A 48,406-nucleotide genomic window follows, 5' to 3' on the forward strand; every position below is an offset into this window, starting at 1 on the left:
AGGTGGTGGACTCCGAGACCGAGGCCTTCCAGTACGTCCGGGACTTCCTGTCGTTCCTGCCGTCGAGCACCTTCGGTCAGCCGCCGGTGGTCAACCCCGGCCTGGAGCCGGAGATCACCCCGACCGACCTGGAGCTCGACGGAATCGTGCCGGACTCCGACAACATGGCCTACGACATGCACGAGATCCTGCTGCGGATCTTCGACGACGGCGACTTCCTCGACGTCGCCGCGCAGCACGGGCCGGCCATCATCACCGGGTACGCGCGCGTCGACGGCCACCCCGTCGGAGTGATCGCCAACCAGCCCATGCACATGTCGGGGTCGATCGACAACGAGGCCTCCGACAAGGCGGCGCGGTTCATCCGGTTCTGCGACTCGTTCAACATCCCCCTGGTCTTCGTGGTGGACACCCCCGGGTTCCTGCCGGGCGCCGAGGAGGAGAAGCGGGGCATCATCAAGCGCGGCGGGCGGTTCCTGTACTCCGTCGTGGAGGCCGACGTGCCCAAGGTGACGATCACTGTCCGCAAGTCCTACGGCGGCGCCTACGCCGTGATGGGGTCCCGGCAGCTGACCGCCGACTTCAACTTCGCGTGGCCCACCGCGCGCATCGCGGTGATCGGGGCCGAGGGGGCCGCGCAGCTGCTGATGAAGCGGTTCCCCGACCCCACCACGCCCGAGGCGCAGCAGATCAAGAAGGACTTCATCGAGGGCTACAACCTCAACATGGCGATCCCGTGGACCGCCGCGGAACGTGGCTTCATCGACGCCGTCGTCGACCCGCACCAGACCAGGCTGCTGCTGCGCAAGTCGATGAAACTGCTGCGGGACAAGCAACTCTGGTTCCGCACGGCACGCAAGCACGGCCTCATCCCGATCTAGGGCCCGCTGGCGCGCCGGCGACAGCGTTGGACGGCAGCTCTTTCGTCGCCTCCACGAAATAGCCGCGCGGGACGCCCGCAACGGTCATCGGCACCGCCGGCTCGTACCAGCGGCCGTAACGATTGCCCGCCTCAGCAATATCGGTCACGGCCGCCGACCAGCCGAGGCGCCGTGACAGCCGTTCGGGTTCGTCGGTCCCGAATAGCCAGGGGGCGCCGTTGTCGGCCATCGATTCCAGCAGCGGAGCCATGAACTCCGACTCGAGGAGCGTCTTGCCGACCACGTCGTAGAGCAGGACCGAACCGGGCGCCGACAGCGCGTCGACGCGCTCGAACAACGTGTTGACGGCGACCTCGTCCAGGTACTGCAGCAGGCCTTCGATCAACCACGCCGACGGCGCCGCCGGATCCAGGCCCGCCGCCCGGATGGCGGCCGGCCAGTCGTCGGCCAGATCGATGCTCACCGGTACGCGCCGACATGACGGTTCTTCGCCGATAAGGACCTCGGCCTTGGCCGACAGCACGCCGGGCTGGTCCAGCTCGTAGACCACCGTGCCGACGGGCCAGGGCATCCGGTAGGCGCGCGCGTCCATACCGGCCGCGAGGACGACGATCTGCCTGACGTCGGGTGCCGCGCGCAGCAGGGCGTCGTCCCAGAATCGGGTGCGCACGACGATTTGCAGGCCGGAGCGTTCCCCCGGTGCCGCGGCGAGTAGCTCCCGCCCGCGGTCGCCCGCCAGCCGCTCGGCGAACGGGTCGGCGAAAAGCCGGTTCAGGTTGGCGGTTTCGCGGGCGCGGATCGCCGCGACCAACAGCCCGGTGTCGGCGACCGCTACTCGGTTTCTGTCCATGACGCCATCATCGGCGCCCGGCGGCGGGATGGCTTGGATATTTTGTCCGCGGCCGAAGTCACCGCGCCGCCGCGCCGAGTTCGACATGACCGGGCATCGCCGATCGCCGCCGCGCGTACTGGGTGGGCGTGATACCCGTGAACGACCGGAACTCGCGCACGAAGTGGGACTGGTCGAAATAGCCCAGCTCGGCGGCGATGGTCGCACCCCGGGTGGGGGCGTCGAGCGCCCGCAGCGCCGCCTGCAGGCGGCGCACCCGCAGATAGGCCTTCGGCGACAACCCGACCTCGCAGCGGAACAGGGTGGCGAATGACTTGCGTGAAAGACCGCTCAGCGCTTGGGCTTTCGAGACACGCATGGACGGGTCGAGCTCGACACACCGCAGCAGCGGAGCGAGCCGAGGTGGTGGGTCCCGGTCGGTGCGTCGCATCCGGCCGATCAGAAACGCCTCCAGCAGCGCCACGCGCAGCTCGGCCGAACCCGCCGCGATCAGCCGTTCGCGCAACAGCTCTGCGGCCGGGCCCCACAGCTCCGTGAGGTCGACGAGCGCATCCTCCAGATCGCCCAGCGGGCACCCGAGGAAGGCCAGCGCTCCCGCGGGCCGGAAGTGGATGGTCATGACGCTGTGGCCGGGATCGATCCGGATGACGTAGGAGTCGACGCCGGCACCCGCGGCGAAGGCCGGCGAAACCCGCAGTGGCGTAACGCCGTCGGAGGCGAAGAAGTCGAGGTCGCCGCGGTCGTCGAGATCGATGATCACCGTGACCGCGCCCCGCGGAACCGCCCGGCTGGTATGGATGCCGGCCGCGCCGTGCGAATCCCAGTAGCCGAAATAGGCGATGTGAGCGGCGAGCGGCGGCCCGGGCCGGTAGAGGCGCTGAGCGGACATGGGGTGCCTACGTGGTGAACGCGCCGTCGACGAGGTCGTCGAATCGCTGCAGCGCCTCGTCGGACTCGGCATCGATGCCGCGCAGCGGCCCACGATCGGCGAGATACCGCTGCGCGTAGAGCCGCGCGACCAGCGCCTTGCGCTCCCCGCCGCGGGTCGCGCGCTCCCAGGCGGCCTGCTCGACGAGCAGCGCGGCGCCGTACACGTCGCCCATGAATCGGGTCAGGCCGAACAGCCGCGCCTCGGCCACCTCCCTGTCGAGCTTGGACCACGCGGTGATCGCCGCGTCGAGATCCCCGATCCGGCCGGCGACCAGCCGGGTGGTCTCGTCGTCGTCGGCCACCGACACCGCGTCGTGTAGCCGCGCCAAGAGCGTCTCGTGCGCGCTGGTCTGTTCGATCCCGCGCCGCACGTCCAGACACAGGATGTTGTCGGGCCCCTCCCAGATGGTGTTCACCTGTGCGTCACGCAAAAGCCTTGCCACCGGCCAGGTTTCGATGTAGCCGTTGCCGCCGTGGATTTCGATCGCGTCCGAGGCCGTTGTGATGCCGAGCCGGCACACCTTGAGCTTGGTGACCGGCACCGCGATGCGTTGCCGGATGCCGCGCGGCTGGCGGTGATTGGTGGCGCCGGTGCCGTCGAACACCATCGCCTGCGCGGCCTCGACGTCGACGATCAGCTCGGCGAGCTTGCGCCGCATCAGCGGCTTGTCGATGAGCGCCCCGCCGAACGCCCGCCGCTGCCGGGCGTAGCACACCGATTCGACCAGGGCGCGGCGCGCATTGCCGAGGGCGAACAACGCGATGCCCAGGCGCGCGGCGTTGGTCAGCTCCATCATGCGCCCGAGCCCTTTGCCGTCCGACGGTCCGGCGCCGTCGCTGGGCTCGCCGGACAGCAGAAACGCCTCGGCGTCCACGAATTCGACCTCACCCGAGGCCACGGAGCGGGTGCCGAGCTTGTCCTTCAACCGCCGGACCCGCACGCCGTTGCGCGAGCCGTCGCGGCGGCTGCGCAGCACCAGGAAGTTCGCGACGCCCCGCGAAGAGTCCGGTGCGCCTTCGGGTTTCGCCAGCACCACGAACGCCTCGCCCGCGCAGTTGGATGCAAACCACTTGAAGCCGTTGAGAACCCACGCATCGCCGCGCCGGGTAGCGGTGGTCTCCAGCGCTCCCAGATCGGAGCCGCCGGTGCGTTCGGTCAGCAGCTGCGCTGTCTCGCCCGCCCACTCGCCGGAGGCGAACTTGGCCAGCACGTGCTCGGCCACATCGGGCGGCGCGTACGCGGCCACCAGCGACTGGACCATGCCGCCGCCGGTGCCCAGCGCGCAACCCATGCCGATATCTGCCTGGTTGAGCAGGTAATTCGACGCGAACATCGGCAGCGACGAGCTCACCTTGGCCTCGCGCGCCTCGGTGCGCAGCGCCCGCTGGGCGTCCAGGACGGCCCGCTTGGACTGGGTGAACGACACCGGCATGACCACCTCGCTGATGTCGTGGCCCCACCGGTCGTAGCGGTGCAACTGCGGGGGGTCGCGATCGGTCTCCTCGGCCCACCGCGCCACGGGCCCGCCCATCAGTTCACCGATGCGCGTCAGGTGGCGTTCGGCGAGCCGCAGCTCGTCGGGGTTGAGGTAGTAGGCCATGGTGAACCGCAGCGTGGGATCGGTGAGGTACCAGTTGAGCCCCACGGCCCCGCGGTAGTTCTCCGTCGCGTAGCGCTGCGATTTCTCGTCGGTGGAAAACGGCAGCCGGTCCACCGCCTCCACGGCGTAGTCGCTCATGTACTCAGACGCTACGGCTACGACCGGACCGGCACCACAAACTCCGAGGTGTAGAACTCCGCCGGGTTCTGGGAGTTCGCGTTCGGCCGTTCGATGATCACCCACACGCCGGTCGTGCCGGGCCGAAGGGCGTCGGACACCGTGGCGGTGCCATTCCCCGCGCCGTCGAGGTCCATGCCGGTAAAGGCGGTTCCGGGGTCGCCCGGACCGCAGCTCGACGAGGACGGGCGGGGTTCCTCGATGAGCCCGACGTCGAAATGCATGCCCGGTTCGGGCCCGTCGGTCAGGTGCACCTCGGCGACCGCCCGGGATCCGCTGACGTTGACGATGGCCGAACCGGTGCCGAGCATCGGGCCCGGCACCTTTGGTGCGATGGCCACCTTGCTGAAATCGCAACGCCGCAGATAGTTGTCGAAAACGACGGTGGTACCCCCACCCTCGGCACCCGCCGTCCCGATGGCCGAACTCGCGGTCGGCGCGATCAGCGTCGCGAGCGCGGCGGTGCCGGTACCCAGGCGTGTCAGCGTGCGCACGGGGCCCCCCTTTTTTCCGTCATGTGAAATGGAGCACAGCGGAATGAGTATTGACCCGGAAATGGCGCGATCAAACCTCTGACCAGTAATTACTCCGCCGTTAATTCGCAGCGTTATTACACCGCTGAATAACAACGGTGCACGGCTATTTGCGAATGGCCGGTTTTTAATCGCCCGTTATGGCTTGATGCGGATCGGTCCGGGCGACCACCATCCGGTGCGGGTGGCGGTGCCCAGCTCGAGTTCGGCGGGGTGCGCGTCGGCGATGGTGTCGAATTTGCGCAGCGACCCCCAGTCGCGACCCCAGTCGTGGGACAGGTACGTCGACATGACGTGGGCCCGCAGCAACAGGTCGGTAATGCCCAGGAGGCCGCCGTTGACGCCGTCCTGCCAGGTGTCGGTGTCCTGCTTCTTGGCGTTGTAGTCCGGGGTGATGCGGAACTCGGGGATCTCGGTGACGCCGTTGGAGTGCAGCATCGGCTGCTGGCAGGGGAATGCCAGCCCGACGGCCCAGTCCATCAGCACCGGCCGCTTCGAACCGATGTACTCCTGCAGCGAGCGCAGCTCGGGTACCCGCGGCGGGGTCAGCGCGACCCAGTCATCCGGTGTCAGGGACAGGTCCTCGGCCACCACGCGCACCGCGACCGCGTCGGCGGGCATCTGCGAGCGCGCGAAGCGCAGGTTGCGCCACACCTTCGGCTGCTCGCCGTACAGGTCGTAGGGCACCAGGCGGCCGCCCGGCTGCACCGAGCCGCCGGGGCCGGGCCGGCCGAACTCCAGCTCCACGGTCTGCCCGCCTGTGTGGTGGTGCAGGATGCTGTTGCCGGTGATCGTGCCCGCGGCGGTCACCACCACCAGCGGGTGCCCGTCGTCGAGCTTGGGCAGCTGGTACCACGCCGAGGTCAGCCTGCTCTGTTGTTGCGCGCCGGTGGTGTAGCTGCCCGCCAGCGGAACCTGGTCGGCGTTGAGGCCGTAGGGCAGCGGCACCGTCGACCCGTTGATGCCCGGCCTGGTCAGCTTGAGCGGGGCATCCCAGTCGTAGTCGGTTCCGGGCTGCGGCACCGCCGTTTCCTTGACCGACTCGGCCAGGGTGCGATCCGGTACCCCGCTGGGCGTGAATCCCGTCGGGTTCACACCGCCCAACGGCCCGAGCGGACCGTAGTCGCCGGGCAGGGGCGCCATGAAGCCGGCGTTGCTGTCCGGTTCGACGAGCACGTCGTCGGCCAGTCCGCAGCCGCCGCTGAATTCACGCAGGTTGTCCCACGCATTGGAGTAGGTGGGGTACTGACGGACGATGCCGGCCACCATCGACCCGATGAACACTAGCGCCATGAAGCCGGCGGCGAGGGGGATGGGCGCCGCGGTCAGCGCGCGCGCCAGCCGCCCTTCGCCGCGGTCCCTGGGGGCGAAGTGCAGGTACGCCGCCCACAGCGCGGCAATCGCGAAGAACACGAAAAAGATTGTGCTGATGCTGATTCCGCCGACCTTCGGCATGGAACTGTTGAACGGGACGCCGTAACTCGAGACGTACCACCAGCCGTTCGTGGTGGCGAAACACAGCGCCAGCACGAAGAACAGCGCCGCCAGGAACGCCATGCGGTTGCGCGACCAGCGCAAAATCTCGTGCGACACCAGCACCGTCGTCAGCGCGGCCATCGCCGCTCCCACCGCGGCGAACAGCCCGAAGTGGTGCACCCACTTGGTGGGGGTGAACATCAGGAAGAACATGGTGCCGAAGATGACGCCCATCAGCCGCCAGGCCGGCCCGCGTGCCACACCGGGAATCCGCTTGCGCCGCAACATGATAAAGACGGCCGTGAACAGGCACAGCGCCGTGACGAGGAACCCGAACCGGCGCGACAGCGACCCGTCGACGGTCGGGAGAATCAGGTAGTAGTAGCGCAGGTTCTCCGTGTACCAGGCCTGGCTGGGGCCGATCGAGGTGCGAATCCTGGTGGCTTCCAACACCGTTGCCAACGTCTGATCGGCGAACACCACGGTCAGGATGACCGTGCCAGCGGCCAGCATCGGCGCCACCAGCGGCCAGGTGCCCACCAGGCGGTGGCGGCGGACCAGGATCCGCAGGATCGGGCGGCCGCCTGCGATCAGCGCGGCCACCGCGATCAACCCGGTGGGCTGGACGCCGAGGGTGAACGCCGCGGTGATGACCGCCAGCGCCGCGGGGGTGAGCCGGCTGTAGCGCATCGAGCGCTCGATCAGCACGTAGGTGATCAGCGAGCCGACGGCGATGATCGGCTCGGGCCGCAGGCCGTTGTCGAACGGCATCCACGCGGTCAGCAGGACCAGGCCCGCCGCCCAGTTGGCGGCCTTGCTGGAGGCGACCGCGGGACCCAGTCGGGGCAGCACCTCGCGCGAGAGCAGCAACCAGCACACGATCCCGGCGATCAGGTCCGGCAGCCGCATCCACAGGCTGGCGTCGGTGACATGCGTCATCAGCGCCAGCAGGTTGTAGTACCAGCCGAAGGGGTCCTCGGGGCTGCCGAACCAGCGGAAGTAGTTCGACATGTAGCCGGCGCGGTCGGCGACCCGGGCCATGCCCAGGATGTAGCCGTCGTCCGACGAGTTCGCCCCGATCACATGCCACAGCACGAAGCCGGAGATCACCGTGACGTCGGCCAGGGTGAACGTGCGCCAGTTCGCCGGAATCAGCCGGCGCATCCGGTGACCGTCCAGCTGGTCGAGGCGCCACAGCGCGATCAGCGCGACGATCGTGGACACGATCGCCAGCACCATCGCGACCAGTTTCAGCGTCGTCGGGGTGGTGGAGAACCGGGTGTCGATGGTCGCCGACAGCTTCAGGTCCGGCGGCGCCGGCCCGGTGAGGTCGGTGAACACCCCCACGATCTGCGGCCGCAGGTTCGGGTCGGGGAATCCGCCGCTGATCGGTTTGCCCGCCGCGTCCTTCAGCCCGACAAACGTGGCGAAGGCCCCCGCCTTCGTCGAGGTGATCTCGATGCGCTGACATTGTGGCGATTGGACCTGGTCGCGCGCCGCGCTGGCGATCACCACGTTGCGGTCGGTGACGTCGACGCGCTTGCCGTTGACGACCACGAACAGCGCGTTGAGCGCGGCGTCCTTGCCCTTCTTGGGCGCCGTGCTGAGCACCACCCCGCCCTCGGGCGGCAGCGCGCTCACCACCGAGCACGGCACGGTGACGTTCACGTCGACCGGGGTCAGCGAGATCAGCGGCGCGGTAACGCTGTTCAGCTGGCCGTTTTGAGGCCAATTCAGCGTCGCGGTGGTCTGCACGACGGGCAGCAGCGGCGTCGCCACCGACAAGACGAAACCGATCAGCCCGGCGATCGTCGCGACCCAGCGCGTCACCCGCACGTTTTGAAGGGGGGCGCTCACGGGAGCGCCCGAATCGGTCCCTGCCGGCTCCAGCCGTGCACTGTCATCACACCCTGTTCGATCACGGCGTCCGGCGCCTGGTCAGCCGGCACCAGCCGGAAGTACTGCTCCACCGATCCCCAGTCGCGGTACCAGTCGCCACGCAGATACGTGGCGATCGTCGAGGTGCGCAGCATGGTCTGCAGGAACATGAACGGCCCGCCCGCCTCGCTGGCCTGCCACCCGTTCGACGACGCCGCCGTCTGCTTGTGATCGGGCAGGATGCGGTACTGCGGAAGCTCGGCCACGCCGAGGTGTTCGGAGAACGGCCGCTGGCACGGGAAGTTGGCCGCGGTGGCGATGTCCATCAGCACCGGTGTGCGCGAGCCGATCATCTGCTGCAGGGTCTGCAACACCGGCGCCCGCGGCGGCGTGAACGCGAACCACTGGTCCGAACTCAGGTTCGGGTCGTAGGCGACGATGCGCGCCACGTTCGCCTCGGGCGGCGCCCAGGTCAGCGGGAACCGCAGGTTGCGCCACGCCGGCTCCGGCCCGATGTCGATCGGCTGCACCTCCGCGAGCGGCTGGATGGTGCCGTCGGGGCGAGTGACGCCCCACTGCAGTTTCAGCGACTGCCCGTAGGTGAAGGTGCCGTCCTCCTTATAGGACCAGATGGCGCCGGCCGCCGACACCACCACGATCGGCCGGTCGGCGGTGCGGGGCGGCAGCTGGTACCAGGCCGAGGTGGCGGTGGCCGCGAGCGAGTTCTCGCCGTAGCTGCCCATCACCGGAGTGCGGGCCGGGTCGAGGCCGAACGGCAGCGCGATGTGCGAGCCGTTGACGCCCGCGGGAGCCCCCTTGGGAATCGAGCCGCCGGCCGTGCCCGCGGAGTCGCTCATGGCCGCGTTGGGCTTGTTCGGTGACGCGTCGGAATTCACCACCCCGGGTTTGGTCACCACCGGGTACGACCTCAGGTCGTCGCCGACGCCGTCGGGCTTGAAGCCGACCGGGTTGGCCCCGCCCAGCGGGCCGTCGGGGCCGAAGGTCTGCCCCGGAATCGGTTGCAGCAGACCAGCATTGGGGTCCGGCTCGGTCAGCACGTCGTCGGCCATGGCGCAACTGGTGTTCGAGAGTCCGGAGCTGAGCGCGGCCACGTTGGCCTTCGCGGTGGTGTACAGGGGGTAGCGGAACACCGCGGCCTTGGCCACCGTGCCGACTTCGCCGAGCACCATGATCACCGCGACCACCAGCAGCGGGGTCGACGCCAGCACCCGGTTGCGCCGATTGTCTTTGACCTCGGTGTGCCCGGCGTAGTCCATCCGGAAGTGCTGCCAGGCGGCCAGCAGGCCGGTGATGATCGACAAGATCAGGAACATCGACGTCACCGGGTGGCTGGCGATGACCGGCTGGATGTCCCACCACGACACCCCGTAGTTGCCGACGTAGAACCAGCCGTTGACGCCGGAGGTCGCCACCGCCAGCACGAACAGCAGCGCCGTCACGTACAGCGTCAGGTTGCGGCGGTTGTGCAGGCCGATCCGGGCCAGGGCGAAAGCGGTGACCGCGCCCAGCGCCCCCGCCAGCCCGGCGAACGCACCGAACTGGATCGCCCACTTGGTCGGGGTGAACGTCAGCAACAGCAGGCCGAATGCGGTGGTGCCGATCAGCCGCCACGCCGGGCCGGTGGCCACGCCGGGGATCCTGCCCCGGCGAAGCAGGGTGACCAGCATGCCGAACATGCACAACAGCAGCACCAGCACGGCGAAGCGCCGCGCCATCGACCCGTCGGGGTTGGACTCGACGGTGAGGAAGTAGTAGCGCAGCCAGTCCTGATACCAGGCGATGGTCGGGCCGACCTTGTACTTGATCCGGGCCGACTCCGCGACCGTGGCCAGCGTCTGGCTGCGGAACACCACCACGAAGATCAACGACAGCGAGGCGGCCAGCACCGCCAGCGGGGCCACCAGCCCGTCCGTCGCCCGGCGGCGCCGGATCGTCTGGGCGACGGCCCGCGCCCCGGTCAGCAGCGCGGCGACCGCGATCAGCCCCTGCGGCGCCAGGGTCGCGCTGAGCAGCGCCACGATGATGGCCGCCGCCGCGGGCGCCAACCGGCGCAGCGCGATGGCCCGCTCGACCAGCATCCAGGTGATCAGGACGCCGAGGGCGATCAGCGGCTCGGGCCGCAGCCCGTTGTTGAACGGCAGCCACGCCGCCACGAACACCGCGCCCGCGGTGAAGACCGCGACCCGGTTGGCCGCCAGGCCGCCGCGGCCCGGGCCGAGCCGGCGCAGCATCCAGTGGCTGATGATCAGCCAGCACCCGATCGCGGCCACCGTGGCGGGCAGCCGCATCCAGATGCCGGCGGTGCTCACCGAGGCCATCTTGGACAGCACCCCGAGATACCAGTCGAAGGGAGCGTCGGTGGTGCCGAAGTAGCGGTAGTAGTTGGCGATGTAGCCGACGCCGGGGGCGACGCGCGCGATGGTCAGGTTGTAGCCGTCGTCCGACGAGGTGGGCCCGATGACGTGCCACAGCAGCAGGGTCGCGATCACCCCCGCGTCGGCGACCCACGTCGCGATTCCCACCCGCCGCCAGTTGCCCAGGTGCGTGCCGGGCCGGTATCTGGACAGCCAGGCGATGGGGGAGCGCCAGTTGAGCAGGGTGCCGCCGCCCCGGCTGCGGCGGTCCAGCACCGCGAGCGCGACGATGGCCGTCAGCACGGCCAGGGCACCCAGCACCATCACGATTTCCTTGATGACGGTGGGCGCGGTGATGAATCGGGTGTCGATGTCGATGCGGGCCGACAGCCCGGGGCCCGCGGGCACCTTCATGTCAGTGAAGACGCCGCCGACCTGGGGTTTCTTTTCGGGTGGCAGCACCCCGGCGGCGCCGGGTATGCCGACGAATTCGGCGCCGGTCGCGCCGGCGTCGGCCCACAGATGCAAGACGCGGCAGCCTCCGGCGGCGACGGCCGCGCGTTGGGCGACCGCGGCCACGGTGTCCCGGAACGCGACGACGACGACGTCGGCGTTGGCCCGCACGAACAGCCCGTTCTTCCCGGCGTCGATGCCGCCGGGTGGCAGCGTCGACACCACCAGGCCGCCGCCGGGGGGCAGGGTGGCGATGTCCGGGCAGGGAATGGAGATGTCCAGCGCGCGGGGCGCCCCCGACACCAGGGGCGCGGTGATCTGGCTGACGTGCCCGCCGGCGTCGGACTGGGGCCACAGGATCGTGGCGGTGGTCTGCTTGACCGGCAGCAATGGAACGGACAGGCACAGCAGCAGGCCCACGATCCCGGCGACGGCGGCCACCAACCGGGGGATCCGCGCCGATCGCTCATTTCCGTCGTGGGGCACGAGGCTCGATCGTAAGCGACGCGGCTTTGGCCGTTGAGGACGCGGGGCCGCGCAGCGCGCCGCGGATGCCGTCCCACCGGGCAAATCACAGCGAAACCCCACCGCCAGATCAGCGTTGGCCGCGCCCTTGCGGTCAAAATGGTGGCTGAGGCCGCGCCTGCGGCCCCTGAACCCACGAGAGGGTGGGCAAGCGTGTGACGAACGCAGGTCTGGGATTTGGTGTCCTGGGACCGTTGGCTGTGACGGCCCACGGCGGCCAGCTGTCGCTGGGCGCCCCGAAACAGCGTGCCGTGCTCGCCATGCTCCTGGTCCACCGCAACCGGCCCGTGTCCGTCGACGCCCTGATCGACGCCGTGTGGGGGGCGGCTCCCGTGCCGGCGGCGCGGACCAGCATCCACTCCTACATCTCCACGCTGCGCCGACTGCTGCGCGGCGCGGTGGCCAACCCGAACTCGGTGCTCGCCAGCGCGCCACCCGGATACCAGCTGAGCGTCGCCGACCCCGATTGCGATGTGGGGCGATTCCGCGCCCACAAGACCGCCGGGGCGCAGGCGGCCGGGTCGGGTCGCTTCGAGGAAGCGAGCAGTCACCTGTCGGCGGCCCTGGGCGAATGGCGCGGGCCGGTGCTCGACGACCTGCGTAATTTCGCCTTCGTCGACGCCTTCGCCACCATGCTGATCGAGGAGCGGGTGGCGACCTACACCGCGCGCGCCGAAGCCGAAATCGCCTGTGGGCGCGCTGATGGCGTCATCGGTGAGCTGGAAGCACTCGTCGCGCGCCATCCCTATCGCGAGCCGCTGTGGGCGCAACTGATCACCGCCTACTACGTCACCGAGCGCCAGTCGGATGCCCTCGGCGCCTATCGGCGCCTCAAGACGGCGTTGGCCGACGGCCTGGGCATCGATCCGGGTCCGACGGTGAACGCGCTGCAGCAGCGCATCCTGCGCCAGGAGCCGCTGGGTCCCGAGCAACCCAGGCGGGCACTGCTGACCACCCACAAGCAGAGCACGGTCCGTCCGGAGCCGGCGGTGGCGTTGGTCGACGACCGCGTCGTCGCCCGGTTGCGTGACAAGGCGGGCCGCCAGTACGAGCTCACCGGGGTGACCACGCGGATCGGGCGGCTCGACGACAACGAAATCGTCCTGGACGACACCGACGTCAGTCGCCACCACGCCGTGATCATCGACACCGGAACGGAATTCCTGATCACCGACATGAAATCGACCAACGGCGTTCAGGTGCGGGGCCGGCGGGTGCGGCGTAGCGCCGCGCTGGAAGACGGCGACCACATCCGCATCGGCAACTCCGAGTTCGTCTTCGAAATCCGCCGCGGCTGAACGCTATCCGCGGACCCGTGCGGTCAGGGTGGCAAGCCCCGGCCCCTCGAGGTCGGCCAGGGCGGCCGGGCGGCCGGTCATCGCCAGCAGCAGTGCCTCGCCGGGGCCGCTCACTTCGGGCCCGTCGCCGTGTGTCCACTCGACGTCCGTGGCGCGCAGCCGCAGGCGCCTGATCCGGCGGCCCGCGCCGAGCCGGGGATTGCCGGGCACCAGGGGAAGAATCCGCTCCAGTCGATCGTGCGGCACCACCCGAGGCCGGTCCAGTGAGCGGCGGATGTCCTGGTGATGGATGGTGCCGTCGACGAGGGCGATCATTCCGCCGAAACCCGCTGTCAAACCGCGTGGTTGGAGATGGCTGCGCAGGAATTCCAGTAACTGCTGTGGGGTCCGGGCCGCGAATTCGTCGACGCCCACTTGGTTGGCCCACACCAGCCGGCCCTTGGCGAACCGTCGCAGCAGCCCCAGCGCGCCCAGCTCCTCGTAGCTGACCACATGCGCGACAACGTCTTTGACGTTCCACCGGGTGCACAGGGTGGGCGCCGCCCAGTCCTGCGAGGTCAGGGTGGCCAGGAACTCCGCCAGGTCGGTCCGTTCGGCCCGGGCCATGGTCATGAGATCGGACGCCACAACCCGTAACCGTAGCCGCGCGAATTTCCGGCCTCAAGGCTTGCGCCGCAGCTCAAGGCCGGGCGCAAGAAATCCGCAAGAATCTCTGAACCATCTGGCAAGCCGGCCGTCGCAACCTGGTGTTGCCGGTCATTGGAGACCGGCCCTACGGAAAATACGGCAGATAGGAACCACCATGAATGACAACATCGCCGGCGCGGAAACCCAGCCGAACGTGAAGGCCAAGAAGGTCTCCAAGCTCCGCATCGCCGCGGGTGTCGGATTGGGCGCCATCGGTTTGTCGATCGCCGGCTCGCTGATGCCGGCCGTCGCCTCGGCGAGCCCGTACGTTCCGCGCAGTGGACACTTGCACCCGATACGCCACTACGCCGCCAACTTCCTCAACCCGGGCTGGACCATCACCCACCCGTTCAACGCCGCCCTTCCGTGACCTGAGGTCGCGCTCAGTGTCTCAGGGGACCCGGGCCCCAGAGACCGCTGCGCGTGGCTTTCCCCAGCAGCAGGTGGGCGGGTTCGGCGTCGGGGTAGTAGGGCGTCAGCCGCTGCAGCGAGCCCCAGTCGCGAGACCAGTCGTCCTTGAGGTAGGTGGCGATGGTGGTCGCCTTGGCCAGCAGCTCGGTGACGCCCAGCGGGCCGCCGCCGTTGTTGTCCATCACCGGTGAGTTGGCCTCGGCGCCGAAGCGGTCCGGCAGGATGCGCCACTTCGGGGCCTCGTCGACGCCGTTCTGGTGGCCGAACGGTCGCTGGCAGGGGAAGGCCAGCCCGACCAGCCAGTCCAGGAAGACCGGGTCGGCGGAGCCCACCACGTCCTGCAGCGTGCGCAGCTCTGGGATCCTCGGCGGGGTCAGCGCGATCCAGTGCTGCGGGGCCAGGTCTTCGTCGTCGGCGACCAACCGGACCTGGGTGGCGGCGGCCGGAATCGACGACATCGACAACCGCAGGTTGCGCCAGGCCGGCGACGCCCCAACGTCCGCGAATTGGAACGAACCGCCGGGGTGTCCGCCGGCCGCCTGGTCGTCGGTGGCCCACTGCACCTGAACCTCGCGGGGGTCGAAGCGCCCCGCCGCGCTCACCACCAGCAGCGGTCCCGCCTTGTCGCGGGCGGGCAGCCGATACCAGCTGGACCGTAGGTGCGCGGGCACCTGGATGCCGGAGCGCCAGCTGCCCAGCACCGGCGTGCGCGCGGGGTCGAGGTTGAAGGGCAGCTGGGCAGGCGAGCCGTTGATCCCCGGCGCGGGGGTGGTGCCGCCCTCGGTGCCCGCCTGGTTGCTGCCGGTTTTCTCCTCGTCGTTGACGAAGCTGCGGTCACCCGGGCGTTCCATCACCGGGTCGGCGCGGACATCCGCGGGAATGCCGTTGGGGGTGAAGGCTTCCGACAGGCCAGCGCCCAGGGCTTCTCCCACCTGTGCGTTCACCGGCGTGAGCATGCCCGCATCGGGATCCTGCTCCACCAGCACGTCCTCGGCCAACCCGCACGATTTGCCGGTCAAAGCCTGCAGGTTGGAGCGACCGACCGACCACGCCGGATACTGGTCGGCCATGGCCAGGGTCAGCGATGCCACCTCGAACACCACCAGCACCCAGGTCGCGATTGCCAAGGGGGACTGGGCGATTCCGGCCGCCCGTGCGCCCAGGCGGGTCTTGGGCGGCCCGTTATCGGGGGCGACGAAGTGAAACCACGCCGCCAGCAGCAGCACCACCACGGTCAGCCCGAGCAGCGCGGTGGCGAAGGCGTAGTGCCACGCCGGGAACGCATTCGACCACGGCACACCGAAATTCGAGACGTACCACCAGCCGTTGACGCTGGCGAACGACAACGCCACCAGGAACAGCACCACGGCGGCGAACACGGTGCGGTTGCGCCGGGATCGCATCGCCGCGGAGGTCACCGCCACCGCGGCCAGCGCGCCCAGCGGCCCGGCCAGCCCGGCGAATACGCCGAAGTGGTGGGTCCATTTGGTGGGGGTGAACATCATCGCCACGAAGGAGATGATGGTGATCCCGACGATGCGCCGGCTCGGCCCGGCGGCGGTGCCGGGAATCCGGCCCTTGCGCAACGACATCGCCACCGTCACCCCGAGCGCGAGCAGCACGGCCAGCACGGCGAAGCGGCGGGCGACGGACCCGTCGGGGCTGGCCATGAACAGCCGCTCGTAGCGGATGTGTTCGTCGAACCAACTCAGGCTCGGCCCTACCGCGCGCTTGAGCGCGGTGGCCTGGATCTCGCCGGCCAGGGTCTGGTCGCGGAAGATCAGGATCACCGTCACAGTGACCGCAGCCAACACGGGCGCCAGCAGCGGCAACGCCCCGAACTGTTTGGATCGGCGGTGCAGGATGGTCCGCAGCGGCCCGATAGCGACCAGCAACGCGCCGATCGAGGCGATGCCCGTCGGCCCGGAGAACAGCGTCAGCGCACCGATGATGCAGGCGATCGCGACCGGCAGCAGCCGGCTGGTGGCCACCGCCCGTTCCACCGAGCACCAGGTCAGCAGGATGCCCAGAGCGATGATCGGCTCGGGGCGCAGGCCGTTGTCCAGCGGCAGCCAGACGGCCAGGAACATGCCCGCCGCGGTCCAGGCCGCGGCCCGGTTGTGCTTGACGGCGTGGCCGAGCCGGGGCATGACTTCGCGGCTGATCACCCACCAGCACGTCAGCGCCATCGCCAGGGTGGGCAACCGCATCCAGATGCTGGTGGTGCTCACATGGGCCCACAGCGCCAGCAGGTCGTAGTACCAGCCGAACGGCGCCTCGGGCGTGCCGAGCCACCGGTAGTAGTTGGCCATGTAGCCGGCGTGCTCGGACACCCGGGCCATGGTCAGGATGTAGCCGTCGTCGGAGGTGTTGGCGCCGACGAAATGCCACCACACCAGCACGCCGATGACCAGGGCGTCCAGGCCGCCGATCGACCACCAGCGGGCGGGCAGGAAGCGGCGGTGCCGGGTTCCGTCGGCGGTGTCGAGGATGTGCAGGGCGATCAGGGCGGCGGCCGTGAGCACCAGCCCGAGGATCATCGCCGCCATCTTCAGCGGGGTGGGGCTGCTGCTGTAGCGGGTGTCGATGGTCGCCGAGAAGCTCAGGCCGGCCGGCGCCGGTCCGCTCAGATCGGTGAAGACGCCGACGATCTGGGGCCGGAAGTCGTAGCCGCTCTTCTCGCCGCGCAGCGGCGAGCCGGGATGCTCGGCGTTGGCTCCGTGGGTCAGCCCGACGAACTCGGCGGTGACCCGGTCGGCGTGCGCGGTGAAGGTCAGCCGTTGACAGGCCGGGCTGAGCACTTCGCTCAGCGGGGCGGTTACCACCGGGACGTTGCGCACCACCAGCACCAGGTCGTTGTTGGCGCGCTGGATCAGCAGGCCGCGGTCGACGGCCTTCGGGGCCTGCTTGGGCACCGTCGACAGCAACACCGTCTTGCCGGGGTTGGCGCCGCCGGCCAGCCCGGCGGCCGCCTCGCACGGGATGGTGACGTTCAAATCGGTGGCGACGTAGCCGATCAGGGGCGCATCGACGCTGCCGAAGGTGCCGTTCTGCGGCCAATTCAGTTGCGCGGTGGTCTGGTCGACCGGAAGCAGCGGCGTGGCGATCGCCAGCAGCACTCCGAGTAGCCCGGCGACAGAAGCAACCAGCCGGGCGACCCGGTGATTCGCCTCCCTGTCGCTCACGGAGCTAGATGCTAGTTCTTCGGTGGCGGGGGCCGCTGTCCGAGGCGTGGCGCCCGTGCTCATCGGCGGTCACGTCCCGGGCTTGCGGATCGCCAGCACAAATGGGCCGACGCTCTGGACCGCGAACCGCGGGCTGTCGAACAGGGCTCCGCGCAGCTCGACGGTGTAGCGGCGCACGTTGGGCTGGTTGGGGTAGACGTCCTCGGCCAGCCGCAGCGTGTAGTTGCCGCCAGCGCCGCGGCGCATCAGGAACACCGTCGGGGGCGGCCAGGGGCAGGTGTCCAGGGCGTGGGTCAACTCGTCGGCGGTCTTGAGGTTGGACCATTTGTTGATCTGCGCGGCGCGCAGGTCGAACTGTGCGAGCGGGTTGGCGTAGTGGGACGTCAGGCCCTGGAAGCCCCAGTAGGGGTAGAAGGACAGGAAGCTGTAGTCGGCGGTCAGGACCACGGTCCGGTCGCGGGGCTTGCCGGTCACCTGCGTGATGGTGTGGTCGATAGTGGGGTAGAACTTCTCGGCGCTGGGCGGCCGCCGGTCGCCGCGCTGCCCGTGGCCGTCGGTGTCGGTGTAGGCGATGGTGAGGTCGGGCCGCAGCACGTCGGGGATGTCCTGGCTGAACGCGATCGCGGCGGCCAGGCCGACGGCGCCGGCCACCGGGACGACGGCGCGGCTGCCACCCCAGTCTCTGCGCGCCAGCGCGCGCAGGGCCTCGACGAACCCGAAGGCCCCCGCGGCGACCAGCAACACGCTCAGGGTCGGCTGCAGTCGGAACGACAACAGGGTGGTGCGGGCCAGCGTGGTGAGCATCGACAGCAGCGACCACAGATAGATCGCCAGCACGCCGATGGCCAGGGCGCCGGCCCGCACCGACGAGCGGGCCCGTAACACCAGCCACAGCGTCCCGAGCAGGCAGACGGCGCCCAGCAGCGTGAACTGCAGCATCGGGAACGTCAGCTCGGCGCCGTCGGCCGGCAGGTAGTGCATGGCGCTGCCGGAGTTGCTGACCGGGCTGCGCACCGCCCGCGCGACGAACGGCAACCACGTGGTGCACGCGATCGCCACGGCGATGCCGGCGATGACGGCCACCCGGCGCAGGGGGTCGAGGGCAGCTTTGACGCCGCTCCTGCGCCATCGCGTCGCCGCCAGCCACAGCGCCATCAACCCCACCGTGAAGGCGCTGAACCCGAACAGCAGCGTGTACCAGGTGGCGGTCCAGCCGAGGAACAGCCCGGCGGCGATCACCGCGGCCCAGCCGGGTCCTTTCCCGCCGAGCGTCACGCCAGCGTGGCCCTCAGCGTCGGGCGCCACGCTGGCGTGACGCCCGCGATCACCGGCGCGCAGGCCGGACCAGGTCAGCACCAGCATCGGGGGAAGCAGCACGGTGATCATCGCCGAGTAGGGCTCGGGCGAGCCGTAGGCGAGCGTCACCGCCGCGGTTGCCGTGGTGACGATCAGCGCGTATTCGAACCGGACCATGCGCCACCACAGCACCAGCGCGACCGCGACCGCGATGGTGATCGAGGTGATGGCCCACGGCTTGAAGATCTCCCACGCCGGTGTCCCCGCGAGCGCCGCGGCACGCCCGCCGACCCAGAACCAGCCCGGCGGGTAGTACGGCGGCAGACCGAGATAGGTCATGTCGCGCAGGGCGGGGCTGTCGGCCAGGCGGGTCAGGTATTCGGTGCGGAATTGCTGGTCGACGGAGATGCCGAACAGATACAGCTTGGTCGCCCCCAGCGGCATGCCCAGCGTCACGACGGTGAATGCGGACACGAACATCAGCCCGGCCAATCGGGTCAACAGCCGGGCGCCGGGACGGGCGCAGCGCCGCCACACCGAGCCGACGGCGACCAGGCCGGCCAGGCAGCCGACCTGCCCGACGGTGGTCAGCGCGTGCAGTTGATTGGAGGACGGAAAGGCGGGCCACTGCACCCTGGCGATGGCGGTCAGCGATATCGCCGCGACGGCCACCGCGACCAGCACCGCTAAGGCCATCTGGCCGAAGGTGGCCAGCGCGTTACGCATGCTCAGATGGGAAGCTTGCGGAAGATGGGACGCGGGACGTGTCGCAACACCATCATCACATAACGGAATGCTGCTGGTGCCCAAACCAATTCCTTACCGTTGGCGGCCGCGGTCACCGCGAGGTTGGCGACGTACTCCTTGTCGACGGTCAGCGGCGCTTCCTTGACATGCGCGCTCATCCGGGTACGCACCTGGCCGGGCCGGATCACCAGGACGTGAACCCCGTACTCGCGCAACGCTTCTCCGAGACCCAGGTAGAACCCGTCCAGTCCGGCCTTGGTGGAGCCGTAGACGAAGTTGGAGCGCCGTACCCGCTCGCCGGCCGCCGAGCTCATCGCGATGATCTGGCCGAAGCCCTGGGCGCGCATCTTCTCGGCGAGCAGCACCCCCACCGAAACCGCTGCGGTGTAGTTGATTTCGGCGGCCAGCACGGCCTTGTGCTGGTTCTGCCACAGCTCCTCGGCGTCACCGAGGATGCCGAAGGCAACGATGGCCACATCGATGTCGCCGCCGGCGTTGAACGCCTCGTCGATCATCTTCGGGTGGGTGTCGGGGTCGGTGGCTTCGAAATCGATCAGCTCCACCGACCGCGCGCCGGCGGCCTTCATCTGCGCCACGGCGGCGTCGCGGCCCGGGTCGTTGGGCATGGCGGCCAGCACGATTCGCGCGTGCGCGTTCTGCAGGTAGCGTTCGCAGATGGCCAGCCCGATCTCGGAGGTGCCGCCGAGCAGCAGAATGGTCTGCGGATTTCCCACGGCGTCTAACACCATTTAGAGCAGCTCCAAACGTCGGGCCATGTCCGAGGCGAACACCCGTAAGGGGTCGACCTTGCGGCGCACCGCGATCCATTCGTCGATGCGCGGATACATGGCGTGAAAGGTTTCTGCGCTGACACGGGAGTCTTTGGCGGTATAGACCCGCCCGCCGAATTCCAGTGCGCGCCGGTCGAGTTCGTTGAGGAACTCGTTGATCCCGGGCTTGTTGGGGAAGTCCATCGCGACGTTCCAACCGGCCATGGGGAAACTCAGAGGTGCACGGTTGCCCGAGCCGAAAAGCTTGAAGACGTTCAGCGCCGAGTAGTGGCCGGCAGTTTGGATCCAGCGGATGATCGCCTTGAATTCGTCCATCGCGTTCGGTGGAACCAGGAACTGATGCTGGGCGAAACCCCTTGGGCCGTAAGCATTGTTCCAGCCGCTGACCAGGTCCAGCATGTGGTAGAACTGCGACAGGTTCTGGATCTTGCCCGAGTAGGTTCCGCCGAGGCGGTAATATGTCTCGCCGATGGCCATGAACGACAGCTTGTTCATCGCGCTGACCGGAAACAGGTTCGGCACCGTCAACAGCTGCGGCGCATCGAATTTCAGCGGGTTCTTGGCGAGTTTCTTCGGCAGTTGGTCCAGCTTCGCCAGGCTACCGCGGCTGACCGCGGCCCGGCCCAGCTTCGGTGGCGGACTGATCAGGTCGAACCAGGCACTGGAGTAGGTGTAGTTGGCCTCGCTGCCGTCGAGGTGGACGGCCACCGTCTCGTCGAGATCCTTGGTGGCCACGCCGTCGGCGATGAAGTACGCCGTCTCCGTCGGAGTCATGGCGATGGTCGCGCGCAGCACGATCCCGGTCAGACCGTTGCCCCCGACGGTGGCCCAGAACAGCTCGGCGTCGTCCCCGTCGGGGGTGAGGGTGCGCACGGAGCCGTCGGCCATGAGCAGGTCCATCGATCGCACGTGGTTGCCGAAGCTCCCGGCGCTGTGGTGGTTCTTGCCGTGGATGTCGCAGGCGATCGCCCCGCCCACGGTGACCTGGCGGGTGCCCGGCAGCACCGGGACCCACAGCCCGAACGGGAGCGCCGCCTTCATCAGCTGGTCCAGGCTGACCCCGGCGTCGACATCGACCAGCCGGGTGTCGGCGCTGATCGAGTGGATGCGGTTGAGCCCGGTCATGTCGATCACCAGGCCGCCGCCGTTTTGCGCGTTGTCGCCGTAGGACCGGCCCAGCCCGCGGGCGATCACGCCCCGGCCGCCCGAGTCGGCCACCCGGGCCACGGCCTTGGCGATCACCTCGGGATCGCGGCTGGACAGCACCTGGGCCACCGACGGTGCGGTGCGCCCAAAGCCCATCAGGCGGGTGGGCTTGGTCACGGGATCGGTGCTCGACATCGTCAAAGAGGGTACCGCCTGCCGAAGGCGGCTCAGTGGATGCGGAAGATTACGGCCCGCTGCACGACGAAGTTGATCACCGTGGCGGTGCCCTGCGCGATCACGAACGCGACCAGGGGAGCCCAGCCGCGGTAGTGCAGAAGCGCCAGGAACAGATGGTTGAGCCCGACCTGGACGGCGAACGTGATGGCGTAGAGAACCATGACCGCGACGAAGCGGGCCGTGCTGGGGGTCGCCTGAAAGGTCCAGCGGCGGTTGATCAGGTAGGCGGTGATGGTGCCGACGACGAAGCTGGTCGCCTTGGACATATCGACCTGTACGCCGAGGACCTTCCACAGCAACAGGTAGAGCCCGAAGTCCACGATGCCCGCCAGGCCGCCGGTCACCACGAAGCGCGTGACCTGCGTCGTCAGGCTCAGGCGCGCCGGCGCGGTTGCGTTAGCGGGCTCGGGGGGAAGCATCGAGGGGAGTCTAACGGGGCCGCGGGGCACTTCCCGGCAACCATCAGGAGGGCAGCTTGACCGAGATCAGCTCGACCTGGTTCTCACCCTGCGGCGTCGAGTACGTCACGGTGTCGCCGGGTTTGCGCCCGGCCAGCGCCTGGGCCAGCGGGCTGCGCGCCGTCAACGTTTCGGCCTCCCGCCCGACGGGCGTTTCCTCGACGATGGAGATCACGTGCATCGTGACGATTTCGCCGTCGGCGAACTTCAGGGTCACCTCGGTGCCGCCGGGCAGCGTCTCCGTCGCGTCCGCGTCCGAAGGCCCGGCCCGCAGGCGCCGGTCCAACTCGCCGATCCGGTCGGTGAGCACGACCAGTTCCTCGGCGCGCTGGATCGCCTCGGCCGCGTCGCCGTGATCGCCCACCATGCCGCGGTCGTTCTTGACCTCGGCCTCGAGACGGTCGCGCCGCTGCCGTAGCCGGTCCAGCTCGGCGGCGAGGTTGTTCCGCGCGGCGTCCGCTGCTGATTGACGTTTGTTGCTCACGTCCGTGGACCTTTCGCCTGGTCACCGCGCGGTTGATTTGTGGCGTTCCAGTGTTACACCGGGAGCAGGTCGCCGTCACCTCTATCGAGAAAGGCACCCATTCGGGGCCGGCCCTCGCGTCAGTGCGTCGGCAAGAAACGGTTCGTCAAACTCATTGGTCACCCGGATCCAGGTACCCGGTGTGTCGACGGGCCGTCTCGGGCGGCGGTAATTATAAGCTAGGAGAGCAAAGGCCGCAGGTGGAATCGTTTACAAGAAGTCAGTGCGGGTATACCCACAAGTCCGTAATGGCTGTGGCGCAGGTCACATCGTGGACGGGGAGGGATCACACCGGTGGATTTCGGTCTGATGCCACCGGAGATCAATTCCGGTCGCATGTATACCGGTCCAGGGCCTGGCCCGATGTTGGCTGCGGCGGCGGCGTGGGACGTTTTGGCCGCCGAGTTGCACTCCACGGCGGCCTCCTACTCCTCGGTGATTTCGGGGCTGACAGCTGAGTGGCGGGGTCCTTCGTCGGCCACGATGGCGGCCGCGGCCGCGCCGTATAGCGGATGGTTGAGCACGACCGCCGCCCAGGCCGAGCAGACCGCAAATCAGGCCAGGGCGGCAGTGGCCGCGTACGAAGCCGCTTTTGCGGCAACGGTTCCCCCGCCGGTCATCGCGGCGAATCGCAGCCTGCTCATGTCTCTGATCGCGACGAACATCGTCGGGCAGAATACCCCGGCAATCGCGGCGACCGAGGCCCAGTACGCCGAGATGTGGGCCCAGGACGCGGCCGCGATGTACGGGTATGCCGGCTCGTCGGCGAGCGCGGCGCAGCTGGCTCCGTTCAGCCCGTCGCCGCGCACCACCAATGCGGCAGGGACCACCGAACAAGCCGTGGCGGTCACTCAGGCCGCCGGGACGAACGCGCAGACGCTGCCTCAGCTGACCGCTGCGGCACCCCAGACGCTACAAAGCCTGGCAACGCCTGCGCCCGCTGCTGCATTGGCCGATCCGCCATCGGCCTCACCGCTGGACGATCTCTTGGCTTTCGGCTTCGGGCCCTTTAATCCGATGCACATATATTCGCCCCTCGGATCCATGTACGACCTCGGTGTCCAGTCCTTTCTCGCTCCCTTCAACAACTTCAACATGCAAGTGGCGTACGCGGGCGCCGTCGGGCGGGCGGGATTCCCGATCGCCGCGGTGGGCCGCGGAATCGCGGTGGGGCCGACGGGCGGAGCGGTATCGGCGGGCTTGGGACGAGCCGGCTTGGTCGGAAGCCTGTCGGTACCCCAGGGTTGGGCCAGCGCCGCACCGGCGATGAGGACGGTCGCCGTCGTGTTGCCGCAGACCGGTCTTGATGCCCTGCCCGCGGCGGCCGCGGCGGAGGGCCAGGGAAGCCTGTTGAGCAATATGGCCCTGTCGGGTTTGGCGGGGCGGACCGCGGTCGGCACCGGCGGCGCCGTCACCCGCTCCGCCGGCGCGGGCGCTATTACCGGCGGGACCGCCACCACCGCGACCATCATCGTGATTCCCGAAGACTGACCGCCGTTGCGGCGTGCGTCGCCCATCCGTCCACACCTACGAGCCAAGGAGATGCAGATGTCAATCGCAGCCACTCCGGGCACCACCGAGACGTCGTATGCGGCGACCGGGTCCGCCGACGCGGTAGCGGCAGGCTGAGGGTCATGGCGATGGATTTCGGGATATTGCCGCCGGAGATCAATTCCGCCCGTATGTATTCCGGTCCCGGGTCGGGGCCGATGCTGGCCGCCGCCGCGGCCTGGGACGGGCTGGCCGCCCAGCTGCGTGCGACGGCGGCTTCCTACTCGTCGGTGATCTCGGGGTTGACCGCCGGCTGGCTGGGTCCTTCATCGACGGCGATGGCGGCCGCGGCGGCACCGTACGCGGCGTGGATGAACACCACTGCCGCGCAAGCCGAGCAGACCGCGGCACAGGCCCGCGCGGCCGCCGCAGCTTACGAGACGGCGTTTGCGGGCACGGTCGCACCGCCGCTGATCGCGGTCAACCGCGCCGAGCTGGCACAGCTGGTCGCGACCAATGTTGTCGGGCAGAACACGCCGGCGATCGCCGCCGTCGAGGCGCAGTACGCGGACATGTGGGCCCAAGACGCCGCCACGATGTACGGCTATGCCGGCGAGTCCGCGAGCGCAGCACAGGTGACGCCGTTCACCCCGGCGCCGCAGACCACCAACCCCGACGGGCCGGCTGCCCAATCTGCCACGGCGACCCAGACCGCCGGCACATCGGCCCGTACAGGCGCGCAGTCGATGTTGTCGCAGTTGACGTCGCAGCCGCTTGCGGCGCCCTCGTCGCCGCAACCCTTCGCGGCGCCCGCCGCGACCGATCCATCCACGCTGCCGAGTTCGCTGGCCAGCCTGAACACGACTCCGCTGGGGACGGCCCTCAGGCTGTTTGAATTCGTGAGCCCAGCGAGCCTGCCGGGCAGGAACGCATTGGTGAGCAGTACCCTGGGTTTCGGGCTGCTGACGCGGGGATTCAACACCGGCGAGGTCCCGGTCCCGTTGGTGCCGGGAGTGCTTTACAACCCGACTGCGGTCGCGGCCGGGTCGGTATCGGCGGTGAGTCTGGGTGAGGCGAGCACGGTGGGGGCGTTGTCGGTGCCACCGAGCTGGGCTGCGGCCACCCCGGCGGTCAGACTGGCCGCCACCGTGTTGCAGGGCACCGGCCAGGCTGCGGTACCTCTGGCCGCGGTGGAAAGCGGCGGCAATATGTTTGGTCAGATGGCGCTGGCGGGTCTGGCTGGTGGCGCTGCCGGCGGAGCCGTTGCCCGCGCTTCGGCGAAAACTCCTGCAAGAGAAGAGGGTTCCAGATCGGCCGACAGTAAGGACAGCGCGGGCAAAGATAAGGAAAGCAAGACGTCCGAGAAACTTACGCGTGTCCTCGCGGAGATATCGGCAGAACCGGAGTCGGTGCAGCATTGGCACACCGACAAGGCGCACCTCGACGGCCTTCTCGCGCAGCTGTCGACGAAACCGGGAGTCCACGCCGTTCACGTGTCTTCCCGCCACCAACCGGACCCCCCGCCACCCCGCCCGCGGTGGGGCTGAGCGAACGCAGGTGTGCCACGGGATGTCGTCCGCCGGCGCGTGTTCGTACCGGGACACTATGCCGCGTCAACACCGGACAATGCCGCCGCGGTAAGCGCTTTCGGTGTCGACGAGAGTTGTGGTCGCCGTCTTTCACCCGAGTCCTCTAGGCAGTCGACGCCGGTCCAGTCGGCTCAGCCGCGTCGCGGGGGTGATGACCGTTGTGTACGTCAAAGGGCACGATTGTCGCGGCGGCGTTCGGCGACCGGCTGACGGCCTTGGCGATTGCGTCGGCGGTGCGGTCGTGGAGCACTCTTCCGAGGAGGCCATATGCGCGGCGCGGCAGCAGTACGGTCACCTCTGTATCCGGACGCGTGTCTCGCTCGCTGAGGATCAGCTCTTGTGCGGCCCGGGTCAGCTGACGGTCGGGGCAATCGATCACGCGTAGGGGAGTGTCGAGATCGTAACGGCGCCAAAGCTTCCGCAGGCGCTGTGCGTGCTCCGCATCGATCATGAAGTGCACCGCGGTCAGCTCGTCGGCCCGCAGGTCTTTCCCGTAGCGCAGCGCTTCGAGCGTCGCGATGTCCACGGTGTTGACACAGAGGAACACATCGTGTTTCGCGTACCTTTCCTCGTCGGGGCGGTCGGTGCGATCCTTTTCGAGGATCGCGGCTTCAGCCCGGTACTGGTTGTTGAGCCGGATGAACACGAACACCAGAACGGGGAAGACGACGACGATGAGCCAGGCTCCTTCGGTGAACTTGGCCACGGCGAAGATTCCCACCACGATCGTCGACGTGATACCGGCGGACAGATTGATCGCCAGTTTGTATCGCCAACCCGGCGGACGTTGGGTCAGATGGTGTTTGGTCATCCCGTAGCCGGCCATCGCGAACGCGGTGAACACGCCCATCGCGTATAGCGGTATCAGTGCGTGCAGCGACGCGCGGGTCACCAGCAGCAGCACAACGGCCAGCGCGGTGAGCGTGACGATGCCGTTGGAGAACACCAGGCGGTGTCCTCGTTTGGTGAGCGGCCGAGGCAGGAAACGGTCGGCGGCAACAAAACTGGCGAGTGCCGGAAACCCGTTGAAGGCGGTGTTGGCGCCGGTGAACAGGATCGCTGCGGTGGCCGCCTGGACCAGGAAGTACAAGGCGTGCCCGATCGCCCCGTTGCCGAAAACGGTCCGGGCGATCTCGGCCAGCATTGACGGATACTCGCTGGTATAGGGAATGACGTGGGTGTGGTGTGCAAGGTAGGCCACCCCCATCAGCAAGAACCCGATGATGCACGCTATCGCGGTCAATGCGCGGCGCGCGTTGGGGCCCTGTGGCTTACGGAAGACATCGACTGTATTGGAAATCGCCTCGATCCCGGCCATCGAGGTGGTGCCATGGGCGAAGGCCCGCAGCAATACCAGAATCGTCGCCCCCATCACCAGTCCACCGCCCTGATGTACCGGCACCAGCCCGCTGGTGTGATGCGGGACGTAACGGGGTAGACCCCAAAAGATTTCGCGGATTACGCCGGTCGCGATCGTCACCGCCAGCATGGTGATGAAGCCGTAGGTCATCACGGCGAACACTCGGCCCGACTGTCGCAGTCCGCGCAGGTTGACATAACAGGTCAGCAGCACTGCAGCCACCGAGATTTCCAAATGGTACGGGCGAAGCTGAGGTATTGCCGTGACTACCGCGACCGTGCCGGCCGCAGGCTGCACCGCCACGGTGACCACGTAGTCGATCAACAATGCGGCGGCGGCGATCTGGGCCATCCGGGGCCCCAAGTTCTCCCGCGCGACCACGTACGATCCGCCGGCTCGCGTGTAGGCCATCAGAACCTGGCGATACGACGCGGTCACCAACGCGAGAATCAGCAGAATGACCCCGGCGATCGGGAGCACCAACACGAATGCGGCCAGTCCGGCCTGCGGTAGCAGTTCTACCACGATCTGTTCGGGACCGTAGGCTATCGACGAGATCGCGTCTGGCGCAATAGCGCCCAGCGCAACAGGATTCGATAGAGTTTCCGATTCCAGGCGTTCGCTGATCAGTGGCTTGCCCAGAAATACGCGCTTCCACCGGTCTCCGATCGACGCCGGGATGCTCAGGCGGCGAGCCGATGTGGTCATAAAGCTCACCTCCTTGTTCACCCGACTACTCGGTATGTGGGGTCGGCAATGCACACTGCTTCGTGGTCTGCGTTGCGGTGTACCTCTCCGGTGAATTGCAGCAGTTGGCCGGGCATGATGTCTGCGCCACCGCAATCGGGTGCGAAGGTGATGCGGATCTGCCCGCTTTCGTCGCCGACCACCATCGAACGCGAGGTCCGGCTCCGTTGGGTGAACTCCTCGACTTCACTGACCCTGCCTTCGATCGTCGCACTGCGCCCGGGAACGAGGCTGTCGATCGCGACCACCGCCGTGGGCCGTTCCGGGTGTTCATAGGAAGCCACTTTCCGGCTCTCGCCCCGCCAGATCCGCTGCTCGATCCGAGCGAATTCGTCGGCTATTCGCGGTCCCACGCTGTTGGGGAACGCCTCGCTGATCTCGGACTGCACGTCGTAGGGCACGATCGTGGCGGCCGCGTTCGGGATCCGGCTGACCGCCTTGGCGATCTTGTCGGCCGTGCGGTCGTGAAGCAGTCGTTCGAAGGGGCCGTATGCCCGGCGTGGCAGCAATATCGTGACACTCGTATCCGGATGTTCCTGTTGTTCGGTCGCAACCAGCTCCTGTGCGGCCGCGGTCACGTGGCGGTCCGGACAATCCAGCACGCGCAGCGGCGTTTCGAGATCGAAGCGTTCCCAAAGCTCTTGCAGGCGCCGGGCATGTTCCGCGTCGATCACGAAATGCACGGCGATCAACTGGTCGGGTTTGAGGACCTTCCCGTAGCGCAGCGCTTCGAGTGTTGCGATGTCGACCGTGTCGACACAGGCGAACACGTGGTGTCGCGCCCCATTTTGCAGGGTCTTGTGATCGGCGTGGAAGTCGCTGAGAACGGCGGCCTCGGAGCGGTACTCGCGATTGAGCCGTATCAGTACGAATACCAGCACGGGGAATACGACAACTATCAGCCAGGCGCCCTCGGTGAACTTGGCTACCGCGAAGATCCCCACCACGATGGTCGACATGATCCCTGCGGACAGGTTGATCGCCAGCTTGTGTCGCCAGCCGCGTTCACGCTGGATGAGATGGTGTTTGGTCATCCCGTAGCCGGCGGTGGCGAAGCCGGTGAACACGCCGATCGCGTAAAGCGGCACCAAGGATTGGACCGTGCCGCCGGTGAACACCAGCAACGCCACCGACAGCGCCGTCAGGGCGATGATGCCGTTGGAGAACACCAACCGGTGCCCGCGCTTGATGAGTTGGCGCGGCAGAAACCGGTCTTCCGCGACGAAGCTGGCCAGCGCGGGGAATCCGTTGAAGCTGCCGTTGGCACCGGTGAACAGGATGGCGGCGGTCGATGCCTGGACGAGGATATGCATGCTGCTGCCGATCAGGCCGTGGCCGAAGACGGCCCGGGTAACCTGCGAGAGCACCGAGGGGTATTCGTCGACATATGGGGTGGCGTGCGTGGCGTAGGCCAGGTAGCCGACTCCGGCCAGCAAGAAGCCGAGGATGCAGGCCATCGTGGTAATCACCCGCCGTGCGTTCGGGCCCTGCGGATCGCGAAAGATATTGACCGTGTTCGAGATCGCTTCCACGCCTGTCAGCGACGAACCGCCATTGGCGAACGCCCGCAGAATCACCAGCACGGTGGCGCCCATCACCAGACCGTTGCCTTGATGGACCGGCACGGTCCCCGGCATGTGCTGCGGATCGTATTCGGCTAAACCCCAGAAGAGTTCGCGGATGACTCCGGTGACGATCGTCAGGGTGATCAGAGCAACGAACGAGTAGGTGGCCACGGCGAACGGTCGACCGGCTTCCCGCACGCCGCGCAGATTCAGGTAGCTGATGACGATCACCATGCCGATGGTGATCTCCAAGCTGTAGGGTCCGAGTGCGGGCAGAGCGGAGGCCACCGCGACCGTGCCCGCGGACGTCTGCACCGCCACCGTCACGACGTAATCGATGAGCAATGCCGCCGCCGCGATCTGCGCCACCCGCGGCCCGAAATTCTCGCGTGTGACGATGTAGGAGCCGCCGGCCTGTGTGTAGGCCATGACGACCTGTCGATAGGAGGCGGCCACCAGCGCCAGAACGATGATGATGACGCCAGTGGTCGGCAGTAACAAGACGAAGGCAGCCAGTCCGGCATGCGGCACCAGCTCGACCAGGATTTGCTCGGGGCCGTAGGCGGTCGAGGAGATCGCGTCGGGTGACAGCGCACCGAGGGCAACCGGGTTTGACAATCGCTCGGACTCGAGCGCCTCGGTGATCAGCGGCTTGCCCAAAAAGATTCGCTTGCACACCTGAGAAAATGACAGCGACACACCGCGCGAGCGAACGGATTTGGTCACAATCACGTCCGTACCCGGTTGTCGGCCTATCGAAAGCTTGTGATTGATGGGAATGTGCTGATTAAAAGCTCAAAGGAAAAGCGCTCACGAACCGGTGGTCCGACAATGCCCTGGAGACTCCCCGGCGAACAGCCGTCACCGGGCCGCGCCCGAAAAGCCCGCTATACCCAGTAGGGCACCCGGGCGCGGTATTGGCGCATCGCGATCGCGGCGAGCAACCAGCCGACGGCCGTCAATACCAGCACCACGGCCCAGTGCCGCAGCTCCTGGTGCGACCCCAGCAGGGGGGCGCGAACGATATCCAGATAGTGCAGCAGCGGATTGAGTTCGACGATATTCGACCAGCGTCCGGCGCCCTGCTGCCGCAGGGTGTCGTCATTCCAGATGATCGGCGTCATGAAGAACAGCAGCTGCACGATCGAAAACAGTAACGGGCCGATGTCGCGATAGCGGGTCGCCAGGATGCCGAAACACAGTGACACCCATATGCAATTGAGCACGATCAGCGCCAACGCCGGGATCACCGAGAGATCGGCCCACGACCACGGTTTGGGGAAGATCATCGCGATGACGACGTAGATCACGATGTTGTGCGCGAACAGGATCATCTGTCGCCAGACCAGCCGGTAGACGTGCACGCTCAGCGGCGTCGGCAACTGCTTGATCAGTCCCTCGTTGGCGACGAAGACGTCGGCGCCCTCGAGGATGGCGGCGTTGATCAGGTTCCAGATGATCAGCCCCAGCGTCACATACGGAAGATGCAACGACAGCTCCAGATGGAACAGCTTGGAGTACAAGCCGCCCATCGCGACGGCCGTGGTTCCGGTCGCGATGGTGATCCAGAACGGCCCCAGCACCGAGCGGCGATAACGCTGCTTGATGTCCTGCCACCCCAGATGCAGCCAGAGCTCGTGGCGGCGGAAGCCGTCGACCAGGTCACCGCGGGCGCGGGTGAGGGTGCGCGACTGTGCCGCCGCGTCGACGAACGTCATGTGCGCCGCTCCTCCTGCTTGCCGAACTGCTCGCGACGCCCCAAGCGCCGCAACCGGATCCATTCCAGCAGACCGCGCGGGTCGCGACGGCTCACCAGGAAGAACCAGCCGAAGCGCACCCACTCCTGTACCAGCAGCTTGCGCAGGCCGGGCTGCGCAAGCAGGTAGCCGCGGTTGCGGTAGGTGTAGAACCGCTTGACGTCGTTGTCGGGATACTGGGTGTGCATCCGGCCCCCGAGGATCGGCCGGAACTCATCGGATCCGCAGGGGTGCAAGTAGATCGCGTCGAGGCAGGTCCCGAACGGCAGACCGGACCGAACCAGCCTGCGATGCATCTCCACCTCGTCACCGCGGATGAACAGGCGCACATCCGGAACGCCGACCGCGTCCAGGGTGGCGGCCCGGAACAGCGCCCCGTTGAACAGCGAGGCGATCCCGGGCAGTAGGTCCTGTCCCGCTTCGGTGCGCAATTCGCTTGCGCGCCTGCGCCATACTAGGCCGCGTCGCAGCGGGAACGCGAGGCGCTCCGGATCGTCGGAGTTGCAGACCATCGGGGACACCTCGGCGAGGCCGTGTTTTTCGGCGCAGGCCAGCAGGGTGGCCAGCACGCCCGAGTCCCGCGGATGCCCGTCGTCGTCGGCAAGCCACACCCAGTCGGCGCCCTCGGCCAGCGCGTGCAGCATGCCCAGCGCGAAACCCCCCGCGCCGCCAAGGTTTCGATGCGAACCCAGGTAGGTGGTCGGAACAGGCTGTCCGGCAACGAGTTCGCGGATCCGGCCGTCCCCCGGATAGTCGTTGTCCACCACGATGAGGTGATCGGGCTGCCGGGTCTGCGAGCTGAGCACGTCAAGCGACTTGGCCAGTTCGTCGGGGCGCCGGTGGGTGACCACGACGGCGAAGACGGTGTCAGTCATGGCTTCCGGCGGTCTCGGCCAGCACCTCGCGGACGTGCCGGGCCGCGTCCTCCCCTTCGTAGGCGCGCACCACGTCTTCGATGCCGCCGGACATGCGGATGACGCCGTGGTCGATCCACATCGCCGTCTTGCACAAGCGGGCCAGGAATTCGTTGGAATGGCTGGCGAACACCAGGATTCCGGAGCGCTCCACCAGGCTCTGCAACCGCGACTGGGCCTTTTTCAAGAAGTCGGCGTCCACCGCGCCGATGCCTTCATCGAGCAGCAGGATCTCGGGGTCGATGCTGGTCACCACGCCCATCGCCAGCCGCACGCGCATACCGGTGGAATACGTGCGTAGCGGCATCGACAGGTAGTCGCCCAGCTCGGTGAACTCCGCGATCTCGTCGACCTTGGACTGCATCTGCTTTCGCGTCTGTCCCAGGAACAGGCCGCGGATGATGATGTTCTCGTAGCCGGAGATCTCCGGGTCCATGCCGACGCCGAGGTCGAAGACCGGCGCAACCCGGCCGGTGACCGTCGCCCAGCCCCGAGTGGGTTCGTAAATGCCCGAAAGTAGCCGCAGCAGAGTCGATTTCCCCGCGCCGTTGTGGCCCACCAGGCCTACCCGGTCGCCCAGCTCGAGGGACAAGGTGATGTCGCGCAACGCCTCGATCACCACCACGTTGGAACTGTTGCGGCCGATCGTGCCGCCCGCCTTGCCCAAGAACGCCTTCTTCAGCGAGCGCGACTTGGCGTCGAAGATGGGAAACTCCACCCACGCGTTGTGCGTCTCGATGTGAGGACCGGAACCGGGCGCCATCGGTGCTGCGTCTGCTTACAGGTACTGACCGTGTCCGGGCGCGCCGCCCGGCTTGCCGATGCCCGGGGGAAGCGCGCCCTGGCGCATCTTTTCCAGCTGCGCGCGGGCGGCCATCTGCTGGGCGAACAGCGCGGTCTGGATGCCGTGGAACAGCCCTTCCAGCCAGCCGACCAGCTGCGCTTGGGCGATGCGCAACTCGGCGTCGGATGGCGCGGAGTCCTCGTTGAAGGGCAGGGTGAGGCGATCGAGCTCTTCACGCAGTTCCGGCGCCAGGCCCTCTTCCAGTTCCCGGATGCTGGTCGCGTGGATCTCGCGCAACCGGTTACGGCTGGCCTCGTCCAGCGGCGCGGCGCGCACCTCCTCGAGCAGTTGCTTGATCATGGTGCCGATTCGCATCACCTTCGCCGGCTGCTCGACCAGATCGGTCAGCGAACGCTCGTCGGCGTCGTCGTCGGCGAGCGCCATTATCCGCGGGTCGACGCCGCCGATGATTTCGACGTCACCATCGTCGGGGTCGTCGTTGCGGGTACTCAATCCTTCACCATCCTTTGTGGACTAGGAGTGTGGCGTCGCGCCGTTTCCGCGCCATTCATAGATTCGGGCGCCGCCATTGTCGTAGATCAACGCCCACGACTTCGACTTATCCAGTGACACTAGTCCTTCGGGTACGGCGAACCCCCGGACAGTCGGCGTGCTGGTGTAGATGTACCGGATATTGAGCGCTTTAATCGCCTCGAGAACCCGCGGATCGGAATCGCCTTTGCGGGCCGAGGTCCAGAAGACGTACCGGTTGGGGCCCGGACCCATCTGTTGCGGGAAGTCGTAGTGAGTCCACAGCGGATGCAGATCGGCGACGGCGTACATCCACGCGGTCCCGTCGGTGTTGCCGTTGCCGATCAACGTCTCGTGCGCGCCGGGCAGCTTGGACAGGTACGCCATCGCCATCAGGTCGCGCTGGTCGACGATCACCGAGTCGTATTTGTCGCCGAACAACACCAGGTGCCGATAGAGGTAGTGGCGCCCGCTGAGCACCGTGGTAGCCACCAGCAGCACCGCGGTCACGGCGACCCACGCGGGGGCGGGCAGCGGCCGGAATCGGCCGGTGACCCGTTTGGCGCCACACACCACGCCCACGACGATCGCGAACACCGCGGTACCGGCCATCGGCTCCAGCAGCAAGGTGATGGCCGCCGAGATCCGGCGTGGGTCTTTATAGAAGAACTCGCCGAACATCCCGGCCACTGCACCGATGGGGCCGCGCAGCGGATTTCCGGCGTCGACGTCGACCACCACTAGCACCAGCCACAGGGCGAGTGGCCACCAGATCTTCTTGACCAGGAAAATGACCCCGCCGATGGCCGTCACCACGATCAGCCCGTACTGCACCGGAAAGTCATTGAGGTGCCGAGAGTGCTGAAAGACGGCGTCGAAGAGTCCCCGCTTCTTGCTGAGGTAGGTCAAAAAGGAATGCCCGGCGATGATGTCTTCCTGCCCCTGGACGCTGATGAACTGCGGCAGCAGGATCAGCCCGGAGCACGCCGCGACGCAGGCCAGGGCGAGGAAATCGGCCAGCCTGCCACGCACCGGCCGCCACACAGCGTCCAGCAGCCACCAGGACACCAGGAACAGCAGCACGATCACCCCGCCGGTGATGTGCACCGACATGACGCCCACCCAGGCCAGGACGGCCGCCGGGATGCGGTCGCGGTGTCGCAGCGTGCTGGTGATCAGGACGAAAGCCGGCACCGCGACGCCGTATGCCGCCAGGTTGGGCATCGCGGCGACGCCGAACTCGACATAGGGGACCGCGGTGAACGACGCCGACAGCGCCGCCGCGGTGGCCGTCGCCCCGGCGCAGCGCCACTGCGTGGTGTGCGCCCGCAGCACATGCCAGGTGAGCATCGCCGCGCTGGTGGGGAACAGCCAGACCGATGCGGCGACCGAACTCAGCGTGTAGCCGGTGGTGGGCGCCGCGCCGGTCAGCTGGCAGAACACGGCGGTCAGGGCGTGGAACACCGACGGGTAGTACAGCGTCTTGTGGGTCTCGACGTTGCGGAGCTCGCCCATGTGTGTCGATGACGCCTGGCCGGTGTCCAGGATGAAACGCACCTCGTTGGCGTGCCACACGGCGTCCCAGGTGCTCGGGATGGTCTGCCAATGGGCGGCGAGGCCGCGGTAGGCGGCCCACATGATGAGCAGCGCGCCAAACAGCACGCCCGCCCCCACCGTGATGGCGGGCCAGCGGCTCACCGCGCGCGCTTCGGCTTCGCGGTCGCGGTAGCGGGTGAGCAGCAGCTGCAACCCGGTCATCAGCAGGCACACCACTACCAGCGCAGCCAGCGCGGTCCAGCCGTTCCATGGAATTCCGATGGCACCAAACGGAATAATGGCCAGCGCGACCACACCGTAGGTCAGCGCCGGGCCAACCGCGACAGCGACCGGCCAAGACAGCTGACTGATGCGTGCGATGATCGCCCCGGGCGCTATCAGCAAGAACAATGCAATGAGCGTTCCGAACCAGAGCCCCACTCGACTAGTATGGCTGGCCGGGTGCCCTGGCTCGGGAAGCCACCGATTGGCCGGAACGTCTGTGGCACTCGCTACCGTCACAGTTTCGCAAAAAGTGGAAGCCCTAAGGTGGCCCACATGGCATATGACGTCGCCCGGGTGCGCGGACTTCATCCGTCGCTGGGTGACGGCTGGGTACATTTCGACGCCCCGAGCGGGATGCTGATTCCCGATTCGGTCGCGACCACGGTGTCGACGGCGTTCCGCAGGTCCGGTCCCACGACTCAGGGCGCGCACCCGTCGGCGCAGCGCAGTGCCGCCATTGTGGAGGCGGCGCGGGCAGCGGTGGCAGATCTGTTCAACGTCGACCCCGGGGGCGTCGTGCTGGGCGCCGACCGGGCGATCCTGCTGTCGACGCTGGCCGAGGCGTCGTCGTCGCGGGCAGGCCTGGGCTACGAGGTGATCGTCAGCCGACTGGACGACGAGGCCAACATCGCCCCGTGGTTGCGCGCGGCACACCGGTACGGCGCCAAGGTCAAGTGGGCCGAGATCGACATCGAGACCGGTGAGCTCCCGACGTGGCAGTGGGAGGGTCTGATCGGCAAGTCGACCAGGCTGGTCGCCGTCGGCTCGGCCTCCGCGACGCTGGGTACGGTCGCCGATCTGCGGGCGATGACCAAGCTGGTGCACGACGTCGGCGGCTTGGTGGTGGTCGACCATTCCGCCGCGGCGCCCTACCGGCTGCTCGACGTCAGGGAAACCGACGCCGACGTGGTCGCGGTGAACGCCGCGGCGTGGGGCGGGCCGCCGATCGGCGCGATCGTGTTCCGCGACCCGGTCTTGCTCAACTCGTTCAGCTCGGTCTCGACCGACCCCAAGGCCACCGGGCCCGCGCGGCTCGAGGTCGGCGCGCACCAGTTCGGCCTGCTGGCCGGGGTGGTGGCCAGCATCGAGTACCTGGCGTCCCTCGACGAATCTGCCCGCGGCACCCGGCGCGAACGCCTGGCGGTATCGATGCAGTCGGCCACGTCGTACCTGAACCGCATCTACGACTACCTGATGGTGTCGTTGCGCTCCCTGCCGTTGGTGATGGTGATCGGACGCCCGGAGGTGCGGATCCCGGTGGTCAGCTTCGCCTTGAACGGCGTGCCGGCCGAGCGGGTGGTGCAGCGGTTGGCGGACAACGGCATTCTGGCCGTCACCAACGAGAATTCCCGCGCGCTCGACGTGTTGGGTGTCAACGACGTCGGCGGCGCCGTCACCGTCGGGCTCGCGCACTATTCGACGACGGCCGAAGTCGACCAGTTGGTGCGCGCGCTGGCTTCCCTCGGTTAGCTCGTCGCCACCGCGTGACGCCGGGCGCTCAGGCGGGCAGCGTCAGCACGACCTTTCCGTGCACTTCCCCCGCCGCCAGCTTCTGATGGGCGGCGCCCGCCTGCTCGATGGGTATCCGCTCGCCGATGACGGGCCGGACCCGGCGGTCGGCGATCATCGGCCACACGTTGGCCGTCACGGCCTGCACGATCTCGCTCTTGCTGTTCGGCCCGGCCACCGGTCGGCCGCGCAGCGTGGTGCCGATGACCCGTGCCCGCTTGGCCAGCAGCTTGCCGATGTTGAGCTCGCCCTTGATGCCGCCCTGCATGCCGATGATGACGAGCTGCCCGTCGGGGCCGAGGGCGTCGATATTGCGGTCCAGATAGGAGGCGCCCATGATGTCGAAGATCACGTCGGCGCCGCCGGCCTGCTGCAGCCGCGCGACGAAGTCGTCGTCGCGGTAGTTGATGGTGATCTCGGCCCCCAGGTCGCGGCAGGTCTGCAGCTTTTCCTCCGAGCCGGCGGTGACCGCCACCCGGGCACCCAGCGCCCGGGCGACCTGGATCGCGTGGGTGCCGATGCCGCTCGCCCCGCCGTGCATCAGCAGCAGCTGCCCTTCGCTCAGGTGTGCGGTCAGCACCAGATTCGACCACACCGTGCCGGCCACCTCGGGCAACCCGGCAGCGTCCACCAGGTCGACACCCGGCGGGACCGGCATCAGCTGGCCGGCGGGAACGGCGACGTACTCGGCGTATCCGCCGCCGGCGAGTAGCGCGCAAACCTCTTGTCCAACAGACCAATTGGTGACATCGGAGCCGACATCGGCGATAACGCCGGACACCTCCATGCCGATGATCTCGCTCGCACCCGGCGGCGGCGGATACTTGCCGGCGGCCTGCAGCAGGTCGGCCCGGTTCACCCCGGCGGCGACGACCTCGACCAAGACCTCGCCCGGCCCGGCGGAGACGTCCGGGACTTCCTGCCAGGAGAGGTGGTCGGAAGATTCGGCGACGATGGCGCGCATGGTGGCCAACGCTACTAGCCCCGTTACCCTTGTCAGCGGTGGCGTGGCAGAGCGGCCTAATGCACTCGCCTTGAAAGCGAGAGACGGCTAAAACCGTCCGGGGGTTCAAATCCCTCCGCCACCGCTCTTTCGGCGGCTACTCGATTCGCAGCAGCAGGCACGTCATGCGGTAGCCCATTCCGCCGCCGGCCACCAGGACGAGCTGTCCACTTTCCAGCAGCCCGGTGTCATGCAGGTGGGCCAGACCGAGTATCTGGTCGCACGGACCAACGTGTCCATTCTTACGCAACTCGGACCAGCAAGTTTTTTCGAGGGGAATATTGTTTCGCTCGAGATATATCGTCTGGGTGCTGACCAGCGGAAGCACCGGAAGGCAAAAATGAGAGATGTCGTCAATGGTGATATCCGCTTCTTTCAGTGTCGCTGAAATGGCGGACTGGACCTCCTGCGTAATCGTCTCGACGTAGGGGCCAAAATTGAGGTCGAGGTCAGGGAAATCCCAAAAATTGGGGCCCTTCACGCGGGGCCGAAGCAGCATCTCGAACTCCGGATTTGAAATTCGATGGCTCGCGATAAGACGCGCGAAACCGCTTCTCTTCGATATCACCGCCGCCGCCGCGCCATCGCCGAAGAGGGCTCCCGCCATCCAGCGATCCATCTCGTCGGGGCAACGCAGCGCCGAAGAAACTAGCCCGACTTCCATGTCCGGATCACTCGCTAGGATTCGCGCAACGACTTCGATGCCGGTGACCCCTCCATCGCTCGTTGCGTTCAGCTCGAACGCAATAGCTTCGGATTGACCGAGTATGCGCTGCACATGGCACACCGGCGCCGCGTGTTCGGTGGCACCCGTAACCATTGCAAGGACGATTACTGAAAGCGTATCGGCGCAATGGCTCGATCTTTCCATCGCTTGGGATGCCGCGATGCCGGCCATAACGTACTGGGGCAGGTCAGCTTTGGTGATCGTCTCGTACCCGGCGTGCCTGCGCTCAAGCGTGTCCTCGCCGTCCATGCCCTCGACCGGAAACCTCTGCGGCAGATAGCTTCCGACCGAGTTGATGAAAATCCGATCCCATTTCATCGCGTACCTTCGATTTTCGGCTACTAGTTCAGGGCATGGTTATCCGCGAGCCAGTTGCAAACGCGCAGCGCAACCAGTCCCGGTTCGAGTGTGAGTGGGGACGACGGAGTTTCGATATGGGGGCCGGTGCGAGGGTGCATCACGAGTGTCGATTTGGCGTCGGGCTGTTCATTCGATCGGAGCCCGAATCTCAGATAGCGTCCATAGGCGATGAGATCGCGCTCCGCGTGTAGGTGCTGCGAAACCGCCGCCATGAGTAGAGGATGGTGGGCGGTGCCGGCCGGATTCGCGGTTGTGACCGGCGCGATCGTGACCAGTCGTGCTGTCTGTCCATTTTCCGGTTTGAGCGCGGTGGTCGCAATTAATTCGGCGGCGTCAAGTCCCGGTACGCAGGTTATTCCATTCGCGACGATCACGATGATTTGATCGGCGCTTTTGTTCGGCTGTATGGTATCGACTATTTTCTGGGCCGCTTGCCGCGCCGTGCTCGGAAGGGCGGTTCCTGAGAAACCCGGTGCGACTATTTCCGTCACCTCGATATCTTCCCGCACCAGGTTAGCGAAATTCTGGTACTGCCCGGCAAATTCGGATAGGCACACCAGGCGCACCGCCGCACCTTCTGCCGGCCTGAGAACCGATTCGGCGAGCTGTTTCGGGGCGTCTCGTAAAAATGCCGCGGAGGAGTCGAGTTGAGATGCCGCAATCAAGATATCGATCGCGACCGGCGGCGCTTGGTCCGATGCTTCTTTCAAAAGCTTCCCGAGTGGACCCAGTGTCTGCCCGACGGGGGCAAGCGCCTCGGTGAGGTGCCGGGCCAGCGCGACGGGGGTGGGGTGGTCGTAGATCAGCGTGGTCGGCAGCGTCAGGCCGGTTTGTCGGCTCAGCACGTTGCGCAGTTCGAGGGCGGTCAAGGAATCGGTACCGAGCTCTTTGAAGGTGCGGTCGCCATCGAGGGCCGACGGGTCCGGATGGGCCAGCACCGCGGCCGTGGCGGTGTTGACCAACGAGGTGAGGGTTTGCAGTTGTTGGTCAGCGGGTTGATCCGCCAGCCGCGGCCGCAGCTCCGCGGTAGCGGGAGGACGGGCGGCGTAGAGGCCGGAAAGGATTGCGGGCAAACTGTTTTCGTGCGCTTGGCGGGTCAGGCCGGGCCTGGATAAGGGGCTGGTGAACAGGGTGGGCCGGTGCTGGGCGAGGGCGGCGTCGAACAGGGCCAGGCCGTGTTCGGTGGTGATGGGGGCGAAGCCGTTCCGGCTGAACCGCGCGTGGTCGGCGGCGGTCAGGTGGGCGGTCATCCCGGCCGGCGCCTGCCACGGCCCCCACGCCAGGCTGGTGGCGGGGAGGTGTCGCCGGTGCCGGTGCTCGGCCAGGGCGTCGAGAAAGGCGTTGGCCGCCGCATAGTTGGCTTGGCCGGGGCCGCCGAGGGCTGCGGTGGCCGAGGAAAACATCACGAACGCGGCCAGGTCATGGTCTTGGGTGCGTTGGTGCAGATGCCAGGCTGCGTCGGCCTTGGCAGCCAGGACGGCGTCGAGTTGGTCAACGGTCAGGTCGGTCACCACAGCGTCGTCGAGGACTCCGGCGGCGTGGATGACGGCGGTCAACCGGTGCTGGTCGGGAATGCTGCTCAATGCCAGATCAAGGTCAGCGGGATTGCCGGTGTCACAGGCCATGATGGTGACTTTGGCCCCGAGCTCACCCAGGTGCGCCTCCAGCTCGGCGGCCGCGGGGGAGGCGGGTCCGCTCCGAGACACCAGCAGCAGGTGGTGAGCGCCGTACTTGGTCACCACATGCTCGGCGAACACCCGGCCCAGCATTCCGGTACCGCCGGTGATCAGGACCGTTCCGTCGGAATCCAACGCGGGGGCGGACGGGGGTGTGGCGTTGGAGGGCCGGTTCAGGCGCGGGATGTGGGTGGTGCCGTTGCGCAGCACCAGTTGGGGTTCGGCGGCGGGTCGTGCCGCCAAGGTGGCCAAGATGGTCTCGTCGGTCGCGGCTGAAGAGTCGGTGTCGAGCAGGGTGATGCGGTCGGGATGCTCGGTTTGAGCGGTGTGCACCAGCGCCCAGGCCGCTGCGTGGGCCAGGTCGGGGGCAGGGTCGTCGCGACCGGCGGCGACGGCATGACGGGTGATCACCACCAGGTGGCTGTTCAGCGTGTGCGGGTTGGCCAGCCAGGCCTGTAGTTGGGTCAACGTGCGGCGCGTCAGGCTGTGGAGTCGCTCAACCGTGTCGATGTCCGCTGCGGCCTCAGGTAGAGGCCAGATCACCAGCTCGGGGGGATCGCCCAGCGCGGTCAGGTCGGCGTGGACCGGCCCGCTTCGCAGGCTGACCGGCAACCGATCGGGCCGATCGGTGACGACGGCCCAGCCGGTGGCCGCGGCCGGGGCGGCGGCGGGCCGGACCGGCCAGCAGAGTTCGAACAGGCTGTCGTGCGGCCCGCTCACCGGCAGTTGACCGATGTCGTCGGGCAGCTTCCGCAAAGTCAACGATCGGATGGTGATCACCGGTGCGCCTGCCGGATCGCTGGCATACAGGGCGAAGCTGTCCGGGCCGGTGGACGTGAGCTGAACATGGAGCCGGGTCGCCGCGGTGGCGTGCAAGGTGATCCCGGTGAACGCGAAAGGTACTGGGGAAAAAGCGCTTTCGTCATCGGTCCCGCGGAAGAACGTGCTCGCCAAAGGATGCAAGGCGGCATCGAGCAGGGCCGGGTGGATGCCATAGCCACTGGCATCGGTGCCGGCGGGGAGCTCCACCTCCGCGCACACGACTGCGGGATCGGTGTGGCCGCGGCAGATGCCGCGCACAGACCGGAACGGCCCGCCGTAGTCGAAACCTCGTCCGGCCAGATGCTGGTAAAAACTGTCCGGATCGACGGGATCGATGGCTTGTGGTGGCGCGAAGGGCGTCAACGGGTGGGGCTGGACGGTCAGCGCCCCGCCGGCATGCAGCGTCCAGCCCGCGGTGTGCTCCCCGGCCGCCCGGCAGTAAACGCTGAAAAGGCGGCGCCCGTCGTCCTCGGCGGGGTGCACGGTGATCTGGAGGTCGGTGGGGACGTGGTCTGCCAGCGCCAAAGGAGCGTGGACAACCAATTCCTCGATAACCGGACAGCCGCTGTACTCGCCGGCCCGCAGCATCACATCGATGAGCCCCGTGTGTGCGAGCAAGACGGTGCCCCGCACCCGATGATCAGCCAGCCAGCGCATGGAGGCCGACAGTCGACCCGTCAGCACAAACCGGTCTTGGCCGGCAAGCTCGGTCACCGAACCCAGAAGTGGATGGTCAGGCCGGCTTCGTTCGGCTGCGCTGGGGGTGGGGTGTAGCCAGTAGGTGTGGTGTTGGAAGGGGTAGGTGGGCAGGGCGGTGGGCTGGGCGTGGGGGTAGAGGGTGGGCCAGGTGGGGCTGTGGCGGTGGTTGTGCAGGTGGGCCAGGGCGGTGGCCAGGGTGTCGGTGGCGGGTCGGTCGCGGTGTGCGGTGGTGATCACCGTCGAGTGGGTGTGGTCGGGGGATTGGGCCAGGGTGTCGGTGATGGCGGGGGCCAGCACGGGGTGTGGGGAGAGTTCGATGAAGGTGTGTGGGCCTTGGGTGAGCAGGTGAATGACGCTGTCGTGGAAGCGCACTGGTTCGCGCAGTTGTCGGGTCCAGTAGCTGGGGGAGGTCAGTTGGGCGGGGGTGGCGAGGCCGCCGGTGAGGTTGGACAGCGTTGCCACGGTGGGCGGGTGGTAGGTCAAGGTGGCGGCGGTGGCCTCGAATTCGGGCAGGGCGGGGTCCATGTAGGCCGAATGGAAAGCGCGGTTGACCGGCAGTGGGGTGGCGTTGAGGTGGTGTGCCGCGCAGTGTTGGCGCAGGTGGTCGAGTTCGTCGGTGGGGCCGGAGACGACCACGGAGGTGGGGCCGTTGATCGCGGCGATGCTGGTGTGGGGGTGGTCGGTGAGTAGGGCGGTCACCTCGGGTGCGCCGGCGTGGATCGCGAGCATGGTTGCGGGTGGGCAGGCTTGCATGAGCCGGCCGCGGGTGGTCACCAGCGCCGCGGCGTCGGGAAGGGACCACACTCCGGCGACGTAGGCGGCGGTGAGTTCCCCGATGGAGTGGCCGAGCAGGTAGTCGGGGGTGATGCCGAGGTCGACGAGCAGGGCGTGCATGGCCGCGCCGAGGGCGAAGAGGGCGGGTTGGGCGTAGGCGGTGTGCTCGAGCAGCGCGGCGGTGCGGGTGTGGGGCGCGGCGAACAGGATGTCGCGTAGCGCGATGTCGAGGTGGGTGTCGAGGGCGGCGCAGATTTCGTCGAGGGTGTGGGCGAAGGTGGGTTGGTGTTGGTAAAGCTCAAGTCCCATGCCGGGGTATTGGGAGCCTTGGCCGGGGAACACGAAGACGGTTTTGGCGGTGGGGTGTGGCGGGTTGTGGTGTTGGGTCAGGCAGCGGTGGGGTTGGTCTGTGCTGAGGGCTCGTAGTGCGGCGAGCAGGTCTGTGCGGGGGTCATCGGTGGTCGAGGAGTTGACCACGGTGGCGCGGCAGCGGTGGTGGGTGCGGGTGGTGGCCAGGCTGTAGGCCACCTCGGTCAGGTCCAGGTCGGGGTGGCTGAGTAGGTGTTGGTGGAGTCGATCGGCTTGCGCGGCAAGGGCGTTGGGGGTGCGCGCCGACAGCGGCCACAGCAGCGGGCGCGCGGCGTCTGCCGGTGGCGCCGCCGTCACCGCCGCGTCGGGGGCCTGCTGCACGATGACATGGGCATTGGTGCCACTGATCCCGAACGACGACACCGCCGCCGTCCGCCGACGACCAGTCACCGGCCACGCCACGGGCTCGGTCAGCAGCCGAACCGTGCCGGAGGACCAGTCGATGTGGCTGCTGGCCCGATCCGCGTGCAGGGTCGGGGCAAGCGTGTCATGGTTGAGCGCCTGAATCATCTTGATCAACCCGGCAACGCCGGCGGCGGCCTGAGTATGGCCGATGTTGGACTTGACCGATCCCAGCCACAGTGGGTGGTCGGCGTCCCGGGCGGCGCCATAGGTGGCGATCAGGGCGCCCGCCTCGACCGGGTCGCCCAGGGCGGTGCCGGTGCCGTGGGCCTCGACGACATCAACCTGATCGAGCGTCAGACCCGCGTTGGCGACTGCCTGACGGATCACGCGCTGCTGGGCCGGTCCGTTAGGGGCGGTCAATCCGTTGGAGGCACCGTCTTGATTGATCGCCGATCCGGCGATGACCGCCAGCACCGTACGGTTGTTGCGGCGCGCATCGCTGAGCCGTTCCAGAACCAGCATCCCGGCGCCTTCACCCCACCCTGTGCCATCGGCGGCCTCGGCGAACGCCTTACAGCGGCCATCGGGCGCCAATCCGCGTTGACGGGCGAACTCGGTGAATATCGCCGGCGTCGCCATTACCGTCACCCCGCCGGCGAGCGCCAGACCGGACTCGCCGTTACGCAGCGACTCGCACGCCAGATGGGTGGCGACCAGCGATGACGAACATGCCGTGTCGACGGTGATCGCGGGACCCTGCAACCCCAACGCGTAGGCCACCCGCCCGGAAGCCACACTGGTTGCCGTCCCGGTCAGCGCGAACCCGTCCCCGGTGCCGGCACCATACGGCTGGGCCCACGTCCCGGCGAACACCGCGGTGGACGAGCCCGCCAACGAGGCCGGATCAATTCCGGCTGTTTCCAACGCCTCCCAACAAATCTCCAGCAACAGCCGCTGCTGGGGATCGATGGCGAATGCCTCCCGCGCGGAGATGCCGAAGAACTCGGCGTCAAACCCCGCCGCGTCGGCCAAGAACGCCCCGGATCGGGCGTATGTCTTGCCCACCGCGTCAGGATCGGGGTCGAACAATTCCGCCAGATCCCAGCCCCGATCCGTCGGGAAGTCACCCACCACATCCCGGCCGGTGATGACCAACTCCCACAACCCCTGCGCCGAATCGACACCACCGGGAAACCGACACGCCATGCCCACCACTGCCACCGGCTCATCGACCCGCGGTGCCGCGGCAGCAATCGCACCCGCCGGCGCTTCGGTGGCGGTGAGTAGCTCGACGAGATAGCGGGCCAGCGCGGCCGGGGTGGGGTAGTCGAAAACCAGTGTCGGTGGCAGAGCCAAGCCGGTTTGTTGGATCAGGACGTTGCGCAGTTCGACGGCGGTGAAGGAATCGGTACCGAGGTCTTTGAAGGTGCGTTCGCCATCGAGAGCCGACGGATCGAGATGGGCCAGAACCACACCCGCAGCCGAGCCGACCAACGCGGTGACGGTTTGCAGTTGTTGGTCAGGAGTCTGGCCGGCCAGCCGTGCTTGCAGCGGGCGCGGATGGCTGAGGTCCGCGCTGGGGGTGGGGTGTAGCCAGTAGGTGTGGTGTTGGAAGGGGTAGGTGGGCAGGGCGGTGGGCTGGGCGTGGGGGTAGAGGGTGGGCCAGGTGGGGCTGTGGCGGTGGTTGTGCAGGTGGGCCAGGGCGGTGGCCAGGGTGTCGGTGGCGGGTCGGTCGCGGTGTGCGGTGGTGATCACCGTCGAGTGGGTGTGGTCGGGGGATTGGGCCAGGGTGTCGGTGATGGCGGGGGCCAGCACGGGGTGTGGGGAGAGTTCGATGAAGGTGTGTGGGCCTTGGGTGAGCAGGTGAATGACGCTGTCGTGGAAGCGCACTGGTTCGCGCAGTTGTCGGGTCCAGTAGCTGGGGGAGGTCAGTTGGGCGGGGGTGGCGAGGCCGCCGGTGAGGTTGGACAGCGTTGCCACGGTGGGCGGGTGGTAGGTCAAGGTGGCGGCGGTGGCCTCGAATTCGGGCAGGGCGGGGTCCATGTAGGCCGAATGGAAAGCGCGGTTGACCGGCAGTGGGGTGGCGTTGAGGTGGTGTGCCGCGCAGTGTTGGCGCAGGTGGTCGAGTTCGTCGGTGGGGCCGGAGACGACCACGGAGGTGGGGCCGTTGATCGCGGCGATGCTGGTGTGGGGGTGGTCGGTGAGTAGGGCGGTCACCTCGGGTGCGCCGGCGTGGATCGCGAGCATGGTTGCGGGTGGGCAGGCTTGCATGAGCCGGCCGCGGGTGGTCACCAGCGCCGCGGCGTCGGGAAGGGACCACACTCCGGCGACGTAGGCGGCGGTGAGTTCCCCGATGGAGTGGCCGAGCAGGTAGTCGGGGGTGATGCCGAGGTCGACGAGCAGGGCGTGCATGGCCGCGCCGAGGGCGAAGAGGGCGGGTTGGGCGTAGGCGGTGTGCTCGAGCAGCGCGGCGGTGCGGGTGTGGGGCGCGGCGAACAGGATGTCGCGTAGCGCGATGTCGAGGTGGGTGTCGAGGGCGGCGCAGATTTCGTCGAGGGTGTGGGCGAAGGTGGGTTGGTGTTGGTAAAGCTCAAGTCCCATGCCGGGGTATTGGGAGCCTTGGCCGGGGAACACGAAGACGGTTTTGGCGGTGGGGTGTGGCGGGTTGTGGTGTTGGGTCAGGCAGCGGTGGGGTTGGTCTGTGCTGAGGGCTCGTAGTGCGGCGAGCAGGTCTGTGCGGGGGTCATCGGTGGTCGAGGAGTTGACCACGGTGGCGCGGCAGCGGTGGTGGGTGCGGGTGGTGGCCAGGCTGTAGGCCACCTCGGTCAGGTCCAGGTCGGGGTGGCTGAGTAGGTGTTGGTGGAGTCGATCGGCTTGCGCGGCAAGGGCGTTGGGGGTGCGCGCCGACAGCGGCCACAGCAGCGGGCGCGCGGCGTCTGCCGGTGGCGCCGCCGTCACCGCCGCGTCGGGGGCCTGCTGCACGATGACATGGGCATTGGTGCCACTGATCCCGAACGACGACACCGCCGCCGTCCGCCGACGACCAGTCACCGGCCATTGGGTGGTATCCGAAAGAACCCGCACACTGAATTGGTTTCCGACGAGAGCCGCGTTCGGTGAAACGAAATTGAGACTTGGGGGAAGGAGGCGATGCTGTAAAGCCAGGGCGACTTTGATGATGCCCAGCACCCCGGCGGCCGCTTCGAGATGCCCAATGTTGGCCTTCAACGAGCCGACGAAGAGGGGGTGTTCGCTGCGTCCGGTGGAATAGACCACCGTGATCGCTTCTGCTTCCGCGATATCGCCGACAGGCGTACCCGTGCCGTGGGCCTCGACATACTGGATTGCGTCGGCCTCGACGCCCGACGCTGTCAAAGCGGCACGGAATAATTTGCCGTGGGCATCGGAATCGGGGGAAGCGAGGCTTTGACGACGGCCGTCATTGATTACCGCGCCGCCGAGGATTACCGAATAAATGTGGTCGCCTTGCTCCACCGCGTCGGCAATTCTCTTGAGAACAACGAATCCACCGCCCTCCCCACGAAGGTAGCCGTTTGCCTGCCGATCGAATGGACGACAAATTCCGTCAGGCGACAGCAGTCCTAGTTCAGCGAGCGCCGTTCCGGCGTCAGGGTTGAGATTGAGATGTACACCGCCGGCAATGGCAAGGTCGCATTCATCTCGTCTGAGACTTTCCATCGCCAAAGTGACGGCCGTGAGCGACGACGATTGGCCACTATCCACGACGAAGCTCGGACCCGTGAAGCCGAAGAAATGCGATAATCTCCCCGCGATAACAGACCGGAGGGATCCGAGCAGGGATTGTTGGTGCGGCGCAACAGCGGTCGTCACCGCCGCGAAATCGTCACGCATGGCACCGACGAACAAGCCGACCCGAGTGCCTGAAATCTCGGCGGGAACAATCCGGGCGTCTTCCAACGCCGCCCACGCCAGTTCGAGTGCGATTCGTTGCTGGGGATCGATGCTTTCAGCCTCGACATCGGACACTCCGAAGAATTCCGCGTCGAAACCGAGGGCATCCTCGAGGAATGCGCCATAGTGCAACTCTGGGGGGCAATTCGGATACGGCATGCGTTGCGCCATTTGCTGCTGGTACTGCTCGGCAGTGCATCTGGATTGTCGGCCGTCGATCAAAAGCTGCCAGAACTCGGCTGTGGTACATGCCCCGGGTACCCGGCAGGAGAGGCCGACGATGGCGATCGAGGTAGCCGCGAGTGCGTGAGATGCCATTGGACGCCCGACCTCCGCTAGCCGGGAGCGCCAATCCGGCACTTGCGGCAAGCTGCAGCCTAACAGCGGTTTATCCGCAGCGATTAATGAATTGGACCTTTGGCCTTGGGCGGGCGGGGATTCCGCCAATAAGCCATCGCGAGATGGCGGCAACATCCATGATGTCTGGATGCGCACGGAATCTCGCGGCACCGTGCACATGCCTTGGGCGGCTCGCCCGGACGGTGTCTCGTGAGGTGGCCAATGCATCTTTCTGAAGACTTTTGGACTCACGTCCGGCTCCGGCGGGCCGGCGTGAAAGTTAATGCAATATCACCGCGCGCTTGTGGCGGCCGTCTTTATCGGCGAAGCAATGAACACCGCCGCAAGCCGCGCTCCTGACGGCTATTACGACTGGCCGCCGCGGAAACTGTTCCGCACGGTTTCGTTGCCGGCAGATCGACGAGCTCGAGCGGAAATATGCGGATAGCTGACGTTTTGCCGTTGACGCCGTTGCAGCAGGGGTTGCTGTTTCATGCCGGCACCGCGCCGGGCGGCGGTGACGATGTGTATGCGGTGCAGCTGGAGATCGCGTTGAGCGGTCCGTTGGATCCGCACCGTTTGTGTGAGGCGGTGCAGGTGGTGGTGGGGCGGCATCCGCATTTGGTGGCGCGGTTCAGTGCGGAGTTCGACGAGCCGGTGCAGGTCATTCCGGCGGATCCGGTGGCGCCTTGGCAGTACGTGGATCTTGATGGCGAGGATGATCTGGAGGAGCGGGTCGGGCGGGTGTGTGCCGCCGAGCGCGCCGCGGTGTGTGATGTGGGCGGGCAGTCGGCGTTTCGGGTGGTGTTGGTCCGGATTGGGGCCGATCGGCA

General features: G+C 67.6%; 28 protein-coding genes, 1 tRNA gene and 2 pseudogenes (1 of these 31 cut by a window edge). 8 read left to right on the top strand and 23 right to left on the bottom strand.

Features of this window, described 5'->3' with window-relative positions; all coding sequences use genetic code 11:
• Positions 1–881 carry the 3' portion of an acyl-CoA carboxylase subunit beta gene (locus OQ789_RS10090; protein WP_324685390.1) on the top strand. 718 nt of this gene lie to the left of the window's left edge, so only the last 881 of its 1,599 coding nucleotides appear in the window; its start codon lies off the left edge, out of view; its stop codon occupies positions 879–881.
• Here the strand turns inward: OQ789_RS10090 and OQ789_RS10095 are convergent.
• From OQ789_RS10095 to OQ789_RS10120, 6 genes are all read right to left on the bottom strand, one after another.
• Positions 868–1,731: an SAM-dependent methyltransferase gene (locus OQ789_RS10095; RefSeq protein WP_324685392.1), complete on the bottom strand. Its 864-nt coding sequence runs from the start codon at positions 1,729–1,731 to the stop codon at positions 868–870. The two genes, OQ789_RS10090 and OQ789_RS10095, sit on opposite strands and share 14 nt — an antisense overlap.
• 58 nt (positions 1,732–1,789) lie before the next feature.
• Complete coding sequence (locus OQ789_RS10100) at positions 1,790–2,620, bottom strand: helix-turn-helix domain-containing protein (protein WP_324685394.1); 831 nt, start codon at positions 2,618–2,620, stop codon at positions 1,790–1,792.
• A 7-nt stretch (positions 2,621–2,627) separates the two neighbouring features.
• A complete protein-coding gene (locus OQ789_RS10105) occupies positions 2,628–4,400 on the bottom strand; it encodes an acyl-CoA dehydrogenase family protein (RefSeq protein ID WP_324685395.1) in 1,773 nt (590 codons plus the stop codon).
• 17 nt (positions 4,401–4,417) lie between these two features.
• Complete coding sequence (locus tag OQ789_RS10110) at positions 4,418–4,933, bottom strand: hypothetical protein (RefSeq protein ID WP_324685397.1); 516 nt, start codon at positions 4,931–4,933, stop codon at positions 4,418–4,420.
• A gap of 177 nt (positions 4,934–5,110) precedes the next feature.
• Positions 5,111–8,338, bottom strand: a complete 3,228-nt coding sequence (locus OQ789_RS10115; protein WP_420716082.1) for an arabinosyltransferase domain-containing protein — start codon at positions 8,336–8,338, stop codon at positions 5,111–5,113.
• Positions 8,302–11,640: an arabinosyltransferase domain-containing protein gene (locus OQ789_RS10120; RefSeq protein WP_324685399.1), complete on the bottom strand. Its 3,339-nt coding sequence runs from the start codon at positions 11,638–11,640 to the stop codon at positions 8,302–8,304. The genes OQ789_RS10115 and OQ789_RS10120 overlap by 37 nt, the downstream gene beginning before the upstream one ends.
• Before the next feature lie 194 nt (positions 11,641–11,834).
• On the opposite strand from OQ789_RS10120, the gene OQ789_RS10125 reads away from it, so the two are divergent.
• A complete protein-coding gene (locus tag OQ789_RS10125) occupies positions 11,835–12,977 on the top strand; it encodes a BTAD domain-containing putative transcriptional regulator (protein ID WP_324685401.1) in 1,143 nt (380 codons plus the stop codon).
• 3 nt (positions 12,978–12,980) lie between these two features.
• On the opposite strand, the gene OQ789_RS10130 is transcribed toward OQ789_RS10125, so the two are convergent.
• On the bottom strand, positions 12,981–13,604 hold the full coding sequence (locus OQ789_RS10130; RefSeq protein WP_324685402.1) for a maleylpyruvate isomerase family mycothiol-dependent enzyme: 624 nt from the start codon (positions 13,602–13,604) through the stop codon (positions 12,981–12,983).
• Between the two features lie 175 nt (positions 13,605–13,779).
• Here OQ789_RS10130 and OQ789_RS10135 point away from each other — a divergent pair, with 175 nt between their 5' ends.
• On the top strand, positions 13,780–14,034 hold the full coding sequence (locus OQ789_RS10135) for a hypothetical protein (RefSeq protein WP_324685403.1): 255 nt from the start codon (positions 13,780–13,782) through the stop codon (positions 14,032–14,034).
• 13 nt (positions 14,035–14,047) lie between these two features.
• On the opposite strand, the gene OQ789_RS10140 is transcribed toward OQ789_RS10135, so the two are convergent.
• The 6 genes from OQ789_RS10140 to OQ789_RS10165 are packed head-to-tail and all read right to left on the bottom strand — an operon-like array spanning position 14,048 to position 22,419.
• Positions 14,048–17,323: an arabinosyltransferase domain-containing protein gene (locus tag OQ789_RS10140; RefSeq protein ID WP_324685404.1), complete on the bottom strand. Its 3,276-nt coding sequence runs from the start codon at positions 17,321–17,323 to the stop codon at positions 14,048–14,050.
• A 6-nt stretch (positions 17,324–17,329) separates the two neighbouring features.
• The gene (locus tag OQ789_RS10145; protein WP_324685406.1) at positions 17,330–19,282 is read right to left on the bottom strand and encodes a galactan 5-O-arabinofuranosyltransferase; all 1,953 of its coding nucleotides are present in this window, start codon (positions 19,280–19,282) and stop codon (positions 17,330–17,332) included.
• A gap of 2 nt (positions 19,283–19,284) precedes the next feature.
• A complete protein-coding gene (locus OQ789_RS10150) occupies positions 19,285–20,052 on the bottom strand; it encodes a decaprenylphospho-beta-D-erythro-pentofuranosid-2-ulose 2-reductase (RefSeq protein ID WP_324685408.1) in 768 nt (255 codons plus the stop codon).
• Positions 20,053–21,435: an FAD-binding oxidoreductase gene (locus tag OQ789_RS10155; protein ID WP_324685410.1), complete on the bottom strand. Its 1,383-nt coding sequence runs from the start codon at positions 21,433–21,435 to the stop codon at positions 20,053–20,055.
• 32 nt (positions 21,436–21,467) lie between these two features.
• Complete coding sequence (locus OQ789_RS10160) at positions 21,468–21,896, bottom strand: GtrA family protein (RefSeq protein ID WP_324685412.1); 429 nt, start codon at positions 21,894–21,896, stop codon at positions 21,468–21,470.
• Between the two features lie 43 nt (positions 21,897–21,939).
• Positions 21,940–22,419: a GreA/GreB family elongation factor gene (locus OQ789_RS10165; protein WP_324685413.1), complete on the bottom strand. Its 480-nt coding sequence runs from the start codon at positions 22,417–22,419 to the stop codon at positions 21,940–21,942.
• A 333-nt stretch (positions 22,420–22,752) separates the two neighbouring features.
• Between OQ789_RS10165 and OQ789_RS10170 the strand changes: the two genes are divergently transcribed.
• Both OQ789_RS10170 and OQ789_RS10175 read left to right on the top strand, forming a co-directional pair.
• Complete coding sequence (locus OQ789_RS10170; RefSeq protein WP_324685414.1) at positions 22,753–23,949, top strand: PPE family protein; 1,197 nt, start codon at positions 22,753–22,755, stop codon at positions 23,947–23,949.
• A gap of 149 nt (positions 23,950–24,098) precedes the next feature.
• A complete protein-coding gene (locus OQ789_RS10175) occupies positions 24,099–25,496 on the top strand; it encodes a PPE family protein (protein WP_324685464.1) in 1,398 nt (465 codons plus the stop codon).
• A gap of 199 nt (positions 25,497–25,695) precedes the next feature.
• Here OQ789_RS10175 and OQ789_RS10180 read toward each other — a convergent pair.
• The 7 genes and pseudogenes from OQ789_RS10180 to OQ789_RS10210 form a co-directional block, all read right to left on the bottom strand.
• Positions 25,696–27,606 (bottom strand): annotated as a pseudogene (locus tag OQ789_RS10180) (APC family permease); the annotation flags it as partial.
• 17 nt (positions 27,607–27,623) lie between these two features.
• Positions 27,624–29,936, bottom strand: a complete 2,313-nt coding sequence (locus tag OQ789_RS10185) for an amino acid permease (protein WP_420716078.1) — start codon at positions 29,934–29,936, stop codon at positions 27,624–27,626.
• Between the two features lie 161 nt (positions 29,937–30,097).
• Positions 30,098–30,928 carry an ABC transporter permease gene (locus OQ789_RS10190; RefSeq protein WP_324685416.1) on the bottom strand — a complete coding sequence of 277 codons (831 nt, stop codon included), beginning with the start codon at positions 30,926–30,928 and terminating at the stop codon, positions 30,098–30,100.
• Positions 30,925–31,842 (bottom strand): glycosyltransferase family 2 protein, encoded by a 918-nt coding sequence (locus tag OQ789_RS10195; protein ID WP_324685417.1) that lies wholly within the window; start codon positions 31,840–31,842, stop codon positions 30,925–30,927. The genes OQ789_RS10190 and OQ789_RS10195 overlap by 4 nt, the downstream gene beginning before the upstream one ends.
• Positions 31,835–32,644 (bottom strand): ABC transporter ATP-binding protein, encoded by an 810-nt coding sequence (locus tag OQ789_RS10200; RefSeq protein ID WP_324685418.1) that lies wholly within the window; start codon positions 32,642–32,644, stop codon positions 31,835–31,837. Before OQ789_RS10200 ends, OQ789_RS10195 begins: the two co-directional genes overlap by 8 nt.
• A 15-nt stretch (positions 32,645–32,659) precedes the next feature.
• A complete protein-coding gene (locus tag OQ789_RS10205; RefSeq protein WP_324685420.1) occupies positions 32,660–33,178 on the bottom strand; it encodes a bacterial proteasome activator family protein in 519 nt (172 codons plus the stop codon).
• Positions 33,179–33,199: 21 nt separating this feature from the next.
• The gene (locus OQ789_RS10210) at positions 33,200–35,173 is read right to left on the bottom strand and encodes a DUF6541 family protein (protein WP_324685422.1); all 1,974 of its coding nucleotides are present in this window, start codon (positions 35,171–35,173) and stop codon (positions 33,200–33,202) included.
• 117 nt (positions 35,174–35,290) lie between these two features.
• Here OQ789_RS10210 and OQ789_RS10215 point away from each other — a divergent pair, with 117 nt between their 5' ends.
• The gene (locus OQ789_RS10215) at positions 35,291–36,487 is read left to right on the top strand and encodes a cysteine desulfurase-like protein (protein ID WP_324685424.1); all 1,197 of its coding nucleotides are present in this window, start codon (positions 35,291–35,293) and stop codon (positions 36,485–36,487) included.
• Positions 36,488–36,515: 28 nt separating this feature from the next.
• On the opposite strand, the gene OQ789_RS10220 is transcribed toward OQ789_RS10215, so the two are convergent.
• Positions 36,516–37,490, bottom strand: coding sequence for an NAD(P)H-quinone oxidoreductase (locus OQ789_RS10220; RefSeq protein ID WP_324685425.1), 975 nt, complete (start codon positions 37,488–37,490; stop codon positions 36,516–36,518).
• 37 nt (positions 37,491–37,527) lie between these two features.
• On the opposite strand from OQ789_RS10220, the gene OQ789_RS10225 reads away from it, so the two are divergent.
• Positions 37,528–37,614, top strand: a tRNA-Ser gene (locus tag OQ789_RS10225).
• A gap of 12 nt (positions 37,615–37,626) precedes the next feature.
• On the opposite strand, the gene OQ789_RS10230 is transcribed toward OQ789_RS10225, so the two are convergent.
• Positions 37,627–38,574, bottom strand: coding sequence for a ketoacyl-ACP synthase III family protein (locus OQ789_RS10230; protein ID WP_324685426.1), 948 nt, complete (start codon positions 38,572–38,574; stop codon positions 37,627–37,629).
• Between the two features lie 23 nt (positions 38,575–38,597).
• A complete protein-coding gene (locus OQ789_RS10235; protein ID WP_324685428.1) occupies positions 38,598–47,801 on the bottom strand; it encodes a type I polyketide synthase in 9,204 nt (3,067 codons plus the stop codon).
• A gap of 167 nt (positions 47,802–47,968) precedes the next feature.
• Between OQ789_RS10235 and OQ789_RS10240 the strand changes: the two are divergent.
• Positions 47,969–48,406 (top strand): annotated as a pseudogene (locus tag OQ789_RS10240) (condensation domain-containing protein); the annotation flags it as partial.

The organism is Mycobacterium sp. 94-17 (assembly GCF_035617725.1).
GTDB lineage: Bacteria > Actinomycetota > Actinomycetes > Mycobacteriales > Mycobacteriaceae > Mycobacterium.

What these genes read in the sequence shown, in the direction of transcription:
- OQ789_RS10235 (WP_324685428.1), bottom strand. Translation starts at nt 47,801, where the DNA reads ATGCATTGGCCACCTCACGAGACACCGTCCGGGCGAGCCGCCCAAGGC.
- OQ789_RS10200 (WP_324685418.1), bottom strand. Translation starts at nt 32,644, where the DNA reads ATGGCGCCCGGTTCCGGTCCTCACATCGAGACGCACAACGCGTGGGTG.
- OQ789_RS10100 (WP_324685394.1), bottom strand. Translation starts at nt 2,620, where the DNA reads ATGTCCGCTCAGCGCCTCTACCGGCCCGGGCCGCCGCTCGCCGCTCAC.
- OQ789_RS10230 (WP_324685426.1), bottom strand. Translation starts at nt 38,574, where the DNA reads ATGAAATGGGATCGGATTTTCATCAACTCGGTCGGAAGCTATCTGCCG.
- OQ789_RS10145 (WP_324685406.1), bottom strand. Translation starts at nt 19,282, where the DNA reads ATGCGTAACGCGCTGGCCACCTTCGGCCAGATGGCCTTAGCGGTGCTG.
- OQ789_RS10155 (WP_324685410.1), bottom strand. Translation starts at nt 21,435, where the DNA reads ATGTCGAGCACCGATCCCGTGACCAAGCCCACCCGCCTGATGGGCTTT.
- OQ789_RS10150 (WP_324685408.1), bottom strand. Translation starts at nt 20,052, where the DNA reads ATGGTGTTAGACGCCGTGGGAAATCCGCAGACCATTCTGCTGCTCGGC.
- OQ789_RS10190 (WP_324685416.1), bottom strand. Translation starts at nt 30,928, where the DNA reads ATGACGTTCGTCGACGCGGCGGCACAGTCGCGCACCCTCACCCGCGCC.
- OQ789_RS10095 (WP_324685392.1), bottom strand. Translation starts at nt 1,731, where the DNA reads ATGGACAGAAACCGAGTAGCGGTCGCCGACACCGGGCTGTTGGTCGCG.
- OQ789_RS10105 (WP_324685395.1), bottom strand. Translation starts at nt 4,400, where the DNA reads ATGAGCGACTACGCCGTGGAGGCGGTGGACCGGCTGCCGTTTTCCACC.
- OQ789_RS10220 (WP_324685425.1), bottom strand. Translation starts at nt 37,490, where the DNA reads ATGCGCGCCATCGTCGCCGAATCTTCCGACCACCTCTCCTGGCAGGAA.
- OQ789_RS10175 (WP_324685464.1), top strand. Translation starts at nt 24,099, where the DNA reads ATGGATTTCGGGATATTGCCGCCGGAGATCAATTCCGCCCGTATGTAT.
- OQ789_RS10215 (WP_324685424.1), top strand. Translation starts at nt 35,291, where the DNA reads ATGGCATATGACGTCGCCCGGGTGCGCGGACTTCATCCGTCGCTGGGT.
- OQ789_RS10195 (WP_324685417.1), bottom strand. Translation starts at nt 31,842, where the DNA reads ATGACTGACACCGTCTTCGCCGTCGTGGTCACCCACCGGCGCCCCGAC.
- OQ789_RS10135 (WP_324685403.1), top strand. Translation starts at nt 13,780, where the DNA reads ATGAATGACAACATCGCCGGCGCGGAAACCCAGCCGAACGTGAAGGCC.
- OQ789_RS10160 (WP_324685412.1), bottom strand. Translation starts at nt 21,896, where the DNA reads ATGCTTCCCCCCGAGCCCGCTAACGCAACCGCGCCGGCGCGCCTGAGC.
- OQ789_RS10140 (WP_324685404.1), bottom strand. Translation starts at nt 17,323, where the DNA reads ATGAGCACGGGCGCCACGCCTCGGACAGCGGCCCCCGCCACCGAAGAA.